Raw genomic sequence first — 49,612 nt, 5'->3', positions numbered from 1 at the left:
AATTTTAGCGAAGCCAGCACAGCGATAACGAATTACATCACGGGATATTACAGCCAGCTCAGACCTCATCAATATAATGGAGGTCTGACGCCGAATGAATCAGAGCGATTGTTCTGGAAAAACTCTAAAACCGTGGCCAGTTTTAGTTGACCACTACAAATAAATATGATTTGCCTGTTGACGTGGATACAGCAGCGGCAAGGCTTAAACGCCATTATAAGTTCGTTTCCAATGAAGAAGTGGATTCTATCAAGAAGAAAAATACTAATGGTGCCTGGGTCGCAAGCGCAATAACCGGTAATGGCCAGGAATGGGAAGCGATGCCTGGAAGTTATTATAAAATGGGATCTGACTGGGGAGATCAGGATGATCACCTTACCATAGAGGTTGAGAAAAATGGTGCAGGAAGTCGACTTTATATTACCTATAGTTCATCGTCACAAAAAAGACTGGCAAGTGACAGCCTTCAGCAGTTAATGAAGAATATTAAAGATGTGGCAATAGGCGCCAAACGTTAAATATGTGGCAGGGTATATATCCTGCCAGTCATATATTTTTCGTTTGTTATTTTAAAGTAAAATCATTGCATAATGATATTTGATTTATAAAATACTCAGTGGAGTCTAAAGTTTTTCTTGCATCGTTCTTATCTATGCTGGTAATTTCATGGGTTGCCATATTACCATCTAGGCGTATTAGGTTTGATATATGGTAGTGTTTGGTTTCATCAGATCTATCATTTGAAGTGGGAAATAGTTCTTCTAATCTATTTTTAAGTTTTACTTGTTTTTTAGTTCCGTAATATATTCTTTCCCATCATAAAAAGTCCAAGATGCGTCATGCCATTTTGTTATTTCTAATTCGTTTGTTTTATCGCATTTTGGGCATTGATTATAAAAATAAAACTGTATATTTTCCATTTCTCCGACACTCCTTTAATTATTTTTCTGGTTATTGTCTGATGTTTTTGTTTAGCATTTGACGACCCAATACTTGGTTGATAGTATTTATAGCGCTGTAACGTTGCTTCGGCAACCACCAATGCTCCTGTAGCCTGTGAGGAGCGCCTTCGGGTGGCTACTGTCGCGAAAGCGACCACCAATGTTCCGTGCAGTCTGTGAGGAACGCCTTCGGGTGACTGCAAAAGAATTCTCCCGCAGCCTGAAAGGGAGAGCATATTGAATGTGGTACATCTGCACACCTTTGGAAGCAGATATCGTCAATACAAGCGCACTATGACGTGGCGATGAGGGTTTCTTTCTCTTTGCTCAGCTGCACACCGGTTCGGGTGTTGCACAACGGGCTGGCCACTTCCAGTCAGACGAATGTCGTCTGTGGAAGTCGCATCAACATTTCGTTTCTTCAGTGATACGTCCTGAGTTTCGTACGACTTTTGCATCGACCGGATAAGGCCATTTGGAACATTTGGCCGCTTACGGCGTTGCATTACGAGCACGAAACTGCGCGGCGTCACTTGTGTGCAAGCGAAGCGAACACCAAGTGACGCGCGCAGCGCATACCATTCAAACACACGCACAGCGTGGTTTTCATCGTTTTCGTACCATCTGACACACACGTAGTCCGTGTTATTCGGAGAGAAAACGTCTTCACATCAACGTTTGCACGACGGAATACCCGTCTGAACGTCTCAAACTTAATAAGGAGAAAATCGGCTCGATATCGATGGCGACACTACGCAGGTAGTGTTGGAGGCAGCTTGACGAACGTCAGCTCTGCATTAGCAGCAAACAGGTCAGAGACCTGCGGTGCCTCGCAAGAACTCAACATTTCGCCGCCCCGATGCACAGATATCAGCTGAGACGCAGGAAGCGCAAAAGTAACCGTGTCGTCGGGGATGAAATCATGGGGTACAGATCCGTCTGTTTTGTAGAAAGCAGAAGGTTGTGTATGCCACAGGGAGATATAAGAATGTCCAGATTCAGTAAGCAACTTGATAAACAGCTCGTCACGCTTGCGCGTCAGGGGCAGGGTAGTTTTAAAACTGTTGCAGACCGTTCAAGAATTGCCGAACGATTCTCTGAACGGCTGGCGAAGTTAAATATTCAGATCAGGGATGCAAAGCATATAAAGACTGTCCATATTCAGAGATACATCCAGAGTCGACAGGCAGAAAAAATATCAAATCGGACATTGCAAAACGAAATGGCGGCTGTACGTTCTATCATGTCTGTTGCCGGAAGAAATAAACTGGCAAATCCTCAGCATGAATTATTGAGCAACAAAGCGTTGGGAATTTCTGATGCAAGCCGGGATGGTACTAAAAAAGCAATATCTGACGACACGCTTCGTGAGGTTATTAATTATGCAATGAAAAAAGACGAAGGTGTGGCCCTCGCGGTTCAACTGGCTCGTTATATTGGACTTAGAACTGAAGAAACTGTTCAGTCAGCTAAATCATTAAAAACGTGGCAGCAGTCGCTTTTAAGTGGAAATGAACGTGTCCGGGTTGTATTCGGAACAAAAGGTGGGCGTCCGAGAGAGACAACAGTTTTTGACAGGGAAAAAGTTCTGACGCTTTTAAATAAAGCTATTACGTATTGTGACAATAATAACGGGAAACTTATCAACAAGCCAACCTTGCATACTGCAATAGAACGCTATCGTAATATTCTTCGCGATGCCGGAATGACAGGGGAGAATGCGCCGCATTCTTTGCGCTATGCGTATGCAAAAGATGCTGTGAATTTTCATGTCAATAATGGCATGAGCCGGAATGAAGCGGAGGCTTTAGTATCGATGGATTTAGGTCATGGAGATGGACGAGGACGTTATATAAAGCAAGTGTATTTTAAAGAAGGTTTGGATGAATGAATGTTTATAAGTTAGAGCATGAGTATTCCCGCTCGCATAAGTTTTATGGTGTGCGTACAATGTTGACATTTCACGAACTGAATGTCCTGTGCGCATATCTGCAATTGTTACATTTTGAACTTCCCCGTATTGATGGTGCAGAAGATACCATCGCAGAGGATAATGGAGAGAAATTACTTAAAACCATCTTTAATACTGAGTCTGTTTATGAAGAGGAAAAATATTCACAAACACTGGATTTTCATGATAACTGGAATGAATACTGTGGCGGCCGTCTGGGTGAATATATGCATGAGATTATTCAGGTTGCCAGACCAGATGCGTACAAAAAATTGCTACAAAATATGATAGCTGAATGTCGGGATGCGTTCAGTCGATATCGCGAAGGAAAATTCTGGCTGGAAAACCCTGACAAATGGATCAGCGATGTTAAAAGTAATATTCATCGGCTCCACCACCTTGTTGAAGGGGGCGCAGTAAAGCCTGAGTGGGGCTGGCAGACGATGGGTGGTGCTTCGTGTACAGGACGTGTTTATGTGCGTAATGATAATCAACCCGACGTACCGTCTCCGTATGATGACTGAAGACGTTTGTCACCGTCGCTCACAATAGGCGACGGTGACTTGAAATCACCTTGCGGGTGTGCTTATTATTTAAACGCTAACCTGTCGCTTAAGCGACCACCAATGTTTCAGCAGTCTGTGAGAAACGCCTTCGGGTGACTGCAAAGAAATCTCCCCCAGCCTGAAAGGGAGAGCATATTGAATGTGGTACATCTGCGCACCTTTGGAAGCAGATATCGTCAGTACAAGCGCACTATGACGCGACGATGAAGGTTTCTTAAACTAACCAGACAGTCAGAACAATGTCGTTTCTGACTCCCCGACGGGAAATATCTTCCCGATCGGGCAGGTGTTTCCCGTTTTTTTTACAGGAGAAACACGATGTCCGAATCATCCGGTTTAGCACTTCCCCTCATTGTTCACTGGCCTTATCGCTTAAAAACGGTCATTCAGCGAATAACCCGGGGCAGACGGTTACCCCATGACAGCAAGTGGTTTACCAACGTGCCTGGTAATTTTGTCGTTCGCGCTCATGTCGCGTCGACAGAGAAGGGGCTGCGGGTATGGCTCACGCTACGCAGAGGCTGGCACAGCGGTGAATATGTTTATTCTCGTTTAGCTGTACCGGTTCCTGAAAATGCCGGACGCCGCAAAGCTTACCGGCTTGCGTGCAGACAGGCCGAGCATCTTGCTCATTTCCGTTATCGCTTCCAGCCATAACAGCCATCCATTACCTCATATATCTGAGCAGTTGATGTCAGCTTAACAGTTGTAGTCTGTGACCCACCCTGACGGGGATTTATTTCCCGTCCGGGGGATAAATCCCCTTTTTGTTAACTATTAAAGAGGATTTATCCATGACTGAACGTTTCTTACCAGCAGGCCACCCTGTTGTTTACACTATCGAGCAGCGGAGTACCGTTCCGGTCGAGACCTGGAACAAATTTACCTCAGCGATTATCGATATATACCACTGCCTGCCATGCTGCATGCGGCCGGTGAATCCGCGCCGGAACAATGAGCAAACCGGTGCTTTCTCACTTTTCCATCCCGACAGTACTCCAAAAGCTGACGAGCTGGTCTTCAGCGGTAAAACGGGCGAAGGTTACAGGCATCGTATCATTACCATATCGCGTGAGCGTACCCGGGATGTCCTGAGCGTGGATGAGATTGAAACAGAGCATCAGATGTCGGTAGATTTGTTTACCCGCATGGTAATGCTGGCGCTTCATAATATCTGTGCTGCACATTTTATTGTTCATTCCACAGCAGGAGCCTGTTCATGGGCGCTGCCTCTGGCCATCCTGAACCGGGCCCGTGACGACCAGTTCTCAGCTTGGGAACTCCCTGATGCGGTGCAGTATGCCACATCGTTTTCGCAGGAAAATGCCCGGCTGACTGAACAGGCTATTGCCGGCAGTCTGACGCTGAGCGCGGGAATAAATCTCTCCCGCGAGCAGTGGGAGGATATTGCCGCTCTGGAGTTCAGATTGTATGAACCCCGGGCGTGCCTTTCAGCCGATCCGGAAGCCCTTTCGCTGGAACTCGTTTTAGGCTCCAGTACCGCTGATCTGGTGACGTTGAGTGGTTTAGACGCTCTGCTTTACTGGGTCAGCGTCAAAATGCCGGACTATGCGGAACGCGTTCCGGATCAGGAACCGATATTTCTGTCCCGCAATCATCTCGCATTACTGCGCGATGACATCCGCAACGGCTGGTTCTCGTCGTACAACAACGATCCGACCTACGGGGAGATGTTCTGTACCGAGCTGCAGCTGATTGCCGTGTGGGCGGAATACTGTATCCGTACGCTGGACATGGAGCGGGAAAGCGTTTTTCTGTTTGCGATCTGGTGAGCGCTGGTTCGTTTTAATCCTTTAGCGGTGCTGTAACGCCGTCTGAATAACACCAACCCGGCAGGGAACCTTCCTGCCGGAGGTCCCTGTCTTTCAGGAGCGCGAATATGTTGCGTTTTTACGGAAAAGACCTGAAAGCTGTTCTGACCGAGTCCTTAAGTCGCGACAGGCCTGTGGTACTCACCTGTGACGTAACCGTGTCTTTGTCCGTTCAGGATGGCGAACGTTTCCGTTCAGCCCCCGGACGTGAAGAGCAGTTACGGCACCAGGCGTTTGCCGATGGCTGTCATCCCGACAGGGAGCAGGGATGGGCTACGCTGGCCCCTGTGCTGGTCGACAATGCTGTTTTCACTAAACCTCTCGTCCTGACGGAAGGGCATATATGGGACATGCTGACGAATAATCATCAGCTGACACTGATGCTTTCAGATAACGATATCGCGGTATACAGCGGAGAGCGGCGTTATGTGCCGGTGGCTGGTTACCGGGATCTGACAGACAGGCTGCATGTAACGGCCACCGGGCATTTAGGTGCCTGCAGCAGCCGCAGCGAGCTGAAGTGCTGGCGTATGACTGCGCGACGGCTGCTTCAGGATGTTCATCCCGTCGCGTGTCGTCATGCCAGGCTTGCGGATCATCACCGGTTTTTGGTGGCCGCTCATCATCTGCAACGCCGGACAGAATGTGTTTCACCTGACGGGGCGCTGCTGCTGAACGCCTGATTTTACTACCACCCGCCTGCGGCGTGCCTCACGCCTGCAGGGGAGGGGCACACCAGTTTTAAGGAGTGCTCTATGAAAACGAATAAACGCAAGACCACTGCCACGGTTTGTAAAAAGCCGGCGGCACGCAAAACCTCCTCCTCCGGCAAACGTCGCCAGGCAGGAACGGTCGCGACGAATGCCCTTACTGGCGGCGGCGATATTTACCGTCTGGTCACTGACCGGATCATTGTCGCGCTGGAAAACGGTATACCCCCCTGGCGACGGCCGTGGCGAAATGCGCAGCAGGGGATAAACACCCTGATGCCGGTCAACGCACTAACCGGCCGGGACTACCGCGGCGTGAATGTTCTGCTGCTGTGGCTGGCGGCTGAAGAGCGCGGTTTTACCAGCGACCGCTGGCTGACATACAACCAGGCACAGGAGGCCGGAGGTCAGGTTCGCAAGGGCGAAACCGCCACGCTTGCGGTGATATACCGCGACTGGTCAAAGCAGGCAGAAGACAGCAACGGCAATAAGCTGTTTGATGCTGACGGTAAGCCGCAGATGGAAACGGTGCCGATGTTGCGTCAGTTTCCGCTGTTCAATGCCGAACAGTGTGCAGATCTTCCCGACCAGGTGCGTGGCACTGCCACAGCCATCCGTCCACAGGAGGATTTCGCTGGCGTCAGTCCGGCACAGCTGCAGCAGGTTCTGTCGGTGGTGAACGCCACCGGCGTGCAGTTTTCACCCAGACCGCAGAATCGGGCGTATTACCGTGCCGCCACAGACCAGATAGTGCTGCCACTGACATCGCAGTTTGATGCTGAGGGTGATTACTGGTCAACGGTGCTTCACGAGCTGGTGCATGCCAGTGGCCATGCGAAGCGACTGAACCGTGAAGGGATAACGCGGGCGTCAAAGAAATTCGGCGACCCGGTGTATGCCATCGAGGAACTGATAGCTGAAATCGGCAGTGCTTTTCTGTGCGCACATCTCGGGATAACCGGTGATTTGCAGCATGAAAGTTATATTGACGGATGGCTGTCAAAACTGAAGTCCGACAAAAAGGCGCTGTTCAGCGCCTGCCGGCAGGCCCGGGAAGCGTCGGAATATTTACTCGCGCCACTCAGCCTTCAGGCTGAGACGGCGTAACAAATCCACCGGGTGGCGGCAGTAATACAATCGTCACCCTCCCGTGAGGGCATCGTTCCTCACGGGATGATGCCCTTTTTTTTACTGAAAAGAGGAGTATCAACTTATGTCTGAATGGTGCCAGAACCGTTTTGAAATTACCGGTAAATCTGTCTGTATCGATGTGCTGTTGCAGTGGATAAATGGCGCAGATACGCCGCGTTATCGCCACGCAATACTGCAGAGCATACAGCTGTTCCTGGCCGGGTGCGCGGGGATACTGAAACCGGTGCGAACCGTCTCGTATGCCCCCTTTCAGGGGTTGGTTCGGCATGGTGTCGGGCAGTCGACGGCCGCTAACCTTGCGTTTGAGCAGTGGCTGGAAATGCTGCAGAAAGACGTGGCGCTGGATACGGAGACAATACGCCGGATTGACCGGTTGTATCACCAGTCCGGCCTTGGGGCGCTGAAGTGGGAAAATATCCCTCAGGCGTCACGGGACATCATGGCGACGCTGATGAAAAAGCAGTATGCGGACTGGTTCGGTCTGGCTGGCATGAGCGATGAGCCTGATGCTGTGGTTTGCTGGGAGCGTCTGCGGGAATACCCGGAACGGTCGCAGCCCTGCGATATGCTGATGGTTATTCCGACGCGGCTGGCCACTGAGCTTAATGGCTCCAGTGGGCTGCTGGCGGGAATATCCACCACGGTCAGCTTCTACAGCCGTATTTACGGTATGGAGTGGCCAGCCGGGCATAATGTAAACCTGCACCGTCATGCTGCTAACGGGCTAACGCTGCGGCTGGATTCACCCTGGTATCCACCGTCAGGTGAGGTGGTGGCCGTTATCTCCGCTCTCTTTGAGTGCGAAGTGAGGCACACGTACAGCGAACCGGTCAGCGGTCTCAGTGGTTATGACTGTTATGACCTTGGGGCGCATGTGGATGGCCACCAGGGTTTGCCGGCGGAAACGCTACCGCCCGCTCCGGCACTGTATCTGGTCAGTAGTGAACAACCGCATCTTGGACCAGAGACGGCTGGTTACAGCGAAGTCCGTGGATAACCGGTTTCTGACCATTTAACCGCGCTGCAGCCTTCACCGGCTGCAGCTTTTTTACCCTCAGGGGAACACTGTTCTCCTGCCCGGGATACGTGTTCCTCTTTTTTATGGAGAATGCGTATGACCGGTTTAATTGATCATGAAAAAGCGTTTATCTCACTTTTTAATCAGACCGCACGATACTATCACCGCCATAAGGTATTCGAAGATTTTGTCAGCTGCAGCGTTATTGCGCTGGAGAACCGTCTCTGTTTCAGCGAAAAGCGAGAAGCTAAATATCTTCGAATAATCGGTGGTTATGAAAAGCCGGATGTTGTCCGTATGGCGCAACTGCTGGCTCATGTGGTTAACGGGCTGCAGAATGGGTTCTGTGATTTTCTGGGTAACGTATTTATGCAGCTGGAACTGGGCGATAAGTATCGCGGCCAGTTCTTCACCCCCTGGGATGTGGCCAGAATGATGGCGCAGCTGCAACTGGGGGATGTGAAGGCTATGTTTGATGAAAAGCCTTTCATCACTCTCAGCGAGCCTGCCTGCGGTGCCGGTTGCATGGTACTGGCTTTTGCCGATGCTCTTAACCAGGCAGGCTATGCGTCACACCGCTATCTGTGGGTTTCCGCGACGGATATCGATCCGCTGGCCGCTGGCATGGCCTACATCCAGTTATCACTCTGCGGCGTGGCCGGCGAGGTCGTCATTGGCAACGCATTGTGTGATGAACGGCGGCGGGTACTGCTGACGCCGGGCCATTATCTCGGTAACTGGTCGCTCCGTCTGCATTCACTGCGAAAAAAAGTCGCATAATTACACCATAGCGCTCCCGCCCGGGAGCGTTTTTTATGTCCCGTATTTAGGCCGATGCCGCCTTGGCTTTTGCAGAGCCGGTCAAATCCTATAAGCTCTCTCTGTGTCTGAGGAACCGCTTTAGAGCAGAGCCTTCTCCTCATTCGTTATAACCCACTGGTATAATTGTCTTAGGAACAGGAATCGCCTAACTATCTAACATTTGGTTTGGAGCAACTCTGTCCTTTTTAGTCATTCTTACTGCGGCCTGGCAATAATATTGCGATTCAAGATGGTTCAAATGAAGTCGATTTGGAAGTAGCATAACCGTCAGAGATGTGAATTATTCACCATGTAAATCAGATTAAGATTAAATTTCCCTCTGGGGCTTGAAATCAAGCGAAACATCCCCAGCTTAGCTTTGTTCACAACAAATGCGGGGTCAATATGAGTCTTCAAAATAAATTTAAGAATTTTCATGATGCTATCAAGTTAGGAAGAAAAGACCTAGAGTACACGACGGCCCGTCTCAAGGACGATAGCATTACTGCCGATATCGTTGAACGATTCAAAGAGGATGGATATCCGGTCATTGAGGATTTCATTCAAGGATCTTTGGCGACCTTCACGGGTATCCGGGAAAAAGGGCAGGATTTCGATATTGACCGTGCAATCGTAATCGAAGCGGAGCTGGCTCCAGAAAACCCGATAACCCCCAAGCTTGCAGTTCTTGAAGTGCTGGAAGACCGAGGTTTTAAAAATGCTAAGATCAAAAAACCTTGTGTGACTGCGGATTACAAGGCTGATGACCTTCATATCGATATCCCAATTTACCGCAAGTATGATAACGGGCAGTACGAACTAGCCGTTGGCAAGAGACATTCAGATGAGGATAATCGTGAGTGGGCCAGAGCAGCGCCACGTGAACTTATCGATTGGGTGAATAATTATGACGCTAATGAAACTTATGGTTCGAATAAGCATGACCAGTTTCGGCGTATTGTCAGATACCTCAAGCGCTGGAGAAATTTTACATTTGGCGATGATGTACGCCGTAAAGTCCACTCAATTGGTATCGCGGTCATGGTCAAGGAATCCTTCGACTCCTCCATCAACGATGAAGGCTTTCCAGATGACCTCACTGCACTGAGAAAGACGATCAACCACATGCTTAACTATCGTAGCTATTTCACTCAGGTTGGTGTAGATAAATATAGTGTTAATGTTACGCTTCCAGTGAGCCCCTACAGAGATATTTTTCATAGCAGCAGTATCGTCACGGGAACACAGTTTCGCAATAAGCTGAGCGCACTGTTGAAAACCTTGGATAAGGTTGCTGATGAAGAGCAAGAGTCCAAACAGTGCGAGTTGCTGCGAAGTGTATTCGGTGAAGATTTTCCTGAGTGCGCTGAAACATCATCTGCATCGTCAGCTGCTGTTAAAACTGTTTTCGCATCTGCCGGAGTAGTGGGGACATCGCAAGGCGCATGAATTATTCAGTCATCCTGGCTCACTTGAATGAATGCGGATACAAGGTATCCGCAATTCCATCAAAGACGGCAGAGGTCGGATTTTTAACCGTCGAACTGGTGATAAACGATATGCCAGTTACTCTTTGGCATATCGCTGTTCCTGAACTCACAAAAATGCCCAGTTTTCTCCTGGCCGATCCATTAACATTGCCCAGGCTTGCGCACACTGCGTTCTATCCTGAAAGCAAATTTGCAAGCATTTGTGTGAATGTACCAGACGCAGTATCAGTGAATTTTGAGTGCCCTGAGCTAGCCTTCGAAGAATCGCTAAAACGTCATGTCTCTTTATTAAGTCAGGCTTTAACCGATAGTGAATGGAATACAAAGGAATTACTTCGGGAATTTGAAGCTGGCTGGTTGAATATCGTTGAGCCGGACACAACCCCCTTTCTCTGTTTAACTGAAAGCGAAACACCAGAAGAGTTGTGCGTTCTGAAGCCGAGAAAAGGCAGCGTAGGTTTGGGAAAATATCATTTAGGGTATGCGGAGGGGGCTGTCCCGGATAATATTTTTTCACCTATCAATCAGCTTCTACAAGATCGCCAGGCTGCAAAAGGTAACGGGTTCGTCGTACCGTTGAGCGTGACAAAACCTGCTCCATGGAAAAAAGATGAACTTACTGACTGGTATCTAGACCTGCTGTCAGATCTACCGACGAATATTCAAATAAAACTAACTCAAAAATTTGCTCAAAAGCGATCACATGAATTTTGGCTAGTCTTTAATGCCCAAACTCCCTCTGGAATCACATGGTTTGGAATCCATTTCTCCCAAAAGAACTCCAGCAAGGCTCGAAAAACCTTGCCTTTTAAGCATTCACATATGGCCGAATGGATGCTTGAACCGGTCATCGTATTAACTTTTAATAAAGAAAGGATTATGCCAAGGAGTGGAGCGGAACAATCCCTTACTAGCAAAAAAGTTATGCTTGTTGGATGTGGTTCTGTTGGGGGAGATATTGCAGATAAACTTGCAGCCTCTGGCGTTGGTCATATAGATTTATATGATCCAGATACCCTTTCCCTGAATAATATTTATCGTCACATTCTGCCACCTCAGTATGTCTCATTCCATAAACCGAGTGCATTGTGGCACAGTCTTACCAGTAAATATCCATGGCTCGAAATTGGAAGTTACACTGGTAAACTACTTGATTTGAGACGTCGTGACTTACTGATGAAGTATGATCTTATCATCATAGCGATAGGATCTCCCACCCAGGAACGATTGTTTCATGATTATTTGATTAAAGAAAAGATTAATATCCCAGTTATTAACACATGGGTTGAAGGGTATGGCATAGGTGGGCACGCCGTTCTGGCGATCCCAGGAACAAAAGGATGCTTACGCTGTTCATATGTTGATCCAGCTGATTTTTCAAGAGGATTGGCTTCAAACTTGAATTTTTTGGCTCCGAATCAAGATTTGACTAAAAACCATGCTGGATGTGGAGATGCGTTCCTACCATATTCATACATAGCCTCAACTCAGACTGCTCTTATCACCGCTAATCTCGGAGTAAAATATCTTCTTAATAAGATTCGAGAATCATCCAGAGTGAGCTGGAAGGGGAGTCCTGAGGATGCGATAGCAAATGGATTCAAATTAAGCGGAAGGTATTACGCATTTACCCGTATATTAGAAGTGCTACCCTTGCTCAATGAAGAGTGTGATATCTGCAATGGATAATGCTGATGCGCTAATTGTTGATACCGAACATTTTTGTCTCCACATTTCAAAAAAAGTGATTGGGATCTGGCAGGGGTTTCGACAGTTTAAACCAATGGATCCAGAGGCATTTGGAGTGCTCGTTGGCGACAAAGAACTTGAGATTGAACGTTACGGATTAGTTGAAATCACGGTACCACAAAAAGAAGATCGATGTTCAAGAATGAGTTTTACTCTCAGAGATCCCGAGCATCAGCGTATTGTTGATCGCTTGTATAATGATTCTGAAGGTCAATTGATTTACTTTGGTACGTGGCATACACATCCTGAAAAAAATCCCCACGCTTCATACATTGATATAAGGGACTGGAAACAATGTAGGTTACGGAATCCTGTACAAAGGCTTTTTTTTATAATAATTGGAACAGAGAAAAACGCGCTTTACTATTTTGAAGGTGAAAATATTTTGCGACAGGAATTCTGAGGAGAAGAAATGAACAATGCAACACTAATGTATCTGATAAAAATTATTTTTAGGCCGAAAGATCAGTTGTCCCGACTGACGTTTGGGGTGCTTAAAATTGGAATGGCGGGATTAGTTGGAGGGGGGGGAGTTAATCTTGTTTTCTCAGAAGAATTTCTTAAGAAACATGTTAATATCATCGATGGATTAACGTTTACTTATCAAAAGTGCTCTGATCTTGCTCTTTTTTTTGGTGTGATTTTTCTGGTCGCTGGGTTTGGTCTGTGGGGGATTTGTGCTTATTTCGCTCTTCGAGATTTGAATAAGCGAGACATTGCTCTTATTCGTGCGTATGGGTTCGAAAATACTGATTCACAAGCTGCGGAGAAAATGCTCTCTTCCAGAGAAAAAGCAAAAATATTATATGTGGACTTTAAAGCATTTGATTCAAGGGATAAAAATAACAATCTATCCAATGCAGGTTTTATTCGGCAAATAATTCAAGAAAGAATATATCACACCGATGCGACAATTGCTTATGTTGCTGCACTTGGCAGTGTGCCATATCTGTATATGGTCGGTAGCTTCATGACGGATGGGCACTTACCATTAAAGTTGTTTGATTTTGACCGGGATAAAAGAACTTTTCACCCTCTTGATGCACCGCCGACAAATGCAAAGTTAGTAAAATGCTACAGCGGTCAGAATATTCATGATAGTAAGTGTGTGCCATCAAATAATGGAAAGGTTATCGGTCTTGCAATTTCATTTACGATGGAAATTTTAGAGAAAGACCTTCCTGTTGAATTTATGGGACATACTTTACATGTTCAACTGAGTACAGGATTCCGATTTGATAATCTCCCCGCGGAGGACGAGCAAGAAAAAATAGTGAAGGAACTTAGCTATATTATCTCTGAGTTAAAAAAACAGGCAGACGAAGTGCATCTTTTTGTGTCTGCACAAGCATCGGTAGTCGTACGACTTGGTACTCTTTACCAGGAAGGCTTGCATGGTGTTATAAATATTTGGCATTGGGATGCTATAGCTAATCATTATGAATGGTGCTTGAAGATCACCAGTAAAAGCGTAAGTTGACTATGTGGTTACTCCCGTTCGGGAGCGTTTTTTATTTCTGAAAGTAGGTATCTGGTTTTTTGTCGCCGCAAGCTTCTCCGAGTGACAGTGTGGGGGCTTTAACTGTCTCTCCCGGAGAACCCAATGACCAGGAAAACCACACCAGAACAAAACGCCATCATCACATGGCGGGGTAATCAGCTCGTGGTCAACGCGTTTGCCGGCACTGGTAAAACCACCACACTGGTGCAATTCGCTCAGGCGAACCCGGACAGCAAAATGTTGTACCTTGCCTACAACAGAGCCATCCGCGACGAAGCCGAACAAAAGTTTCCCTTCAACGTTGAGTGCAAAACCTCCCACCAACTGGCCTGGTCGCATTTCGGCCGACATTTCAGGAATCGGCTGACAGTAAATCTGCGTATTACCGATGTGGCCCGAAAGCTGAATACCCGGCACTGGCCGCTGGCGCGTCTGGCGCTGACGGGGCTGAATGCGTTTCTCTGTAGTGCTGAGCCGGAACCCGGCATTATCCATCTGCCGGCAGAGGATGAGCGCCATGGACTCTCTGTAGATAAAATTCTGGGGGCCGTACAGGTTCTCTGGTATGAGGTGAGTCGTACCGAATCTGATTTCCCGATCACGCATGATGTTTACCTGAAGCTTTTTCAGCTTTCCGGCCCGAATCTTGCCAGTCAATGGGACACCATTCTTTTTGATGAGGCCCAGGACGCCAATCCGGTCACCAGTGCCTTTGTCCTGAGTCAGCCCTGTCGGGTTGTGCTGGTTGGCGATCGCTACCAGCAGATTTATCGTTTTCGTGGTGCGGATAATGCGCTCAGTTCTCCCCGGCTGGAACAGGCCGATCGGCTGTGGCTGACGACCAGCTTCCGGTTTGGCCCTGAGGTCGCACAAATGGCTAACGTGCTGCTGGCCATGTCCGGGGAGGAGATGAAAGTCACCGGCAGCGGTGAGGATGATGACGTGGTTACGCATCTGCCTGCTGACGTACCCCATTTCGCCGTGCTCAGCCGGACGGTATCCGGTGTGATTGGCGCTGCGCTTTCTGCCAGTCTGCAGGAGAGAAAAGTCTTCTGGGTGGGGGGCATTGAAGGGTACAAAACGGAAGAACTGGAAGATCTTTACTGGTTCTCTGCCGATATGCCTGAACGGATGCAGTCCCCTCGCCTTGGTCAGGATTACCGGGACTTTGAAGAATATTGCGCCATTGCAAAGGCGACGCAGGATGTGGAGATGAATCAGGCCATCCGGTTGCTTGATGAGTATTTTCCGCTGCCGCAAAAGCTGGCCATTATGCGCCGTCAGGTTGTGACGCATGAAAAGGATGCGCAGGTCACGGTTTCCACCGCGCATCGCAGTAAGGGGCTGGAATGGGATGTCGTTGTACTGAATGAGGATTTTTGTGATATCACCGACCCGCTGCTCTCTGCAGAGGAGCGACAGGACGAAACCAATCTGCTGTATGTGGCCGTGACACGCGCCCGTAAGACCCTGGTGCTGAATGAGCTGATGCTGTGCCTGAAAGCAGGTGAAGAGCAGAAAGATGGCGGACAACCTGCAACAGGGGACATGGAGAACGATGAGGGAGACGCGATTTTCCCATGTTAAATAAAATTAAAACCTTATTGTCTCGTACGCCGACTGTCACAGAGTCATCCGACAAACTCCCCGTTTCGGTGCCGACGGGGTATTTCTCTCCGGTTAAGGCTGAGGAACTGATCATCAGCGCAATACGCCAGGATGCCCTGCAGAAAATCCGGGAAAATAACGCGCTGTCGGGCGAAGTATATCAGCGACTTTATCTGACTCCAGTGCACCTCCTGCTTGAACGAACCCAAAATGTACCAGCGGCACCTGACGGCCGGTGGGCTTATGCAGGGGGATTTGGTGATTTAAGCCTGCGTTTTACTGCTTACGCCGTCAGGCTTGCCCGGGGGTATATGTTTCCACCGGGTGCGGCACCGGAAGAACAGGCTGCGCAGGGGGTTATCTGGCAGGCCGTTATTTTCTGGGCCGCGTTATGTTATCACCTGCCATTACTGGCCAGTATTGAAGGCGAAACCACCAGTGGCGCCAACTGGCAACCGGGCATATCTGTGCCGGATGCGCCTTATCGCTTCCGGTTTCGTCCTTCTCTCCCGAACGCACATGATGCTTCTGCTCTGGCGGCGCTGGCCGCCGGTCAACTGATGCCCGCCGAAGCGATAAACTGGCTTTCAGGTACCTCCGCAGCGTTGTTCAGTCTTGCCAGTGCATTCCGCAATGGTTCTCCGGATATGCCCCTTATCAGGACGTTGCTCGACCAGGCGGCAGAGAAGGTTGACTCGCCGGTACTCCGTAAGGAGACAGGTGAATCGTCTGTGGCCATTGCACCGCCAGATTCAGTGACGCCGCAGGAGGGCGTATTGTCTGTTCAGACGGACGATAATTTATCCTCTTCTCCGGTGGAACTGGTCGCTTCGGAGCTGATGACGTCACTCAACGATACTGGTGGTGGGGACAGACAGCCACCGCAGAACGGGGCAAGTACAGTGGAGTCGCCGGAAGAACCGGATAACGCCAGCCCGGGCCTGGGGGATGCCGATATGCTGCTCAGTCTTTTTTCCGCAGTGGCGGGTGCAGAAGCCACGGAGGTTGCAGATGACGTTGATGTGAATACGCCTGCCACGGTAGCGCCGGATGAAATGGTGCCCGTCGGGAAAGACGTTCCTGATGAGCCAGTTGAGAGGGAAGATGCCCCCCGGCATAACGATACCGGTGCTGGCTGTCTGTTGCATGGCACAGAGGAAGTGCAGGGCTACCCGGTTAATGTCGGTGCCGATGCCCGACGATCGGGCGAGGATTTTCTCGCCTGGTTGTCTGACGGCATAGTGTCCGGCAGGATCACCGTCAATCAGCATGACTCACGGGTACATTCCGTTGCCGGCTTTATTTACCTTCTGGTACCGGATATTTTCTTTCTTTTCCTCAAAGATACCGGAAGTGACAGTCACAGGGAGCAGATTCAGACGTCGTTTGAAAAACTCCAGTTACATCGTGTTCGCAAGGGGGAACGTTTTACCCGGGCGAAACTGTACTGCTCAGAAGATAAACAGGGGCGGTTCAGCAGGGTTAATGGTTATCTTATCAAAGCTGCCCGTCTGAAAGGCGTGAGACCTCAGGAGGACAGCAAACTCCTTTTCTTTCCATAGGGAATATACACACAGGGATCTCTACAGGGATCTGTTCTGGTTTTTTGGGAGAAGAATAAGATGCGTAATGAAATAACCTGGGATGAACTGCTTGAAGAATATTTTTTTGCTCACCGGCTGAGACCCGCGACTGAATGGAGCTACAGCAAGGTTGTCAGAGGGTTCAGGCGTTATTCTGGCGATACCCTGCCAGCGCAAATTACGCACCGTCAGGTGCTGGAGTGGCGGCGTTATCTGCTTCAGGAGGAGCAGCAGTCGGCGCAGACGTGGAACAACAAAATTGCACATCTGCGGGCGCTCTATAATTACGGGATGGAACATGAAATCCTTCCCCCGGGGAAAAATCCCTTCAATAAAAGCAATGTCCAGCGGGATACCAGGAAGAAAAAAACACTTACGCGATCGCAGTTGATTCGTGTTTATCTGGTCATGCAGCAATTTGAAGAGGCTGAACGGGCAGGGCACGGTATCAGAGGCGGGCGTAATGCGCTCTGGCCAGCGTGGTACTGGCTGACAGTTCTGGATACATTCAGATATACGGGAATGCGGCTAAACCAACTGCTGCATATCCGACTGGGTGACATCAATCTCAGTGAAGGGTATCTGGAACTCTGCCTGGAGGGCAGTAAGACACACCGTGAATGGCGGGTTCCCATTGTCAGTGCGTTGAAGCCCAGGCTGCATCACCTGATAGAAAAATCAACGGAACTGGGGGCGGGAAACGGAGATTATCTGTTTGATGTGAACCGAATTCAACTTAAGCGTCATGTGGAATGGGATGCCGCTAAGGTCCATCAGAAGATCCGATCATTTTTTCGGCGTCTGTCGAAAGAGAGTGGTTTTACCGTGTCGCCACACCGTTTTCGCCATACGCTGGCGACGGAACTGATGAAATCACCTGAACGAAATCTTCAGCTGGTAAAGGACCTTTTGGGGCACCGGAGCGTCAGTACAACGATGGAGTATGTGGAGCTGAAGATGGATATCGTTGGAAAAACACTCGAAGCTGAACTGTCACTTCACACAGATGTTACAGGCGAAAGAAATTTACACCTGTTGACACAAGCGTAGTTGACTGGGATGATTAACGGTGATCGAGAAAAGGGAGCCTGGTAGGACAAGCTCCCTATCTTGAGGGACAAGTTCTGGATATATCAACCAGTGCAAACGCTCTTGAAAACACCGGAGGACATTCCGTATGACCGGACCCTGCATTTATCGCCCGTTAAGGATCTCATCTCTTAACCAGCGTGCTTTGATGCAAATTAGTGGTGCCCGGACTCGGAATCGAACCAAGGACACGGGGATTTTCAATCCCCTGCTCTACCGACTGAGCTATCCGGGCAACGGGGCGCATTAAACCTTACGGGCTAAAAAGCGTCAACGGCTTATTACAAAAAAAAGACCGATTGCGCTATTTTCCATCAACGGTGATTAAAACAGTCTGTTAAGTATCCACTCTTAAGGGTGAAATCCGGTTAGCAGGGGGGGTACGCCGTATTTTTGAATGGAATTATAACAAATTGCTCCATCTGAATGTGGGCTGTTTCACTGGGTTTTGTTGTGTGATTGACAGATATATTTCAGTTTTTCTCAGTTCCGGTTCAGGACTGTAATCCTGCTCCTGTATCTGTTTTTCATCGGACCGATCATTTGCGTGAGCGGCACCTAAGTCTGGCATTTGCTCAGCAAGCTTAAGGCAGCGCACCATCTGTAATTAGCGTTGTGAGCGCGATGAGGACGTTCCCGGTTGCGGTAATGCCATTTTGCCAGTTGGCCATTTGTAGCGTTTTCCCCTCCGCAGTCGCTGCTGAATTTACCCGTTCACAGTCAAACGATGCCTGCCAGCTATACAGTTCAGTGTGATGAGCAAATTATTTTTAAATCAAATAAAAAAGCCCCCGTCGGCCTGAATGCTAAACTGCCTTGAACCTGAAAAAGAAAAGTGCCATTATTGCGCTCTTTCTGACGTATGGCGTTTGCCGTCATTATCCCAACCTGAGGTCGCTGCCATGCAGAATACCGCTATGCCAAACAGCCACCGTCAAATCAGCGTATATCCTTGTCAATCCGATCATCAACATGTGTTGAAAAAATCACTCATCATGCGGTGAGGCTTTTGTGGGCTTAACTTATGGCCACCAGTAAGAGCAGGGTCTGTCTGATTTTACTGATGTCTATTGGTGTGGGCTGAATTCCATTACCTGAAACCACTCTGACACCTTTCGCCGGGTAAGGGCTGTTGCCTTTTCCCATTGCTGTGCCACTGGCACCCACTCATCCTTGACGCCTGAGGATTTGTGTTATGACACCGTTGAAAATTGCAGCCAGTACCACCGTGGCTATTCATCTCCAGACCGGTCGTGAGGTCGTCACGCTGGAAAAAACCGATTTTACTGATATCGCGGCAGTGGTTCTTTCCGTGGCAGATTCACGCAGCGGAATGCTTTCATTACTGCGGCATACTGGTTTTAATTTACCTGTGTTTATCTCTCTTGATTCCCCGGACCAGGCACAGGATTTGCCTGAAGTGACCGGCTTGCTGACCGGTGCGGCAGATGACGCTATTCGCCTGGAAGCGGCGGCTTCAGCCTATCAGACAGGTCTGTTACCGCCGTTTTTTAACACGCTAACCAAGTATGTGGCGATGGATAACAGTACCTTCGCCTGTCCGGGCCATCAGGGCGGGGCGTTTTTTAAAAAGCACCCGGCTGGCCGCCAGTTTTACGACTTCTTCGGTGAGAATATTTTTCGTGCCGATATGTGTAATGCCGATGTCAAGCTGGGTGATTTGCTCATTCACGAAGGCTCAGCCAAACATGCCCAGAAATATGCGGCAAAGGTGTTCAACGCAGATAAAACTTATTTTGTGCTTAATGGCACCTCCAGTGCGAACAAGGTCGTCACTAATGCGTTGCTGACGCGGGGCGATTTGGTGCTGTTTGACCGCAATAATCATAAATCAAATCATCACGGTGCGCTGATCCAGGCTGGTGCAACGCCCGTTTATCTGGAAGCAGCACGTAACCCCTTCGGTTTTATTGGTGGCATTGATGCGCGGTGTTTCGATGAAGGTTACGTGCGCCAGCTAATAAAACAGGTGGCCCCTGAGCGAGCCGGAGATGCCCGGCCATTCCGGCTGGCGGTTATCCAGTTGGGGACTTACGACGGCACGGTTTACAACGCCCGTAAGGTCCTTGACAGCATTGGCCATCTCTGTGACTACATTCTGTTTGACTCTGCGTGGGTCGGCTATGAGCAGTTTATTCCGGTGATGCAGGCCTGCTCTCCGCTGCTGCTGGATCTGAATGAAAACGATCCCGGTATTTTTGTTACTCAGTCTGTGCACAAGCAGCAGGCGGGCTTCTCGCAAACGTCGCAGATCCACAAGAAAGATAACCATATTCGCGGTCAGCAACGTTTTTGCAGCCATAAGCGTCTGAACAACGCCTTTATGTTGCATGCGTCAACCAGTCCATTTTACCCGCTGTTCGCGGCGCTGGATGTTAATGCCAGGATCCACAAAGGTGAAGCCGGTCGCCGCCTGTGGCATGAATGCGTTACGCTTGGGATAGCGACGCGTAAAGCGATTATGGAAAAATGTTCCATGATCAAACCCTTTATTTCCGACAGGGTTGATGGCAGAACGTGGCTGGAGACGCCAACAGAAGAGATCTCGACCGATCCGCGCTATTTCAGTTTTGAGCCGGATGCAGCATGGCATGGTTTTGCCGGATACCAGAAAGATCAGTATCTGATCGACCCGTGTAAGCTGTTACTGACCACTCCGGGAATTGATGCCGCCAGCGGTCAGTATGCTGATTTTGGCGTACCGGCGACGATTCTGGCTAACTACCTGCGTGAGAACGGTGTGGTGCCGGAAAAATGCGATCTGAATTCGATTCTGTTTCTGCTTACCCCGGCGGAGAGCAGTGAGAAAATGGCGCATCTGGTGGCGAAACTGGCACAGTTTGAACAGCATCTGGAAGAGGATGCGTTACTGAGCGATGTACTGCCGACGATTTACCGCAGAAATGCGGCACGTTATGCCGGTTATACCCTGCGGCGCCTCTGCCTGGAGATGCACCAGCTTTATGTCAGCCATGGCGTGAAAGATCTGCAAAAGGCGATGTTCCGCCAGCAAAGTCTGCCTAAAGCGGTGATGAATCCGCAGGATGCCAATGTGGCGTTTATTCGTGGTAACGTCGAACTGGTGCAAATTGCGAAAGCGGAAGGGCGTATTGCCGCTGAAGGGGCGTTGCCTTACCCACCTGGTGTGCTCTGCGTGGTTCCGGGAGAAGTGTGGGGCGGGGCGGTGCAGCGCTATTTTCTGGCGCTGGAAGAGGGCCTCAACCTGCTGCCAGGTTTTTCACCGGAATTGCAGGGCGTTTACGCAGAAGCAGATTCAGAAGGCGTCAAACGGCTTTATGGCTATATGATTAACGACTAAAAGGTCAGGGGACGCGCCCGGCGTCCCCACTGGACGGTTAACAAGTTACTTTTACCCTGTAATCTTCTCTTGCCTGGCGTATTATCGCTTTTGCAATCCATTTACCAATGTCCTGCAAACGATCGTTATCAGCCCCCCAGATATCTTTCATCACCAGAAAAATTTCTGAACCGTACACCAGTGACAGTGACTGGACGACCCGTTCTATCATTTCTGGCGGCAGCTCATTTTTTAACGGTTCCACAACCTGTTGCAGTAACGCTTTCCTGTTGCCTCTTACCAGCCGCTCTTTTTCCGGGTGCCTTGCCGATTGTGACTGCGCCCACTGAGTCAGTGACAGATGCAGCGCGGCACGCAAGGTGCCTTCATGTTCAAGCATTTTTGGGAAAGCAAAACTCAGCAGTTCGTCGATGCGATCTGAGACATCCTCACGGGTTGGACGCCAGCTTTTTATCGGGCTGAGTGTTTCAGTCACAATGGCAGACACCAAAGCGCTCTGCGTTGGAAAGTAACGGTAAGCCGTTGCTCTTGAGAGTTGGGCTTCTGCGGCAACTTCAGTAATTGATGGGAAAGCGCCGCTGTCGAACATCCTCATTGCCGTTGCAATAAGTAAGCGACGTGTTCTGGCGCGTGTGGCGGTTAACGGTACAGCCTCAGCGGGATCCCTTTGCTTCACAATAACCTCATTAAATGGTAAAATTATTTATTAATCAATAAGTTGACTTAAGTATGATAGTGAACATCATCTTCCACTCTGGTACAGTCGGCGTTTTTTCACTAAAACGTAGCTAATTCCCTCTGAGACGTATATTCCATTCAATTGATTTATCATTGATGGAGGTGATACTGTTATCTCTTAACTCAGGATTTAAAAACGACCTGATGTTATTTGCATCTTTATCGTATTTTAATCAAGTCTTTATTATGTCTGATAACAGGGTGTTGTTACGACTATGACCAATAATACCGGCTATATCTATGCTGTTGCGACCGCAGATACTAAAGGAAATGAACTGTTTTACGTCAGGGAATGTATCGCCAGAACAGGTGCTGAAGTTTTAACAGTAGACCTGTCAACTCAATCAGTTAGCACCGCTTTTGCGGCGGACTTTCCACCCGAACTGATTGCCGATTTTCATCCGCAAGGGCGTGACGCTGTGTTTTGTGGCGACCGTGGAAAAGCCATTAACGCGATGGCACTGGCATTTAAGATTTTCCTTAGCAGGCGTTCTGACCTGAACGGGGTGATTGGGCTGGGAGGATCGTGTGGCACAGCGTTAATTACACCTGCGATGCAGGCGTTGCCGATTGGTGTGCCTAAGGTGATGGTGTCGACCATGGCTTCCGGCGACGTTTCTGCTTATGTGGGTGCCAGTGATATCAACATGCTCTATTCGGTGACGGATGTATCCGGGCTGAATCGTATTTCCCGCCGGGTATTGGGCAATGCAGCCAACCAAATCGCCGGGTCTGTGCTGTTTGGCGTGGAGAGCGACACAGAGGATAAACCGGCGCTGGGCCTGACAATGTTTGGCGTCACCACACCTTGTATTCAACTGGTGAGTGAGAAGCTGGAAAAAGATTACGACTGTGTGGTTTTTCATGCCACCGGCAGCGGCGGAAGGGCAATGGAAAAGCTGGTTGACAGCAGGATGCTCAGTGGGTTGTTGGATATTACTACCACAGAAGTGTGCGATTTGCTTTTCGACGGTGTGCTGGCCTGTGATGAAACACGCTTCGATGCGGTTGCACGCAGCAAAATTCCCTGTGTTGTCTCCTGTGGCGCGCTGGATATGGTGAATTTTTCTCATCCTGACACCGTGCCGGAAAAATACGCCGGAAGGCTTTTTTACCACCATAATGCTCAGGTGACGCTAATGCGTACCACGCCGGAAGAGAACGAAGCGATGGCTAAGTGGATAGCAGAAAAACTTAACCGCTGTGATGCGGATATGGCGTTTCTTATCCCTGAGGGAGGCTTCTCAGCGCTGGATGCGCCCGGTCAACCTTTCTGGTCACCTGAGGCTGACCAGGCTTTTATCACCACCCTTGAAGCTCACCTGCAACAAAGTGAACGGCGTAAAATAGTGCGTCTTCCTTACCACATTAATGCCCCTGAATTTGCTCTTGCAGCGGTACGTCAGTTCCGGCAGTTCGCAGAGAAGGAGTTCTGAGTATGTCTTTTACCCGTCAGCAAATACTGACAACATTCAGAGAGATGATTGCCCGTGGTGAACCAATCATCGGCGGTGGTGCTGGGACAGGCCTTTCAGCAAAATGCCAGGAAGCGGGCGGTATCGATCTGATCGTTATCTACAATTCGGGCCGCTATCGCATGGCCGGGCGTGGTTCGCTTGCTGGTCTTCTGGCCTACGGTAATGCGAATGATATTGTGGTGGAAATGGCGAAGGAGGTGTTACCGGTCGTGAAAAATATGCCGGTGCTGGCCGGTGTTAACGGCACCGATCCTTTCTGTCATTTCGATAAATTTCTCGACGATCTTAAGGCTATGGGTTTCTCCGGCGTGCAGAACTTCCCGACAGTGGGTCTGATTGACGGCAATTTTCGCGCGAATCTGGAAGAGACCGGCATGGGATATGGGCTGGAGGTGGAAATGATACGCCTTGCGGCGGAGAAAGAGCTGCTGACCACACCTTATGTTTTCAGTGGTGAAAATGCCATCGCCATGACTGAAGCCGGTGCTGATATTATCGTGCCGCACATGGGATTGACCACCGGTGGTAGCATTGGCGCAGAGACAGCGCTTAATTTATCGGACTGTGTGTTGCTTATTAATCAGTGGGCAGAGGCGGCGAAAGAAGTACGCGAGGAGATTATTGTGCTCTGTCATGGCGGGCCGATTTCAAGCCCGCAAGATGCACAATATATCCTCGACCACTGTCCATTGTGCGATGGTTTTTACGGCGCAAGCTCGATGGAACGTTTGCCAACCGAGGTCGCACTCACCAAAACGACAAGGCAGTTTAAAAATATAAAGCGTTAATACTTACCCATGCCAGGGATCATATTACCGTCTGGCGGATCGCAAGATCCGCCGTTTTATTTCGCTTTTCAGTAACGGTGATAGCTTTTCTGAGCATTGCTAACCTTATACAGATAACGACGAGATTCTGCAGAAGGATGGTTACTGGTCAGGGTTTGATACACCTCTGAAGGTGACAGATTGTTGATGGCACTGAAGGCACGGGTTTTGTCGTTTGAGAACACTCTCAGCACGCTTCCCGCACCACCGTTATAGGCGGTGATCACCGCGTAGCGACGCGATGTTGGATTAACAATTCCCGACAGATAATTGTCCTGCAACAGCGAAAGATAAGCCGTACCGGTATCGATATTATTTTGCGGATCGAACAGGTAGCCGCGGCTGGGCTTGCCCCATTTCCCTTTCATGCGGAACACGTCTACCCCGGCAGTGTGCTGTACCACCTGCATCAGTCCCAAAGCATCGGCATTGCTGACCGCATAAGGGTTGAAGCTTGACTCGATTTGCATAATGGCAAGGATCAGTGACTGGTCGACACCATATTTGGCCGCTGCTTCCCGCACCATCGGCAGGTACTTGTGTGCACGTTTGTCAAGGTGGTTTGGCACCATTGGAATGGTAACCGACCAGATGACATGAAGTCCTGAACTTCGGCGTTGCAGTTTATTCTGGATCAGATAATCGGCAAAGCTGGCAGCACGTCCCTGCCAGCGGATGGGCTGCCCGGTATTGTCGAGCACCTGTCCGTACAGCAACGGTTCTTTACCGATCTCAATATCGTTAGCATCGGAATAGAGATCGACATTGCTGGGGTCATCACCGATTAACAACGTAGTAATAATCGCCTGGCGAAGACTGGCCACGGGATCTGTCCCGGCAATTGTTTCAATGGTGATCGTACCGGCATCAAAGTTAATATGGCTGCGGGTGTAATATTGATCGCTGTACTTAACATAGTCTTTCGGACCGGCAATCAGTACTTCGTTGATACCCCAGATATTTTCAATATTGTGGGCAAACTGCCCCATCAAAATGTCAAATCCATTGGTGTCCTTGACCCACTCTTCATGAAAGGCTGGCTTTTTATTGCCGGAACAGGAGATCAACAACGGTGCGATGACCAGTAAACTAATCAGCTTTTTCTTCATTATGTCGTGCTTCGCCTTAATTAAGAGGGCCTCAGCGGTGAGGCCCGACAATTATTCTTCTGGCGGGGTGTAACCTTCGATGTGAACATCGTGGCCTTCGAACAGAAATTTCACCATTTCCTGCTCCAGCTGTTTACGATCTTCCGGGTTCATCATGCTGAGTTTTTTCTCATTAATCAGCATGGTCTGTTTGCTCATCCATTGCGACCAGGCTTCTTTCGAGATTTCATTATAAATGCGTTTACCAAGTTCGCCCGGATACAACTGGAAATCCTGTCCTTCAGCATCACGTTGCAGGAACGTACAAAAAATAGTTCTGCTCATTACTTTTCCTCTTCTACTGTCGTATGCAGATCCATCATACTTTGTTGCGGCTTACCCAGCTGCTTCAGCAGGCGTTCCACCGGGGCAGCCAGCCCGACGGACGGGGGCAGCGCTAAGTTATACCAGAGACCTGCACCTTCATCCATTGCCGATCCTGTTGTCGTCAGCCGCAAATGCACCGGAATGATATCCAGATGAAAATGGCTGAAGGTGTGGCGAAACGCGATGTCCTGTTGCAGGTTTTTACTGTCAATATGCCGCTCACCCAGCCACTCCAGCATGTCTGTCTGGCTGCTAAACTGCGGGAAGCAAAACAGACCGCCCCACAGCCCCACCGGAGGGCGTTGCTCCAGCCAGACGCTGTCATCATACTGTATCATCAGCATCCAGCCGGTACGTTCCGGTAGTGTTTGTTTTGGTTTTTTGCCTGGATACTCCGCCCAGCGACCGCTGGCATAAGCCATACAGCCAGCGTTTAGCGGGCAAATTTCACACTTCGGTTTAGTCCGGGTACAAACTATCGCACCGAGATCCATCATCGCCTGATTAAACTGGCTGACCCCGTTAGCAGGAGTGACGTGTTCACTGATTTGCCACAGCCGTGATTCCACCTCTTTGCGCCCCGGCCATCCTGCAACGGCATAACAGCGGGCCAGCACACGCTTCACGTTGCCATCCAGAATCGGAAAATGTTGTCCCAGAGACAGCGAAAGGATCGCGCCGGCTGTGGAACGTCCGACCCCCGGCAGCGCTACCACTTCATCATAGGTGTGCGGGAAGTTGCCATTATGCTGTTCCGCCACCTGCACGGCGGCGCGGTGTAAGTTGCGTGCGCGGGCATAGTAGCCAAGCCCGGTCCACAGGTGTAGCACTTCATCCAGCGGAGCAGCAGCCAGATCGGTAACAGTGGGAAAGCGGGACATAAAGCGTTCAAAATAGGGCTTGACCGTTGTCACCTGGGTCTGTTGCAGCATCACTTCAGAAAGCCACACTTTATAAGGAGTTTTCTCCCGCTGCCAGGGAAGATTTTTGCGGCCAAAGCGCTGATACCAGCCAAGGACATGGCTTGCAAACTGCGATGCCTGCATCATTTCAGATAAAATCCCGCAAAGTTGAAAATCAGGCTGGGATTCCAGCACAGAGCAACTAAGCTGTAAACCGGAAGTTTCCGGGCTTGCTTAACCGCCGTAACTTTGCATAATGCCCGTTTTCCGCATAGCGCTGACCAACAGGCAAAAACATGAAGAATGATGTCATTTCACCGGAGTTTGATGAGCACGGTCGCCCCTTGCGCCGTATTCGCAGCTTCGTCCGCCGCCAGGGCCGTCTGACCAAAGGCCAGCAGCACGCGCTTGACCATTTCTGGCCGCAGAAAGGGGTGGAATATCAGCCAGAGCCTGTTGACTTTCCAACGCTTTTTGGCCGGGATGCGCCGGTAGTGCTGGAGATAGGCTTCGGGATGGGGGCCTCGCTGGTTAGTATGGCCCAGGCCAACCCGCAGCAGAACTTTCTTGGTATTGAGGTACATTCACCGGGGGTTGGCGCCTGTCTGAGCGCCGCCGATGAGGCAGGCGTGGAGAATTTGCGCGTAATGTGCCACGATGCGGTGGATGTGCTTAACCATATGATCCCGGATAATTCGCTGCGGATGGTGCAGCTGTTTTTCCCGGACCCGTGGCATAAAGCGCGCCATAATAAACGCCGGATTGTGCAGATACCCTTTGCTGAACTGGTGCTGCGTAAGCTGAAGCTTGGGGGTGTTTTTCATATGGCAACTGACTGGCAGGCCTATGCTGAACATATGCTGGCGGTAATGCATGATATTGCGGGATACAAAAATCAGTCGGAAACACAGGATTATGTTCCACGTCCGGCTTCACGCCCACTGACCAAATTTGAACAGCGTGGCCAGCGCCTTGGCCACGGAGTCTGGGATTTGATGTTTGAGAGGATTAAATAATGGCCATCCAACGCAGTCGCCGTTTGCGCAAAAAAATGCATCTGGCTGAATTTCAGGAGTTAGGTTTTTCCATTGGTTTTTCTTTTCCTGAAGGGACCAGTGAAGAGACTATTGATGCCACGCTTGATGCGCTGATTAGCGAAGTGATTGATCCGAATGGTCTGGCGTTTGACGGCAGTGGCTACCTGCAATGGGAAGGGCTAATTTGCCTGCAAAAAATCGGAAAATGCACCGAGGAGCACCGTGAAACAGTGCGTAAATGGCTTTCCGATCGCCAGCTGAGCAATATTCAGGTCACCGAACTTTTTGACGTCTGGTGGGACTAACCAGACAGAACTGATATCCTTCAGGGCCACGCTTGCGTGGCCTTTTCATTCTGAGGAGAAAGCAACATGCATAAAGCGATGATGGTAGGCGCATTGTTACTGGCGGCGGGTTCGGCGCAGGCGGATTATCAGTGTGGCGTCAGGCCTCAGGATGATGTCGTGATCTCGCCACAAAAGGTGCAGGTGGTGGGAGCCAGTGGCAATCTGATTATTACCCCCACAGGCGATGTGCAGCGCAACGGACAGACCGTCACGGTGGATAACGCCACCCGACAGAAAGCCATCGACTACCAGGCCGCATTGCGCCGCGATTTACCCTGGATCGATGAGGGTGCGCGCCAGCGTCTGGAAACCGGCCGGATAGCGCTGGATAAAGTGGTTGTTGAAAAGCTGGGTGAGAACAGCAATGTACGCCATCGTCTCACCGATCTGGACAGCAAACTGAAACAGCAGATGAACCGCATTATTGAACATCGCAGCGATGGGCTGACTTTCCACCACCAGGCTATTGACCAGGTGCGACAACAGGGTGAGCAACTGGTACAAAGCACGATGGGCGGCATGGTGCAGGATAGCCTCAATGAGATGAGCAATAAACAGGCAGGAAACGGCGGGAACCCGCTTCAGGCACTGATGGGCAATCTGGGGGGCCTGCAACAGTCGATTCAGGCAGAGTGGAGCAATCAGGAGCAGGACTTTCAGCGCTTCGGCCACGAAGTGTGTAACCGCGTGACAGGCCTTGAACAACAGCGCAAGGCTGTGGTGGTTGGGCTGAAGTGACATGATGAATTGAACTACATCACATAGCACATTACCGCTTAACTTTGGTCAGAGCGGGTTGATTAACGGGTAGCGACACCACAGCATGGATAAACTGCTTTACCTCTTCCCGCAGCTGCCACTGTTTTTCATTACATTTGACATAAACAAGCTTGTTAAAAATACCCGTACTTTTAACAAGCCGATGATGGTTACTTCTTTCTGGGAGCGATGGATGGATGGTAGTTCAGCCGGAACGTTTGAGAAGTTGAGGCATTGGTGTGCCTTTTTTCCAATCCAATAGTTTTAAAATCGGTCGGTGTGGAGATAGCTGTTACAGGAGATCCCCAGACCATTGAAGGATCAGCATAATTTGAAATAATATAGTTTCCTCCGCCATTGATATTTTCACTGACATAATGAAAATTCCAGAATTGAGAATCGTGGTAGTAATTTTTTGATAAATAAATACCGTTATTTAACATACCAAGAACTGCATCAGCCCAGAATGAGCTTTTAATCTGATAAACACTGTACCCTTTTCTGCGAGCTCTGACTAAATGGAAATGACTCAAATGATTGTTTTCAGCATAGTTGCTGATAATGAGTTGGGCATCGGATGCTGCAACTTTGATGGCTGAATCTTCAGTGTCATCCTGGTAACCGAGTGGTCTGATAATCGCATCCATTTCATAAAATTTTTCTGTAGGGACATATGGCGCATTTGGATGAATTAAAAATGAAAATTCCTGGGCTTTATTTCCATTTCTGGGGATGATCTGGAGTAGCGTTCCATTATCTGTTTTTGCGTTAGAGACATCCAGAACATATTCAGGGTCATTATAGTTTGCTATTAGATACTTTCCATTGCTTTGTTCTTCTGCTTTCCAGTAACATTCATCGTCATATTTATTCTGTCCGAGAAAGACCTGTTTACCATTATTTTTACTCCGTGTCATTAACATGCCCGTCCACAGGTTTTCTATCTGGAAAACGCTTTTCCCTTTTTCATCACATCTTATATAAGCAAATATTTGTCCTGGTCCTGAGTCTTTACTGTAGATGATTACATTACTGTCTTCAGAACGGGAAGACAAAACTTTATCAGAGTTAAGGTGTGAGGCAATATATACAGGCGCGCTGAGGCGAGATTTTGAAACAGAAAATTGCTGATTTTTTCCATTGTGTCGGCTATAAACAATTAATTCTGTTCCGCTGTCTGTGCATGAAGCTGGCACGTCAATAGCTTTATTAGTATCAACGTTACTGGCAATTACATAACTCTCGTTTAATGACTGATAATCAATATTCCAAAGGTTATTATCATTTTCGGAACCTATGGCTACACGCAATCTGGTGTTAGTATTATCCCATAAAAAATTATAATATGATGTATTTTTTCTTATCTGAAAGATATTGCCTCTTTTGTTTTTTCTTGTGAGTGTAAATATCTGATCGGGAGACTCAATGTTATCCCTCAGAATAACCGAGCCACCTGCGCTCAACGTCATTGCTTTCTCTGGATTGAGAATGGGTGTTATGGTTAAATGATCCTCCTGCTGTGACAGAGGAATTATATAAATCAATTTTTTGCCTGCCAGTTGTTTTTCTTTATAAGAAAGATAAAGAGATTTAAGTCAGCGTCGTCACTTTCCATAATGAGATATGTCTGCTGTGATGCTGAACCGAACAGGAATACAGGAATGTTACCGCCCATACCGCTCAGGATATTTTCGTAGTAACCGTAGAGTATGTGGTGGTGTCCTGCGAAGACTGCCTTTATATTATCCTTGTATTGATAAAAGAGAGTTCGTATTGCTCTTAATGCCTCTTTTTTCCAGCCGTCCGGCTGGTGGATGTTAACAATGATATATTTACCTCTGGATACGGCACCCTCGATGCTTTTTTTTAGCCATGTTAATTCTTTGTCCCATCTCATATATAGTTTCCTTTCATCACTACTGATGATGGTTTTATTGTAATCATAGCCGGTCATGCCCGGATAATCATGTAATTGAATAAGGTGAAAATCCCCCTCATCCCATGAATAGTTAAAGCTGCCTATATGGTTTACATATTTGTAACCTGAGTCCGTCACTATATCCCATGATTTTTGATTCAATGACAAAGAATGATAGTGACCAACAAATATTCTCATTGTGTCGGTTGCGGCACCATTATTTGATGTGTTGAGGTGGTTTTATTCAATATTGTGGTTACCCAGTCCCCACCGGAAAGGTGGCTTTAATTTACCTAACCACTCAGTCATTTTTTTACGCTGATTTCCGTGTCCAAATGCCGTGATGTCGCCATTAATCAGAACGGTTGTATAATTATCGTGGCTGTCGGAATATTCATTAATGCTGTTATATTGGTTGGTGATAAGTTGCTCTGAGCTTTCTTTTTTTTATGTTCGAGTTCTTCACTACCTGAATCCGTAAGGTCTGTTCATGGGTGTTGAGGGTCTGAAGTAATAACGAAATTGTTTTTTTCTCATAACGAAACCTCATTGATTATATATACTGTGAACAGTGTCATTATCTTGCGCAACAATTACAGTTAAGCACAGTGCGTTTTCTTTTTCGTTTTTAAATTTTAAGGTGGGATTGCTAATTTTTACTTCGCAGTGACAGATTGAAAATTATGATTATGAATAGCTTTTTGGTAAGAAATGATATTACTGAGCGACGGGCGGTATGAGTTGAAATGTAATATGGAATATTCATCTCATCTCGGGGCGGAATATATTCCGCCCGTGGTGGTTTGTTTTTATTCCTCCGCCAGAAACAATTCCAGTAGCGAATTCAGAAACAGTTTTCCTTTCTCTGTCACCTGCCAGTGCAGCGTAGTTTCGGTGAGATAACCTTTGTCCAGTGCTTCATTAAGCTGGGTGCGGATCACGCTTTCCGTTAAACCGGTATAACGCACAAATTCTTCCCGCGGGGCAGCTTCAAGCAACCGCAAACGGTTCATAAAGAATTCAAACGGTTTCTCGCTGTCAGCCACTGCATACTGGCGATCCAGATAGTTCCCGGCCATAAAACCACGCGGATGGCGGGTTTTAATGGTGCGGATAATGGCGCCATCTGGCTGGGTCAGCTTACCGTGTGCACCACAGCCGATGCCCAGATAATCTCCGAAACGCCAGTAGTTCAGGTTATGCTCACAACGGTAACCTGGCCTGGCATAGGCGGAGGTTTCATACTGCTGGTAGCCCGCGGCTGTCAGTAGCTGGTGGCCGCGATCAAAAATATCCCATAGCGCATCATCATCTGGCAGTACCGGTGGCCGTGAGGCGAACAGCGTATTTGGCTCAATGGTCAGCTGATACCAGGAAAGATGCGGAGGATCCAGCGCGATGGCCTGGCGCAGATCGTCCAGCGCTTCCTCCAGCGACTGATCGGGCAGGCCATGCATCAGATCAAGATTAAAACTGCGTAACCCCAGTCCGCTTGCCAGGGCCGCCGCTCGCTTCGCTTCAGCCGGACCGTGGATACGCCCCAGACGTTCCAGCTTCTGCGAACTGAAGCTCTGTACCCCAATGGAAATACGGTTAACTCCGGCCTGCTGATAACCGCTGAAACGGTCTGCTTCCACCGTTCCCGGATTCGCTTCCATGGTTATTTCCGCCGTCGGTGATAGCGGCAAACGCAACCTCACGCCGTCCAGCAGCATCTGCATTGCTTCACTGCTTAACAGGCTGGGCGTGCCTCCACCAATAAAGACGGTACTTACCAGCCTGCCCGAGGTCAGCGGCAGGTCATTATCCAGGTCTGCCAGCAGATGGCGCACATACTCTTCGTGCGGGACCTCTCCCCTGAGCGCATGGGAGTTGAAATCGCAATAAGGACATTTTTGCACGCACCAGGGAATGTGAATATAGAGGCTGAGCGGTGGCAGATTATGCATGCTGACTCATCGCATCCAGCAGCAGAGCCAGGGCCTTACCACGATGGGATATCGCACGTTTTTCATCTTTGCTCAGTGCGGCGGCAGTTTTGCCCAGTTCAGGCACGAAAAAAATCGGATCGTAACCGAAGCCGCCTTCACCACTGGCGCTGCGGGCGATTTCACCCTGCCAGCTACCGTGAAATACCAGTGGCGTCGGATCCTCTGCATGACGCAGAAAAACCAGTACGCAGTGGAACAGCGCCCGACGTTGGCCGTCGGGCACGGTTTCCAACGCATTGAGTAGTTTTTCAAGATTCTGTTGGTCTGTGGCATTTTCTCCGGCATAGCGTGCGGAGAAAATGCCCGGAGCGCCTCCCAGCGCGTCCACTGCCAGGCCTGAATCGTCAGCAATGGCGGGTAAGCCAGTTGCTGAAGAAGCATGACGCGCCTTAAGGATGGCGTTTTCGATAAATGTCAGGCCGGTTTCCTCGGCTGATTCCACGCCCAGCGCGCTTTGCGCAACAATATCGAAGCCACGGGATGTCAGTAAATCGGCCAGTTCACGAACTTTGCCAGCGTTACCGGTGGCGAGTACAACTTTTTGCATATCAGGTCCGGGATCTTTACAGCAACACATTAAAGCTGTGACCAGCCGGGAATAAAATCCATTCCCAGATAGTTCAGCATATACAGGATCAGGATCACCGCCATTGCGGAGAAATCGATACCACCCATCGCAGGGATAATACGGCGAACAGGGGCCATCAGCGGTTCAGTCAGCTGGAGCAAAACATAGTCTACCGGATTACGTCCCTGGCTTACCCAGCTTAACAGTGAGCGGACAATAATTGCCCAGAACACCAGCACGCCCGCGGCTTTCACCAGCGATACCAGTCCAAAGTAGAGAAATACCGGATCAAAAATTATCACCTGACTCTGAAGCGCAAACATCACCGTAAACAGCACTACGCTCAACACATATGCCAGCAGCAAAGAGGCGGTATCCAGCGGCCCGATGGAAGGAATAATCCGGCGCAGTGGTTTAATCACCGGCTGGGTCACTTTGACCACAAACTGCGAAAACGGATTATAGAAATCACATCTTGCCCACTGCATCCAGATGCGCAGCAGCAATACTTTGACATACAGGTTGATCACCGTTGAAACAAGAAAAGTCAACGTCAGCATGGGATCCCTCAATGATTGTTGTGAAATGTGCCGTAATCACGCGCACCAAAAATGGCGGTGCCAATACGCACCATTGTACTGCCTGCCGCAATCGCGGCTTCCATATCGTCGCTCATTCCCAGAGAAAGAGTATCAACGGACGAATACCTTTGTTTCAGTTCATTAAAAGCGCTGGCCATTTGCTGACACACCGCCAGCTGTCGCTGATAATCCGCCTCCGGTGCGGGGATGGCCATCAGTCCACGCAAGGTTAAATGAGGCAGCTGAGCTATGGCGTTCGCCAGCTCAGGTAACGCCTCCAGCATAATGCCAGATTTACTCTGTTCGTCACTAATGTTTACCTGAATCAGTACATTAAGTGGCGCGGCAGACGCTGGCCGCTGTTCGTTGAGCCGGGTGGCAATTTTTAGCCGGTCAACGGTATGGCACCAGTCAAAATGCCCGGCAACCAGACGACTTTTATTGGATTGCAGTGGGCCAATAAAGTGCCAGACCAGCGCATGATCTTTGAGCCGGGCAATTTTATCAACGCCCTCCTGCACGTAGTTTTCACCAAAATATTGCTGCCCGGCAAGTGCAGCTTCTGCGACCGCTTCCGCAGGTTTTGTTTTGCTTACTGCAAGCAGTGTAATTTCTTGCGGATCGCGGCCGCAGCGCGCCGCTGCCGCGATGATCCGTTCGCGGACTTGTTGTAAGTTGTGCTCAATCGAGGTCATGGTCAGGGAAAATTATGGATATTGAGGACATGGTGGCCCTTAGTGTAAAGCATAACGCAGGGGATCTGCACCTTTGCAGTGGGTATCCGCCATTCTGGCGGCGTGATGGACAGCTACAGAAAATGGCTGACCTACTGCCGGTCAGTAATCAGATGCTGGAAAATGTTGCTCAGGCCTGGCTCGACAGGATACAGCAGGAGCACTTCACGCGGGCCGGACAGATTGATTTTGCGCTGACATTTCCCGGTGGGATACGCCTGCGGGCAAACCTGTTTCGCCAGCGTCAGGGACTTTCTCTGGCGCTACGTGTTATCAGCAGTCATTGCCCACGGCTGGCGCAGTTGGATTTGCCGGCGATAACCGACCAGGTACTGCAACTGAACGATGGTCTGGTGCTGGTAGCGGGCGCAACAGGCAGTGGCAAATCCACTACCCTGGCAGCGCTGGTGGGGGCGATTAATCAGCAGCAGGCACGGCATATCCTGACCCTCGAAGATCCCATTGAATTTATCCACAACAGTGAACGCTCGCTGATTCAGCAGCGCGAAATAGGTGTGCACTGCTGTTCTTTCAGCGCAGGATTGCGGGCAGCGTTGCGCGAGGATCCCGACGTAATACTACTGGGCGAATTGCGGGACAGCGATACGATTCAGCAGGCGCTTACCGCCGCAGAAACGGGTCACCTGGTATTAGCGACCCTGCATACGCGGGGGGCAGTTCAGGCGGTGGACAGGTTGGTTGACGTGTTTCCGGGAGCGGAAAAAAACCTGATCCGCACGCAGCTGGCGGGTAGCCTGAAAGTGGTTATCGCCCAGAAGCTGGTCGCTGGGACAGGGACGGGCAGGGTGGCGCTGTTTGAGGTGCTGGTGAACACGGCAGCCGTTGCCAGTATGATCCGTGAAGGAAAAACGCATCAGTTGCCGGGTGTGCTGGAAACGGGGATACAGTCCGGGATGCAATCGTTCGGGCAAAGCATTGCGGGAAGACGGCTGGCAGGACTGGTGAAATAAAATGGCAGCCTCTACTGCCAGGCGTTTTCGAACCAGCTTTCAAGGATGATCACCGCAGAAAGAGAATCAACGCTACCTTTGTTAAGCGCACGAAAGCCTCCGCGAGAGAACAGGTCGGCGCGGGCTTCCACCGTGCTCAGACGCTCATCGTGCAGATCAACCTGCACACCAAAGCGTCCGTGCAGGCGGTTAGCAAACTTACGAGCCCTTGCGGTTAGTGGCTGCTCGGTTCCATCCATATTGAGCGGCAGGCCAACCACCACACGATCCGGTTGCCACTCTTTTAGCAGCGCGTCGATTTTGTTCCAGTCCGGTATACCGTCCTGTGCCTTGATAGCCGTCAGTGGACGAGCGGTGCCCGTCAACTGCTGGCCTATCGCCACGCCGATGCTTTTGGTTCCAAAGTCAAAGGCCAGAATGGTCATATGGCTCATCATGCGTGTCCTGCGTCACTGGTGATATTGTGAATATCCACACCAATGCTTTTTGCCGCTTCGCGCCATCGTTCGGCGATAGGAGTTTTGAACAGAATATTGCTGTTGGCAGATGTGGTGAGCCAGGCATTATCCAGTAGCTCGTTTTCCAACTGATTTTTCTCCCACGCACAGTAGCCCAGTGCCACCAGCACACTGCTGGGTTGCTCCGGTGTACCCAGCGTCTCCAGCACATCGCGCGAGGTGGTGATCACCGTGTTATCTGAAACCCGGATGCTGGAAGCAAAGATGCTCTGTGCCGAGTGCAGAATAAAACCGCGATCTTCTGCCAGTGGGCCTCCGGCGAAGACCGGTTTGTCCAGTTTGTTTTCTGGATCGCGTGGCGTAGGCATGATCTTTAACTTCTTCAGAATGCCATCCACCGTAAGATTTTCCATTGGCTTATTGACGATAAGCCCCATGGCACCATCAGCATTATGCTCGCAGATATAAACTACCGAGCGTTTAAACAACGGGTCCTGCAATGTTGGCATGGCAATCAAAAAGTGATGCTGTAAATTCATATCAGGATTCTGTGTCCAGGTTAACCGTTCAACTTCATACGGTAAGTTTGATTCACGGGGTTAAGAAGGGGCCAGCTGGCCCCATTCCGCACCTCATGCGAGGCGTTTTTCAATTGCATCCATCAGCATACCGGTTACTGAAACCGGAAAGGCGGCTTCAATCTCACGAACGCAGGTTGGGCTGGTCACATTAATTTCGGTCAGCTTATCGCCAATAATGTCCAGACCAACAAAAATCAGCCCTTTCGCTTTCAGTGTGGGGCCAACACGGCGGGCAATTTCCCAGTCGCTTTCGCTCAGAGGACGGGCTTCTCCTCTTCCTCCCGCAGCCAGATTACCCCTGGTTTCACCCGACTTTGGAATGCGTGCCAGACAGTAAGGTACAGGTTCACCATCCACTACCAGTACGCGCTTGTCGCCGTCTTTGATCGCCGGCAGATAGTTTTGCGCCATGCAGAAGAAATTGCCGTGTCCGGTCAGGGTTTCCATAATCACCGACAGGTTGGGATCGTCCTTTCCAACACGAAAAATGGAAGCACCACCCATGCCATCGAGCGGCTTAAGAATAATATCGCCATGCTGCTGCCAGAATGTACGGATCAGCGCGGCGCTGCGGGTCACCAGCGTATCTGGCGTCAGGTCAGCAAACCAGGCGGTAAACAGCTTCTCATTACAATCACGCAGACTCTGGGGTTTATTGACGATCAGCGTTCCTTTTTCCTCGGCGCGTTCAAGGATATAGGTGGCGTAGATAAATTCAGTATCAAACGGCGGATCCTTGCGCATCAGCACCACGTTGAGATCTGCCAGCGCGATATCCTGCTCGCTGCCAAATTCAAACCAGTTTTCATAGTTTTGCTCAACGCTGAGTTGACGGGTATGCGCACGGGCTTCACCAGCGCGCAAATACAGGTCCTGCATCTCCATGTAATGAATTTCGTAACCACGCCGCTGTGCTTCCAGCAGCATGGCGAAGCTGGTGTCTTTTTTAATATTGATGGAGTGAATGGGGTCCATCACAATGCCAAGCTTTATCATTCTGTTTCTCCAGTCAGCTGTCTTTAACGCCCCTCAGCATCGCTGTGGTGTCGGGCGGCTGTGTTCGAACTGCCTGCAACGGCTATGTGCAGACTCAATGGGTCTAACCTAAATCGCCAAAACGGACCTGCAACGCGGTGATGGCTGTCAGGGCGGTTGTTTCGGTTCGTAACACGCGAGGGCCAAGTAAAATATCGGTAAAAGCATAACGGGATGTCATGCTGATTTCATCGGCGGTCAGACCACCTTCAGGACCGATCAATAATCGCACGCGCGTTACCGATTGTGGGAGTGTATTAATGCTCTGGCTGGCCCTGGGGTGCAAATTCAGCTTCAGACCGTGTTCTTCTTCAGCGCACCAGGCTTCCAGCATCATTGCGTCCCGCACCTGAGGTATGCTGTTTCTGCCACATTGCTCGCAGGCGGCAATAACGATTTTCTGCCACTGCTGGATTTTTTTGGCCAGTCTGTCAGCATCCAGCTTTACGCCACAACGCTCAGAAAACAAGGGGGTAATGGTGTTTACACCCAGCTCGACCGCTTTCTGAACGGTAAACTCCATCTTCTCACCGCGCGACATTACCTGGCCTAAATGCAGATGAAGTGGGGATTCACGGCTGTCGCTGCGACTTCCCATTATGGCAACGTGTACACTTTTTTTATCCGCCTGAACAATCTCTGCGGCAAAAGTCAGATTACTGCCATCGAACAATTCCAGCGCCTGTCCGGTGTTCATTCTGAGCACACGGCCAACATGATTGGCTGCCTCTTCCGTCAGTGCAATATCACTGCCAACGGTCAGCGGGTCGGGATGAAATATGCGGGGTATGCGCATGAAGGTCCTGATAAAAGTAACGGCCACCCGAAAAGGCGCAGCCAAAAGATGGTGTATAGTTTAGGTCAGTGATTTTACCGCTGGCAAGCTTGCTGTACATAGGGGTTGTGGTTGCCCTGAATCCCGGCAATGCGCCTGTCACGTTCGCACTCCCACGGCGTAACCGGATACTGCCTGTCCCACGCGGTCATCAACTGGGTCTGCTGCCGTGACATCGTGATTTGATAGCGGTCACGCATATAGAACCAGGTACGGGCTATAGGCCCGCGCGCGCGCGCGGGCGGCTCGGCCTGTTTGGTTTTGAAGTCGATTTTCATTTCACACTGACCGTACTGGTGTTCGCCGCCGTTCCACTGGTTGTACATAAAGTTACCCCGGTCACCGTTTACCTCACCAATAGCAGGCTGGAGGTTATGTAAATCGGATTCAATTTGGCGATAGCCTGCGTCTTTAGCACAGGCTTTTCTGCCGCCCTGTTGCCAGCATTGGCGCTGGTGGCCGAATGTCCATGCCGGAACCACATGCTCCCACTCAATCCGGTGTGCACGGGTCGTATTTTTACGTATCTGATAGCCGCAGGAGGCCAGGTCCGGTACGCCTTTTTTACCATGCCAGCTAATTTTACAGCCGCAGTAGAATGAACCTGGCGCATCGGCGTTAATCTCAGCCGCGTAAGCTTTAGCCTGCGCAAAGCTGTTCTGGTGATAGTCGCCAGAGGTAAGGGCATGAGAGAACGTCGCGGGGAACAGCAGAGAGAGAGCAAACAGGCTGTTAATTTTACGAAACATAATTCATTTATCTGTCATCCAGGCAAGGAGCGAGATTAACAGATGTTGACTGAGACGGGAAATCAGCAGCGATAAATCAGAGAATGGAATGATGTTTTGATTAAGGCAACGATCGGACGGCATGAGGAAAATCTCCCGCAAGCAGGCGTTCACCACAGTGCAGGCAGCGGTACTCGCTTTCGCCACGCTGCACGCGGTTGTGCCGTCGGACACTGAGCTGGTGTTGCTGGCAGCCACAGTAATAAGGAAAAGCGCGGCTGCGTACCGATTCAATTTCGAAATGGTGAGTGCGCCGTGCGGCAACATTCAGTACGCTCTCCATCATCCATTTCCACTCTTTGCCATGGGGTGCAACACGGCCAAACTGTTTCCAGACCAGCAGATGTGCCAGTTCATGGGGCACGACTTCATCAATAAATGCCTGTTGGTTTTCCAGCAGCAGAACCGGGTTAAGGCGAATTTCCCACTGTTGCAGCCAGGCTGTACCTGCGCTGGTGCCACGCTGTTGATAGGCCAGTTTGGGTTCGGGGTAATTGCTTGCAAGACGCTGGTTTGCCAGCTGCAGTTTTTCACGCAGTGAACGCATCACCGCCTGTTGCAGGGCTATCGGAAGTCGAAGGGGTTTCATAAAAGTGAGAATACGATGACAGGGGCAGGAATACAATGAAACCGGCCGGATTTCCCGGCCGGCCAGGCTCAGTCCCGCTGACCGATATCGCGCAGCTTTTTGCCACTTAACAGGTTGCGTTCGATATGTTCCAGAGAGACGTTTTTAGTTTCCGGGATCAGACAAATTGTCAGGACGATAAAGAACACGTTCAGCGCTGCATATACCCAGAAGGTATTCGCATTGCCCAGTGAGTTCAGCATGGTCAGGAAGGTTGCGCCAACGATCATGTTGGCAATCCAGTTAGTCGCGGTGGAAACGGTGATGCCAAAATCACGGCCTTTCAGCGGCTGGATTTCAGAACAGAGTACCCAGATTAGCGGACCTGCACTCATCGCAAAACCGACAATAAACATCAGCAGCATAGCGACGGCAAAATATTGCGAGCCAGTCGAATGGATGCCCACGTGCAGCATGGTGCCAAGAATACCCATGCCCAGCGCCATCACCATAAAGCCCAGGATAAGCGTTGGCTTACGGCCCCAGCGATCGACCAGACCGATAGCGATAAAGGTTGCCAGCACGTTGATCAGACCAACAATGACGGTACCCCACATCTGCTCAGTGGTATTGGTAAAGCCAGCGATTTCGAAAATTTTCGGTGCGTAATACATAATAACATTCATACCGGTGAACTGCTGCATTACCTGTAAAAGAATGCCGAGGTACACTGCACGACGGAAATTGCTGTTGTCTTTAAACAGGCTCCAGCCGGACTGTTTGATTTTAAGACTTTCGCGGATTTCATCCAGCTCACGTTTTGCCTGTTCGCTGGTGTCACGCAGACGATCAAGTACGCGCTGTGCGCTGCGGAAATCGCCTTTCGCTGCCAGCCAGCGAGGGCTGTTAGGCAGAAAAAACACCCCCACCAGAAGAAGGGCGGCAGGGATAGTGATGATGCCCAGCATCCAGCGCCATTCGCCCGTAAAACTGAAGGCGGTATCAGAAAGATAAGCACCCAGAATACCGATAGTGATCATCAGCTGGTAAAGCGAAATCATACTGCCGCGGATTTTCTCCGGGGCGATTTCTGAGAGGTAAAGCGGTGCTGTGTATGACGCGACACCCACGGCCAGACCAAGCAGGACACGGGCCATAATCAGCATTTCTGGGTTGGTGGCAAGCGCCGACCACAGGGAACCGATGACAAACAGGATCGCGCCGATCATCAGGCTCTTTTTACGCCCAAGACGCGATGACAACCAGCCACTACCAATCGCCCCGACTGCGGCACCAAACATCATTGAACTGACGATCCATTCCTGCTGATGTGCAGTCACGTTGAAGTCTTTCGCGATAAAGGGCAACGCCCCCGCAATCACCCCGATATCGAGTCCAAATAACAGACCGGCCAGTGCCGCAAGGAAGCAGACGAATAAGGTCATTGCCTTATTCGACGTTCTGCTTGATTTCTTATTAACAGGCATAAAGCCTCCATATCAGTGGTACTGCTTATTGTTGTTATGAATGTTAGAAAACCCTGGCAGGTAAGACTGTGTTTCGGATTACAAGAATGTAACCGTTTACACACGAAATCTTTTACAAAAAGGGAATTCTCATACGCGCTTACGCTTTATAACCAGCTTGTCATAGCAGTAAACAGTTTCTCCTGCTTATCTGACCATCCTCTATCAGACAGCGCTGAAAATAGCGCATTTTGATGATAGCTGTTAAGGCTAAAAATTCTTAATTATCGGAGAAATAAACTTTTTCTTACTGTAATCGCTAACATTTTTGCGACTGTATGACGGCAAAAGAAGGGAGAAGTAACAATAATGTGCAATCTGTGGGCAGCAAAAAGGGCACCCCTGGTGCCCTTAACACGGTAAATCGTGACTTATTACAGACCGGCAGCCTCACGTAACTGTGCCGCTTTGTCGGTTTTTTCCCATGGGAAGTGTTCACGACCAAAGTGACCGTAGGCCGCTGTCTCACGATAGATTGGATGCAGCAGATCCAGCATCTGAATCAGGCCATAAGGACGCAGGTCAAAGAATTCACGTACCAACAGCGTCAGCTGCTCGGTTGGCACTTTTTCAGTACCGAAGGTTTCCACCATGATTGACGTGGGTTCAGCCACACCGATGGCGTATGAAACCTGAATTTCACAGCGATCCGCCAGACCGGCAGCCACGATGTTTTTCGCTACGTAGCGCGCCGCATAAGCTGCTGAGCGGTCAACTTTTGATGGATCCTTACCGGAAAACGCACCGCCACCGTGACGGGCCATACCGCCGTATGTGTCCACGATGATTTTACGGCCGGTCAGACCACAGTCACCCATCGGGCCACCGATAACGAAACGACCGGTTGGATTAATGTGATATTTGGTGCTGTCATTGATCCATTCTGTTGGCAGAACCGGTTTGATGATCTCTTCCATAACTGCTTCCTGCAGATCTTTCTGCGAGATATTTTCCGCATGTTGAGTGGAAAGCACCACGGCATCAATACCAACGATTTTGCCTTCATCGTACTGGAAGGTGATTTGGCTTTTTGCATCGGGACGCAGCCAGGGCAGCGTTCCGTTTTTGCGGACTTCGGACTGGCGCTGCACCAGGCGGTGCGCGTAGGTCACTGGCGCTGGCATCAGCACGTCAGTTTCATTGGTGGCATAGCCGAACATCAGGCCCTGATCGCCTGCACCCTGCTCCAGCGGGTCGGCGCGGTCAACGCCCTGATTAATATCGGGAGACTGCTTACCGATGGCATTCAGTACCGCACAGGAGTTGGCATCAAAACCCATATCGGAATGGACATAACCGATTTCACGCACGGTGTTGCGGGTGATCTCTTCGATATCGACCCATGCGCTGGTGGTGATTTCACCACCCACCAGTACCATGCCGGTTTTAACATAGGTTTCGCAGGCAACGCGCGCTTTTGGATCCTGCTCAAGAATAGCATCAAGCACGGCATCGGAAATCTGGTCCGCGATTTTATCGGGATGTCCTTCTGAGACGGACTCTGAAGTAAACAGGTGTTTGGCCATTTTTTCTTTACCTTACTGAAACGGGTTGAAATCGACAGCATAGCGCTTGGACAGAAACAGATGGTTGTTTTCAGCGCCCCCTCAGGCAAAGCCATGAGCAGCACATAAATGTAAGACGCTTAGAAGTTAACCAGTATAGATGGATTAACATCTGGATGGCTATTTTAGGGTAGTCACTCAGCGGATTGCCAGCGTTTTTTTATCTGAAAACATGCAAGACAGTAATCAAAGCGGCAAATTTTGCTGAAGGCATTGCTGTTTTGCACGATTTGATTTGGCAACCGCAGCCAGCTGGCCATATAAAATGCTGATGCTTTGCGTCCGGTGATCCTCCTTTATTGCACCTGAATTAAATGAACAGCGCTGTCAGCATGGTTTTTTGCCACTCTTAACTTACGTGGAGTGTGAATAATACTGGCGAAAAAATGGCGGCCTGGTCCATGCGGTTCATTACCTGTTATCTGAGTGGGTATCAGGAGCGTGGACGGTTTAATGTTACACTTATCACACCGTGAGGTGCCGCATCCTGGCGTTTTATACTGATATTAACCCTTCATGGTGGCTTGTTGTTGCGGCTTTTCCCTGTAATAGTAGTTGACTGTTTCACATCATTGAAATTCGAGGCTCGCGATGTCTGACGATATCAAGACAACTAAAAGTTCGTCAGCAGGCGAACGAAGGGAACTCCGCTCCATGCAGGAGGTGGCCATCAGCGATGAGGATGCCAGCAAAATGCTGCGTACCTACAATATTGCATGGTGGGGTAATAACTATTACGACATCAATGAACTGGGGCATATTACCGTCTGCCCCGATCCTGATGTTCCTGAAGCGCGCGTCGATCTGGCGAAGTTGGTCAAAGAGCGCGAAGCTGAGGGACAGCGGCTGCCAGCGCTATTTTGCTTTCCGCAGATCCTGCAACATCGTTTACGTTCAATTAATGCCGCCTTCAGACGCGCGCGTGAATCTTATGGTTATCGCGGTGACTATTTCCTGGTTTATCCGATCAAGGTTAATCAGCATAAGCGCGTCATTGAGTCGCTGATTAATTCCGGTGAACCGCTGGGGCTGGAAGCAGGTTCAAAAGCAGAGCTGATGGCTGTACTGGCCCATGCCGGTATGACCCGAACGGTAATCGTGTGCAACGGCTACAAGGATCGCGAATACATTCGCCTGGCTCTGATCGGCGAGAAGATAGGCCACAAAGTCTATCTGGTGCTGGAAAAAATGACCGAAGTGAAGCTGGTGCTCGAAGAGGCCGAGCGTCTGAATGTGGTTCCGCGCCTTGGGATCCGTGCGCGCCTGGCTTCACAGGGTTCGGGCAAATGGCAGTCCAGCGGCGGCGAGAAATCGAAATTTGGTCTGTCGGCGTCGCAGGTGCTACAGCTGGTGGATATTATGCGTGGTGCCGGGCGTCTGGAAAGTCTGCAACTGCTGCATTTCCATCTTGGTTCACAAATGGCCAACATCCGTGATATCGCTACTGGCGTGCGTGAATCCGCGCGTTTCTACGTGGAGCTGGCGAAGCTGGGCGTCAATATTCAGTGCTTTGACGTTGGCGGTGGACTTGGGGTGGATTATGAAGGAACCCGCTCGCAGTCAGATTGTTCTGTCAACTATGGCCTGAACGAATACGCCAATAACGTTATCTGGGCAATTGGCGATGCCTGTGATGAACATCATTTGCCGCACCCGACGGTGATCACCGAATCCGGGCGTGCAGTGACCGCGCATCATACCGTACTGGTTTCCAATATCATTGGGGTTGAGCGCAATGAGTTCAGTACGCCGGTCGCACCTTCTGTTGATTCACCACGTCCGATTATCAGCATGTGGGATACCTGGCAGGAGATGCACCAACCCAATAACCGGCGTTCGTTGCGTGAATGGCTGCATGACAGTCAGATGGACCTGTTTGATATCCACACCGGCTATTCGCAGGGAACCTACGATCTCACCCAACGTGCGTGGGCTGAACAGCTCTATCTGAGCATTTGCCACTATATTCAGCAACATCTGGACCCTAGCAACCGCGCACACCGGCCGATTATCGATGAATTGCAGGAACGTATGGCGGATAAGATTTACGTCAACTTCTCGCTTTTTCAGTCAATGCCGGATGCGTGGGGGATCGATCAGCTGTTTCCGGTTTTACCACTGGAAGGTCTGAATAAATCGCCTGAGCGCCGTGCGGTATTGCTGGATATTACCTGTGATTCTGACGGAACTATCGACCACTACGTAGATGGCGATGGTATTGCCACCACCATGCCAATGCCACAGTACGATGTGGATAATCCACCGATGCTGGGTTTCTTCATGGTGGGGGCCTACCAGGAAATTCTGGGTAACATGCATAATCTGTTTGGCGATACCGAAGCGGTTGATGTGTTTGCTTTTGAAGATGGCAGCGTCGAGGTTCAGCTTTCCGATGAGGGCGATACCGTCGCTGATATGCTTGAGTATGTGCAGCTTGACCCGAAAGAGTTGCTCACCCACTTCCGCAATCAGATTAAACGCAGCGAGCTGGATGAGGAACTGCGTGCACAGTTTATGGCAGAGTTTGAATCTGGCCTGTATGGCTACACCTATCTGGAAGACGAATAGTCTTCTCTGCTTTCAGCGTCCGACGCTCCGCCAGGCGGTGCTGAAAATAAACAGGCAATCAGTTATGACTCAAATCCCTTCCCTGTCGGGTTCAACGACGCGGCGGGGATTTTTTTCACCGCACAGCCAGTAACCCCTGGCTGAGAGTAAAAGAGGCGTTGCTATGAATAATACCCTGGGTAATCAGTATGATAACTCTTTGGTTTCTAATGCGTTTGGATTTATGCGCTTCCCGGTTAACTTCCAGCCTTACGACAGTGATGCCGAGTGGGTGATCACTGGCGTTCCTTTCGACGCCGCCACGTCTGGCCGTCCGGGAAGCCGTCTTGGCCCTGGCGCAATCCGCCAGATTTCCACTCATCTGGCGTGGGAAGGCTGTCGCTGGCCATGGAACTTCGATCTGCGACAGCGGCTGAAAGTGATCGATTGTGGCGATCTGGTGTATGCCTTTGGTGACTCGCAGGATCTGAGTGACAAATTGCAGGCCCACGCCGAAAAACTTCTGGAAAACGGTAAGCGAATGCTGACCTTTGGTGGCGATCACTACGTTACGCTGCCGTTGTTGCGTGCCCATGCGAAGCATTTTGGCAAAATGGCGCTGGTCCATTTTGATGCACACACGGATACCTATTCTAATGGACCGACGTTTGACCATGGCACCATGTTCTGGACCGCACCAAAAGAGGGGTTGATTTCGCCAGAACATTCGGTACAGATCGGGATTCGCACCGAGTTTGATGCCTCGCTTGGTTTTACTGTGCTGGATGCAGCTCAGGTGAACGATCGAAGCGTTGATGACCTCATTGCCGAAGTGAAAAAAACCGTAGGTGCTTTGCCGGTCTATCTGACTTTTGATATTGACTGTCTCGATCCGGCGCATGCGCCCGGCACCGGTACGCCGGTCATTGGTGGATTAACCACCGATAAGGCAACCAAACTGCTGCGTGGCTTACAGGGGCTGAATATTGTCGGCATGGACCTGGTAGAGGTGGCCCCCGGTTACGATAGCTCCGATCTGACCTCGCTGGCGGCAGCCACGCTGGCGCTGGATATGCTACACGTACAGGCGGTGAACAAAGACGCGGGCCAGCAGGGCTGAGCGGGGTTAGTGACCAGCTTTGATCCGCGCTCTGATATGCTCTGCGCGCGACTGTGAAGGCGGATGGGAATCAAACATGCTGCTGCTGCCATTTTCCATTTTTGCCAGCTTACCAAAGCTGGTTTCCAGCCCCACTGGACTGATACCACGCTTTTTCAGCAAATCATAGGAGTAGTCGTCTGCCTGCATCTCCTGCTTCCGGGAGAACTGAGCATTAACCAGCTTTTCGCCCAGTTCTCCCAGTTGTGACTGCGACAGGGTTGCCGTCACGCCGCCCAGAGAGGCGGCGGCGGAACGCAGTGCCGTTGCGCTATAAGCCACCTGCATAGCGCGGCGGGTATGGCCCAGCGCTACATGGCCCATCTCATGGCCCAACACCCCCTCCACTTCATTATCGCTCATCAGGTCCATTAAACCGCTGTAGACACGAATACAGCCGTTGGCCATCGCCCAGGCATTGACATCATCGGTCAGGTAGACCTTATAGCTTGCAGGGGTGCCGTTAATGTTGTCGCCGAGCGCTGTGGCTATTTTACTGAGTCGCTGGCTGTAGATACTGTTAGCTGGCGCGATCCTGGCTTTGCTGTCGATCTGTTCGCAGGCTTTGGCGCTCAGCGCTTTTACCTGTTTGTCACTGAGAGAGGCGGCCTGAAAAGCCTGAGTGCCGGAGTAAATCAGGGCGGTGCTGTTCATATTCTGGCAGCCTGAAAGCACCATCATCAGGGGTATCGCGGTTAATGATTTAATCAGTTTCATTTTATCCATCCATGAGATAACAAATACCCGACGTGGCAGGCAGTGATAAAAACATGCATCATGTTAACGTGTTGCCTGCCAGTGAGTAGCTCCAGTGTCTGAAAATGCAATCAGGGTTCTGTTTTTTTGCTGCCCTCGTCATGTACATGTCCCCCGTTTTTCATGTACATTGAGGGTCGACTTTTTCAACCTTGCCTTATAACTCATTGATTAATCACTGTTAGACGGCGAAGCTTTAACCCGACCGGGAGTAGAACATGTCTTCTCGTAAAGAGCTTGCGAATGCCATTCGCGCTTTAAGTATGGATGCGGTACAAAAAGCGAAATCCGGTCATCCGGGTGCACCAATGGGAATGGCAGATATTGCTGAAGTGTTGTGGCGTGATTTTCTCAACCATAACCCGGCTAACCCGCTGTGGGCCGATCGCGATCGTTTTGTGCTGTCCAATGGCCACGGCTCCATGCTGATCTACAGCCTGCTGCACCTCAGCGGTTACGATTTACCGATCGCTGAACTGGCTAATTTCCGCCAGTTGCATTCCAAAACGCCAGGTCACCCGGAATACGGCTACACCGCCGGTGTGGAAACGACCACCGGCCCGCTGGGGCAGGGGATTGCCAATGCCGTAGGGATGGCGATCGCAGAACGTACTCTGGCAGCACAGTTCAATCGCCCGGATCATAACGTTGTCGATCACCACACCTATGTGTTTATGGGCGATGGCTGCATGATGGAAGGTATTTCCCATGAGGTTTGCTCGCTGGCTGGAACGCTGAAACTCGGCAAACTGGTGGCGTTCTACGACGATAACGGTATCTCGATCGACGGTCACATTGAAGGCTGGTTCACTGATGACACCGCACAGCGCTTTGAATCATATGGCTGGCATGTTGTACGTGGCGTGGATGGTCATGATGCGGAGTCAATCAAAAAAGCCGTTGCGCAAGCACAGGCGATGAGCGATAAGCCATCACTGCTGATGTGCAAAACCGTCATTGGTTTTGGCTCACCAAACAAAGCCGGTACCCATGACTCACATGGTGCGCCGCTGGGTGACGATGAAATCGCCCTGACCCGTAAACAACTGGGCTGGAGCCATGCTCCGTTTGAAATTCCACAGGACATTTATGCTCAGTGGGATGCAAAAGAAGCCGGTCAGGCGAAAGAAGCGGCCTGGAACGAGAAGTTTGCTGCTTATCAGCGTGCTTTCCCAGCGCTGGCGGCAGAGTTCAAACGTCGTATGAGTGGTGAACTGCCGGAAAACTGGCACGCTGAATCGCAGAAATTTATCGAACAGTTACAGGCTAATCCTGCCAGTATCGCCAGTCGTAAAGCGTCCCAGAATACGCTGGAAGCCTTTGGTAAGCTGTTACCAGAATATCTGGGTGGCTCCGCCGATCTGGCCCCCAGCAACCTGACAATGTGGTCCGGTTCCAGGGCAATCAACGAGGATGCAGCGGGTAACTATATCCACTATGGCGTGCGTGAATTCGGCATGACCGCTATCGCCAACGGTATCACGCTGCATGGTGGTTTCCTGCCTTACACCGCCACTTTCCTGATGTTTGTTGAGTATGCTCGCAACGCGGCCCGTATGGCGGCGCTGATGAAAATTCGTCAGGTGATGGTCTATACCCACGACTCCATTGGTCTGGGTGAAGATGGCCCAACGCACCAGCCGGTTGAGCAGTTGGCCAGTCTGCGCGTGACGCCAAACATGAGCGTATGGCGTCCCGGCGATCAGGTCGAATCTGCCGTGGCATGGAAATATGCGATTGAGCGCCATGATGGTCCCACGGCACTGATCTTCTCCCGCCAGAATCTTGCACAGCAGCCACGCACTCCACAACAGCTGGAGAATATCGCTCGTGGTGCTTACGTGCTGAAAGCATGTGAAGGACAGCCGGAGCTGATCCTGATTGCGACAGGTTCTGAAGTGGAACTGGCCGTGGCAGCTTATGACAGACTGACCGCGGAAGGGCGCAAGGTCCGGGTGGTGTCCATGCCGTCGACGGATGCTTTTGATAAGCAGGATGAAGCTTACCGTGAATCTGTGCTGCCAAAGGCTGTCAGTGCGCGCGTCGCCATTGAAGCGGGTATTGCCGATTACTGGTACAAATACACCGGTCTGAACGGTGCGATTGTTGGCATGACCACCTTTGGAGAGTCCGCGCC

General features: G+C 50.2%; 44 protein-coding genes, 1 tRNA gene and 2 pseudogenes (1 of these 47 running past the window's edge). 27 read left to right on the top strand and 20 right to left on the bottom strand.

All coding sequences use genetic code 11. The annotated features are described in order from the left end of the window. The 17 genes and pseudogenes from EB241_RS17340 to EB241_RS17255 form a co-directional block, all read left to right on the top strand. Window positions 1-150, top strand: a pseudogene (locus EB241_RS17340) (IS3 family transposase); the annotation flags it as partial. A gap of 14 nt (window positions 151-164) precedes the next feature. Beyond that, window positions 165-518, top strand: a pseudogene (locus EB241_RS17335) (hypothetical protein); the annotation flags it as partial. Window positions 519-1,929: 1,411 nt separating this feature from the next. Continuing rightward, window positions 1,930-2,832 carry an integrase domain-containing protein gene (locus EB241_RS17325; RefSeq protein WP_199737383.1) on the top strand — a complete coding sequence of 301 codons (903 nt, stop codon included), beginning with the start codon at window positions 1,930-1,932 and terminating at the stop codon, window positions 2,830-2,832. Further along, on the top strand, window positions 2,829-3,416 hold the full coding sequence (locus tag EB241_RS17320; protein ID WP_124234350.1) for a hypothetical protein: 588 nt from the start codon (window positions 2,829-2,831) through the stop codon (window positions 3,414-3,416). Before EB241_RS17325 ends, EB241_RS17320 begins: the two co-directional genes overlap by 4 nt. Before the next feature lie 360 nt (window positions 3,417-3,776). Beyond that, window positions 3,777-4,115 carry a hypothetical protein gene (locus EB241_RS17315; RefSeq protein ID WP_124234349.1) on the top strand — a complete coding sequence of 113 codons (339 nt, stop codon included), beginning with the start codon at window positions 3,777-3,779 and terminating at the stop codon, window positions 4,113-4,115. 137 nt (window positions 4,116-4,252) lie between these two features. Then, window positions 4,253-5,251, top strand: a complete 999-nt coding sequence (locus EB241_RS17310) for a hypothetical protein (protein ID WP_124234348.1) — start codon at window positions 4,253-4,255, stop codon at window positions 5,249-5,251. A gap of 107 nt (window positions 5,252-5,358) precedes the next feature. Further along, window positions 5,359-5,973 carry a hypothetical protein gene (locus EB241_RS17305; protein WP_124234347.1) on the top strand — a complete coding sequence of 205 codons (615 nt, stop codon included), beginning with the start codon at window positions 5,359-5,361 and terminating at the stop codon, window positions 5,971-5,973. Between the two features lie 72 nt (window positions 5,974-6,045). Continuing rightward, window positions 6,046-7,107 carry an ArdC family protein gene (locus EB241_RS17300; protein ID WP_124234346.1) on the top strand — a complete coding sequence of 354 codons (1,062 nt, stop codon included), beginning with the start codon at window positions 6,046-6,048 and terminating at the stop codon, window positions 7,105-7,107. Between the two features lie 106 nt (window positions 7,108-7,213). After that, the gene (locus EB241_RS17295) at window positions 7,214-8,149 is read left to right on the top strand and encodes a DUF1281 domain-containing protein (protein ID WP_124234345.1); all 936 of its coding nucleotides are present in this window, start codon (window positions 7,214-7,216) and stop codon (window positions 8,147-8,149) included. A gap of 117 nt (window positions 8,150-8,266) precedes the next feature. Then, entirely contained in the window at window positions 8,267-8,950 is a 684-nt protein-coding gene (locus EB241_RS17290) for an N-6 DNA methylase (RefSeq protein ID WP_124234344.1), read from the top strand. A 426-nt stretch (window positions 8,951-9,376) separates the two neighbouring features. Then, entirely contained in the window at window positions 9,377-10,420 is a 1,044-nt protein-coding gene (locus EB241_RS17285; protein ID WP_124234343.1) for a nucleotidyltransferase domain-containing protein, read from the top strand. Continuing rightward, window positions 10,417-12,150, top strand: a complete 1,734-nt coding sequence (locus tag EB241_RS17280) for a ThiF family adenylyltransferase (RefSeq protein ID WP_124234342.1) — start codon at window positions 10,417-10,419, stop codon at window positions 12,148-12,150. Before EB241_RS17285 ends, EB241_RS17280 begins: the two co-directional genes overlap by 4 nt. Further along, window positions 12,143-12,613 carry a Mov34/MPN/PAD-1 family protein gene (locus EB241_RS17275; RefSeq protein ID WP_124234341.1) on the top strand — a complete coding sequence of 157 codons (471 nt, stop codon included), beginning with the start codon at window positions 12,143-12,145 and terminating at the stop codon, window positions 12,611-12,613. The genes EB241_RS17280 and EB241_RS17275 overlap by 8 nt, the downstream gene beginning before the upstream one ends. 9 nt (window positions 12,614-12,622) lie before the next feature. Further along, on the top strand, window positions 12,623-13,690 hold the full coding sequence (locus tag EB241_RS17270; protein ID WP_124234340.1) for an SAVED domain-containing protein: 1,068 nt from the start codon (window positions 12,623-12,625) through the stop codon (window positions 13,688-13,690). A 123-nt stretch (window positions 13,691-13,813) separates the two neighbouring features. After that, on the top strand, window positions 13,814-15,298 hold the full coding sequence (locus EB241_RS17265) for a UvrD-helicase domain-containing protein (protein WP_124234339.1): 1,485 nt from the start codon (window positions 13,814-13,816) through the stop codon (window positions 15,296-15,298). After that, the gene (locus tag EB241_RS17260) at window positions 15,292-16,881 is read left to right on the top strand and encodes a TraI domain-containing protein (RefSeq protein ID WP_124234338.1); all 1,590 of its coding nucleotides are present in this window, start codon (window positions 15,292-15,294) and stop codon (window positions 16,879-16,881) included. Before EB241_RS17265 ends, EB241_RS17260 begins: the two co-directional genes overlap by 7 nt. Before the next feature lie 60 nt (window positions 16,882-16,941). Next, entirely contained in the window at window positions 16,942-17,952 is a 1,011-nt protein-coding gene (locus EB241_RS17255; RefSeq protein WP_124234337.1) for a tyrosine-type recombinase/integrase, read from the top strand. A gap of 198 nt (window positions 17,953-18,150) precedes the next feature. Here the strand turns inward: EB241_RS17255 and EB241_RS17250 are convergent. Next, window positions 18,151-18,226 (bottom strand) — tRNA-Phe (locus EB241_RS17250). 960 nt (window positions 18,227-19,186) lie between these two features. On the opposite strand from EB241_RS17250, the gene EB241_RS17245 reads away from it, so the two are divergent. After that, window positions 19,187-21,331: an ornithine decarboxylase gene (locus tag EB241_RS17245; RefSeq protein WP_124234336.1), complete on the top strand. Its 2,145-nt coding sequence runs from the start codon at window positions 19,187-19,189 to the stop codon at window positions 21,329-21,331. Window positions 21,332-21,368: 37 nt separating this feature from the next. Here the strand turns inward: EB241_RS17245 and EB241_RS17240 are convergent, their stop codons facing one another. After that, window positions 21,369-22,007: a TetR/AcrR family transcriptional regulator gene (locus EB241_RS17240; protein WP_124234335.1), complete on the bottom strand. Its 639-nt coding sequence runs from the start codon at window positions 22,005-22,007 to the stop codon at window positions 21,369-21,371. A 277-nt stretch (window positions 22,008-22,284) separates the two neighbouring features. On the opposite strand from EB241_RS17240, the gene EB241_RS17235 reads away from it, so the two are divergent. Beyond that, window positions 22,285-23,505, top strand: coding sequence for a Tm-1-like ATP-binding domain-containing protein (locus EB241_RS17235; protein ID WP_124234334.1), 1,221 nt, complete (start codon window positions 22,285-22,287; stop codon window positions 23,503-23,505). Between the two features lie 2 nt (window positions 23,506-23,507). Then, complete coding sequence (locus EB241_RS17230; protein WP_124234333.1) at window positions 23,508-24,335, top strand: phosphoenolpyruvate hydrolase family protein; 828 nt, start codon at window positions 23,508-23,510, stop codon at window positions 24,333-24,335. A gap of 68 nt (window positions 24,336-24,403) precedes the next feature. Here the strand turns inward: EB241_RS17230 and mltC are convergent, their stop codons facing one another. Genes mltC through mutY form a run of 3 tightly spaced genes read right to left on the bottom strand, consistent with a single transcriptional unit; the run spans window position 24,404 to window position 26,898 of the window. Further along, on the bottom strand, window positions 24,404-25,483 hold the full coding sequence (mltC, locus tag EB241_RS17225) for a membrane-bound lytic murein transglycosylase MltC (RefSeq protein ID WP_124234332.1): 1,080 nt from the start codon (window positions 25,481-25,483) through the stop codon (window positions 24,404-24,406). Between the two features lie 51 nt (window positions 25,484-25,534). Further along, a complete protein-coding gene (locus tag EB241_RS17220; RefSeq protein ID WP_124234331.1) occupies window positions 25,535-25,807 on the bottom strand; it encodes an oxidative damage protection protein in 273 nt (90 codons plus the stop codon). Beyond that, entirely contained in the window at window positions 25,807-26,898 is a 1,092-nt protein-coding gene (gene mutY, locus EB241_RS17215) for an A/G-specific adenine glycosylase (protein WP_124234330.1), read from the bottom strand. Before mutY ends, EB241_RS17220 begins: the two co-directional genes overlap by 1 nt. A 149-nt stretch (window positions 26,899-27,047) precedes the next feature. On the opposite strand from mutY, the gene trmB reads away from it, so the two are divergent. The 3 genes from trmB to EB241_RS17200 all read left to right on the top strand — a co-directional run bounded on the left by trmB (window position 27,048) and on the right by EB241_RS17200 (window position 28,873). Then, on the top strand, window positions 27,048-27,767 hold the full coding sequence (trmB, locus tag EB241_RS17210) for a tRNA (guanosine(46)-N7)-methyltransferase TrmB (protein WP_124234329.1): 720 nt from the start codon (window positions 27,048-27,050) through the stop codon (window positions 27,765-27,767). Beyond that, window positions 27,767-28,093, top strand: coding sequence for a YggL family protein (locus EB241_RS17205; protein WP_124234328.1), 327 nt, complete (start codon window positions 27,767-27,769; stop codon window positions 28,091-28,093). The genes trmB and EB241_RS17205 overlap by 1 nt, the downstream gene beginning before the upstream one ends. Before the next feature lie 66 nt (window positions 28,094-28,159). Further along, window positions 28,160-28,873 (top strand): YggN family protein, encoded by a 714-nt coding sequence (locus EB241_RS17200; RefSeq protein ID WP_124234327.1) that lies wholly within the window; start codon window positions 28,160-28,162, stop codon window positions 28,871-28,873. 191 nt (window positions 28,874-29,064) lie between these two features. On the opposite strand, the gene EB241_RS17195 is transcribed toward EB241_RS17200, so the two are convergent. The 6 genes from EB241_RS17195 to EB241_RS17170 form a co-directional block, all read right to left on the bottom strand. After that, the gene (locus EB241_RS17195; protein ID WP_124234326.1) at window positions 29,065-30,438 is read right to left on the bottom strand and encodes an RICIN domain-containing protein; all 1,374 of its coding nucleotides are present in this window, start codon (window positions 30,436-30,438) and stop codon (window positions 29,065-29,067) included. Further along, the gene (locus tag EB241_RS17190; protein WP_124234325.1) at window positions 30,435-31,010 is read right to left on the bottom strand and encodes a metallophosphoesterase family protein; all 576 of its coding nucleotides are present in this window, start codon (window positions 31,008-31,010) and stop codon (window positions 30,435-30,437) included. Before EB241_RS17190 ends, EB241_RS17195 begins: the two co-directional genes overlap by 4 nt. Window positions 31,011-31,621: 611 nt before the next feature. After that, window positions 31,622-32,761 (bottom strand): radical SAM family heme chaperone HemW, encoded by a 1,140-nt coding sequence (hemW, locus tag EB241_RS17185; RefSeq protein WP_124234324.1) that lies wholly within the window; start codon window positions 32,759-32,761, stop codon window positions 31,622-31,624. Next, a complete protein-coding gene (locus EB241_RS17180) occupies window positions 32,754-33,350 on the bottom strand; it encodes an XTP/dITP diphosphatase (protein WP_124234323.1) in 597 nt (198 codons plus the stop codon). Before EB241_RS17180 ends, hemW begins: the two co-directional genes overlap by 8 nt. Window positions 33,351-33,379: 29 nt before the next feature. After that, window positions 33,380-33,931, bottom strand: coding sequence for a YggT family protein (locus EB241_RS17175; protein ID WP_124234322.1), 552 nt, complete (start codon window positions 33,929-33,931; stop codon window positions 33,380-33,382). Between the two features lie 8 nt (window positions 33,932-33,939). Continuing rightward, window positions 33,940-34,647, bottom strand: a complete 708-nt coding sequence (locus tag EB241_RS17170) for a YggS family pyridoxal phosphate-dependent enzyme (protein WP_124234321.1) — start codon at window positions 34,645-34,647, stop codon at window positions 33,940-33,942. Between the two features lie 14 nt (window positions 34,648-34,661). Between EB241_RS17170 and EB241_RS17165 the strand changes: the two genes are divergently transcribed. Next, complete coding sequence (locus EB241_RS17165; RefSeq protein ID WP_124234320.1) at window positions 34,662-35,657, top strand: type IV pilus twitching motility protein PilT; 996 nt, start codon at window positions 34,662-34,664, stop codon at window positions 35,655-35,657. Window positions 35,658-35,668: 11 nt separating this feature from the next. Here the strand turns inward: EB241_RS17165 and ruvX are convergent, their stop codons facing one another. The 8 genes from ruvX to metK form a co-directional block, all read right to left on the bottom strand. Further along, window positions 35,669-36,094, bottom strand: a complete 426-nt coding sequence (gene ruvX / locus EB241_RS17160; protein ID WP_124234319.1) for a Holliday junction resolvase RuvX — start codon at window positions 36,092-36,094, stop codon at window positions 35,669-35,671. Continuing rightward, window positions 36,091-36,654, bottom strand: a complete 564-nt coding sequence (locus EB241_RS17155) for a YqgE/AlgH family protein (protein ID WP_124234318.1) — start codon at window positions 36,652-36,654, stop codon at window positions 36,091-36,093. The genes ruvX and EB241_RS17155 overlap by 4 nt, the downstream gene beginning before the upstream one ends. A 93-nt stretch (window positions 36,655-36,747) precedes the next feature. Next, window positions 36,748-37,692: a glutathione synthase gene (gshB, locus tag EB241_RS17150; protein ID WP_124234317.1), complete on the bottom strand. Its 945-nt coding sequence runs from the start codon at window positions 37,690-37,692 to the stop codon at window positions 36,748-36,750. Between the two features lie 103 nt (window positions 37,693-37,795). Further along, window positions 37,796-38,527, bottom strand: a complete 732-nt coding sequence (rsmE, locus tag EB241_RS17145; RefSeq protein ID WP_124234316.1) for a 16S rRNA (uracil(1498)-N(3))-methyltransferase — start codon at window positions 38,525-38,527, stop codon at window positions 37,796-37,798. A 74-nt stretch (window positions 38,528-38,601) separates the two neighbouring features. Then, window positions 38,602-39,315, bottom strand: a complete 714-nt coding sequence (gene endA / locus EB241_RS17140; protein ID WP_124234315.1) for a deoxyribonuclease I — start codon at window positions 39,313-39,315, stop codon at window positions 38,602-38,604. A 100-nt stretch (window positions 39,316-39,415) separates the two neighbouring features. Continuing rightward, window positions 39,416-39,943 carry a SprT family zinc-dependent metalloprotease gene (locus tag EB241_RS17135; RefSeq protein ID WP_124234314.1) on the bottom strand — a complete coding sequence of 176 codons (528 nt, stop codon included), beginning with the start codon at window positions 39,941-39,943 and terminating at the stop codon, window positions 39,416-39,418. A 68-nt stretch (window positions 39,944-40,011) separates the two neighbouring features. Continuing rightward, window positions 40,012-41,409 carry a sugar porter family MFS transporter gene (locus EB241_RS17130; RefSeq protein ID WP_124234313.1) on the bottom strand — a complete coding sequence of 466 codons (1,398 nt, stop codon included), beginning with the start codon at window positions 41,407-41,409 and terminating at the stop codon, window positions 40,012-40,014. Between the two features lie 413 nt (window positions 41,410-41,822). Beyond that, window positions 41,823-42,974: a methionine adenosyltransferase gene (metK, locus tag EB241_RS17125; RefSeq protein WP_124234312.1), complete on the bottom strand. Its 1,152-nt coding sequence runs from the start codon at window positions 42,972-42,974 to the stop codon at window positions 41,823-41,825. Between the two features lie 630 nt (window positions 42,975-43,604). Here metK and speA point away from each other — a divergent pair. Together speA and speB are read left to right on the top strand one after the other, a co-directional pair. Further along, on the top strand, window positions 43,605-45,581 hold the full coding sequence (gene speA / locus EB241_RS17120; protein ID WP_124234311.1) for a biosynthetic arginine decarboxylase: 1,977 nt from the start codon (window positions 43,605-43,607) through the stop codon (window positions 45,579-45,581). Between the two features lie 163 nt (window positions 45,582-45,744). Next, window positions 45,745-46,680: an agmatinase gene (gene speB / locus EB241_RS17115; protein WP_124234310.1), complete on the top strand. Its 936-nt coding sequence runs from the start codon at window positions 45,745-45,747 to the stop codon at window positions 46,678-46,680. A 6-nt stretch (window positions 46,681-46,686) separates the two neighbouring features. Here the strand turns inward: speB and loiP are convergent, their stop codons facing one another. Further along, a complete protein-coding gene (loiP, locus tag EB241_RS17110; protein WP_124234309.1) occupies window positions 46,687-47,436 on the bottom strand; it encodes a metalloprotease LoiP in 750 nt (249 codons plus the stop codon). Between the two features lie 257 nt (window positions 47,437-47,693). Between loiP and tkt the strand changes: the two genes are divergently transcribed. Continuing rightward, on the top strand, window positions 47,694-49,612 hold the 5' portion of the coding sequence (tkt, locus tag EB241_RS17105; protein WP_124234308.1) for a transketolase. It continues 73 nt past the right edge of the window; 1,919 of the gene's 1,992 nt are visible here — the first part of the coding sequence; its start codon is at window positions 47,694-47,696; the stop codon falls past the right edge of the window.

This window comes from Erwinia psidii (genome assembly GCF_003846135.1).
GTDB lineage: Bacteria > Pseudomonadota > Gammaproteobacteria > Enterobacterales > Enterobacteriaceae > Erwinia > Erwinia psidii.
This window is presented reverse-complemented; position numbering and strand designations above follow the sequence as displayed.

Coding starts and splice junctions, on each gene's coding strand:
- EB241_RS17275 (WP_124234341.1), top strand. CDS start 12,143: ATGGATAATGCTGATGCGCTAATTGTTGATACCGAACATTTTTGTCTC.
- EB241_RS17230 (WP_124234333.1), top strand. CDS start 23,508: ATGTCTTTTACCCGTCAGCAAATACTGACAACATTCAGAGAGATGATT.
- EB241_RS17280 (WP_124234342.1), top strand. CDS start 10,417: ATGAATTATTCAGTCATCCTGGCTCACTTGAATGAATGCGGATACAAG.
- EB241_RS17135 (WP_124234314.1), bottom strand. CDS start 39,943: ATGAAACCCCTTCGACTTCCGATAGCCCTGCAACAGGCGGTGATGCGT.
- mltC (WP_124234332.1), bottom strand. CDS start 25,483: ATGAAGAAAAAGCTGATTAGTTTACTGGTCATCGCACCGTTGTTGATC.
- EB241_RS17190 (WP_124234325.1), bottom strand. CDS start 31,010: ATGAGAATATTTGTTGGTCACTATCATTCTTTGTCATTGAATCAAAAA.
- EB241_RS17310 (WP_124234348.1), top strand. CDS start 4,253: ATGACTGAACGTTTCTTACCAGCAGGCCACCCTGTTGTTTACACTATC.
- rsmE (WP_124234316.1), bottom strand. CDS start 38,527: ATGCGCATACCCCGCATATTTCATCCCGACCCGCTGACCGTTGGCAGT.
- EB241_RS17315 (WP_124234349.1), top strand. CDS start 3,777: ATGTCCGAATCATCCGGTTTAGCACTTCCCCTCATTGTTCACTGGCCT.
- EB241_RS17290 (WP_124234344.1), top strand. CDS start 8,267: ATGACCGGTTTAATTGATCATGAAAAAGCGTTTATCTCACTTTTTAAT.
- EB241_RS17235 (WP_124234334.1), top strand. CDS start 22,285: ATGACCAATAATACCGGCTATATCTATGCTGTTGCGACCGCAGATACT.
- EB241_RS17180 (WP_124234323.1), bottom strand. CDS start 33,350: ATGCAAAAAGTTGTACTCGCCACCGGTAACGCTGGCAAAGTTCGTGAA.
- EB241_RS17300 (WP_124234346.1), top strand. CDS start 6,046: ATGAAAACGAATAAACGCAAGACCACTGCCACGGTTTGTAAAAAGCCG.
- EB241_RS17265 (WP_124234339.1), top strand. CDS start 13,814: ATGACCAGGAAAACCACACCAGAACAAAACGCCATCATCACATGGCGG.
- speA (WP_124234311.1), top strand. CDS start 43,605: ATGTCTGACGATATCAAGACAACTAAAAGTTCGTCAGCAGGCGAACGA.
- EB241_RS17270 (WP_124234340.1), top strand. CDS start 12,623: ATGAACAATGCAACACTAATGTATCTGATAAAAATTATTTTTAGGCCG.
- EB241_RS17285 (WP_124234343.1), top strand. CDS start 9,377: ATGAGTCTTCAAAATAAATTTAAGAATTTTCATGATGCTATCAAGTTA.
- EB241_RS17170 (WP_124234321.1), bottom strand. CDS start 34,647: ATGACCTCGATTGAGCACAACTTACAACAAGTCCGCGAACGGATCATC.
- EB241_RS17165 (WP_124234320.1), top strand. CDS start 34,662: ATGGATATTGAGGACATGGTGGCCCTTAGTGTAAAGCATAACGCAGGG.
- EB241_RS17320 (WP_124234350.1), top strand. CDS start 2,829: ATGAATGTTTATAAGTTAGAGCATGAGTATTCCCGCTCGCATAAGTTT.
- ruvX (WP_124234319.1), bottom strand. CDS start 36,094: ATGATGAGCCATATGACCATTCTGGCCTTTGACTTTGGAACCAAAAGC.
- speB (WP_124234310.1), top strand. CDS start 45,745: ATGAATAATACCCTGGGTAATCAGTATGATAACTCTTTGGTTTCTAAT.
- EB241_RS17220 (WP_124234331.1), bottom strand. CDS start 25,807: ATGAGCAGAACTATTTTTTGTACGTTCCTGCAACGTGATGCTGAAGGA.
- endA (WP_124234315.1), bottom strand. CDS start 39,315: ATGTTTCGTAAAATTAACAGCCTGTTTGCTCTCTCTCTGCTGTTCCCC.
- EB241_RS17325 (WP_199737383.1), top strand. CDS start 1,930: ATGTCCAGATTCAGTAAGCAACTTGATAAACAGCTCGTCACGCTTGCG.
- mutY (WP_124234330.1), bottom strand. CDS start 26,898: ATGATGCAGGCATCGCAGTTTGCAAGCCATGTCCTTGGCTGGTATCAG.
- EB241_RS17260 (WP_124234338.1), top strand. CDS start 15,292: ATGTTAAATAAAATTAAAACCTTATTGTCTCGTACGCCGACTGTCACA.
- metK (WP_124234312.1), bottom strand. CDS start 42,974: ATGGCCAAACACCTGTTTACTTCAGAGTCCGTCTCAGAAGGACATCCC.
- EB241_RS17305 (WP_124234347.1), top strand. CDS start 5,359: ATGTTGCGTTTTTACGGAAAAGACCTGAAAGCTGTTCTGACCGAGTCC.
- EB241_RS17295 (WP_124234345.1), top strand. CDS start 7,214: ATGTCTGAATGGTGCCAGAACCGTTTTGAAATTACCGGTAAATCTGTC.
- hemW (WP_124234324.1), bottom strand. CDS start 32,761: ATGCATAATCTGCCACCGCTCAGCCTCTATATTCACATTCCCTGGTGC.
- EB241_RS17175 (WP_124234322.1), bottom strand. CDS start 33,931: ATGCTGACGTTGACTTTTCTTGTTTCAACGGTGATCAACCTGTATGTC.
- EB241_RS17245 (WP_124234336.1), top strand. CDS start 19,187: ATGACACCGTTGAAAATTGCAGCCAGTACCACCGTGGCTATTCATCTC.
- EB241_RS17255 (WP_124234337.1), top strand. CDS start 16,942: ATGCGTAATGAAATAACCTGGGATGAACTGCTTGAAGAATATTTTTTT.
- loiP (WP_124234309.1), bottom strand. CDS start 47,436: ATGAAACTGATTAAATCATTAACCGCGATACCCCTGATGATGGTGCTT.
- gshB (WP_124234317.1), bottom strand. CDS start 37,692: ATGATAAAGCTTGGCATTGTGATGGACCCCATTCACTCCATCAATATT.
- EB241_RS17205 (WP_124234328.1), top strand. CDS start 27,767: ATGGCCATCCAACGCAGTCGCCGTTTGCGCAAAAAAATGCATCTGGCT.
- EB241_RS17200 (WP_124234327.1), top strand. CDS start 28,160: ATGCATAAAGCGATGATGGTAGGCGCATTGTTACTGGCGGCGGGTTCG.
- trmB (WP_124234329.1), top strand. CDS start 27,048: ATGAAGAATGATGTCATTTCACCGGAGTTTGATGAGCACGGTCGCCCC.
- EB241_RS17130 (WP_124234313.1), bottom strand. CDS start 41,409: ATGCCTGTTAATAAGAAATCAAGCAGAACGTCGAATAAGGCAATGACC.
- EB241_RS17155 (WP_124234318.1), bottom strand. CDS start 36,654: ATGAATTTACAGCATCACTTTTTGATTGCCATGCCAACATTGCAGGAC.